Here is a 57,671-nt window from a genome sequence, read left to right as displayed (position 1 = left end):
AACGGATGACAAAGGTGTTCCCTTGCCTGTGGCTGGTGAATTTAAATTTCATACAAAAAGCCCTGCAAGCATTTGGAGTGTAAAGGTAACGCCTGACCAAGTTGAAAGTGGTGTTTATAAGCAACTAGAAAAGCTGCAATCAGACCCTAGTGGCTGGGGCTTAAAACCAGTCTTATTAAACCTTGAATACTACGAAGGCGCTAACGTAGCCCGCCAGATGGAATGGAAAGGCTTCCGACTTAATTCGATTGCTGATACAGAGCAACCAAAAGGCTGATTGTCATGGAAATTAGCCCTGAGCAATTTAACGAGTTAATACTGAATATGCGTCTTATCTATGACGCGATCTTTTGCGCAACCTTGGCTATTTGTTTTGGCCTAGGCGCAATTAAAGGGGGTCAAAGGTGATTACTTTGTCTTCTTATTTTATCGGTGCTTTTGCCCTAGGTTGGGTATTTGGCGCTTTACCTAAGTACTTTGAAAGGATGATTGAGGTTTCTACATCATGAAAAAACATATTTTAAAAAACAAGCTTGTCAAAGCTGGGATTGTAAGTTCATTACTGGTATCAAGTTCAGCTTTTGCTGAATCAGCGTTACCACCCGGTATTACTACAGCATTCACTAATTTTTTAACTCAAATCAATGAGCTTGAAACATTAGCATGGACTGTAGTTCCAGTGATTGTTGGTGGTTTCATTTTAATTAAATTATTTAAACGCTTTTCTAATCACGCTACTTAATTCTAATTATTACATCAACTATAAGACCAGCAAACTGTTGGTCTTATTTTTTCTAAAAAGGAATTATCATGGATCCTATCGAATCATTTTTTATATTCATCTTATATGCGATTTACTTCTGTCTTGCAATTTCCTGCAGTGCCTATCTCTTTTTAATTCAACAGTTAACTTACCCAAATATCCACTTGGACCTTTCATTGTTCATTTTATCACATTTTGTCCCCATGCTTTTTGTTTCTCTGTTTTTGAAAATGCACAAAATTACACTTGGTTATTAAATTGAAAAAAATAGTAATTAAAATAACTTTGTTTATCAGCCTAACATTAACTTTATTCGCTTCTTCAAATGAACAATGCCCTGCAACTGCCGAGCCTGTAGATAACCCACAAATAACACTTCCCGATTTTGATTTTTTTTATCAAGCATATTCAGCTGATAGTATTGTTATCTTTAAGCCTACAAACGACTATTCTGCTCGCTTTCAAGTGGTAGAAGCCTATTGGAGCCTTTTAGAGTCTTGTCCTAGCAGTTTTGGGGATTTTAGAATATGGACATATGAGCGTTTACCTGCAAATGGTGATACACAACAACGAGCTTGTGGTTATAAATATAGTAGAAACAAAAACTGCCCCACTAATTACTCGTTTAACCTATCAACTGAGTTATGCGAGGTTATAGACCCAACACTTTGCGGGACTGCTCCCGTTGAAAACTGCCCTGATGGATTCCCACCTGATTTATTGGGCTACCCAAATTGTGATAGACCTGATTTACAACAATGCTCCGATGGCTCCTATAAGCTTGCTACAGAAATTTGTTCAACTGAGCCTGTTGAGCCCGACCCAATAGAACCGGACCCAGTTGACCCCGACCCTGTTACTCCGCCCGATTCTGGTTATGATGATTCGCAATTAATTCAAGTTATAAGGGATTTTAAAGATCAAGAAAAAGCATCTTCTGAACGCTTAAGCGGTGCTATAGGTGATATTAAAACTCAAGTACAAGATTCATCTGAAAGCTTAAAATCAGCAATAATTGATAATATTGAAAATCAAACTTCTAGTATTAACCTTTCAATAGACCAGCTCAAACAAACTAATGACTCAAATGCTGCTTTAAATAGAGATGCTATTTTTACGGTTTCCCGAGATATACAAAACTTACAGGCAAGTACACAAAGCCAATCTGACAACATAGTTAATGCCATTGCAAATCAGACCACAGCCCTCAATTTCAACGTGGATGATACTAACTCTAAGCTTGACCAAACTAATGCGATACTTGCAAGAATAGAAGAAAATACCCAAAAGTGTATCCCCTCTGAAACCAACTCATGCCCTGCTGAGTGTGAACCTACACCTGAAAATAACCATTGTGAGACACCGCACGGTTTAACGTCCGAGCAAATAGAGAATACATTAAATGAAGTGGATGGATTCTTCGATGGTTTAATGTCTGAGTACACTAATTATTTTGAAACTCAAATTAACGAAATTAAAGATGGTTCACCTTTAGGCGCTGAAATGAATGAGTCTGCATTATCTGAATTTATGAACTATTTCACTTCATTCTTACCCTCTGCAAGTACCTGCATACCTTTACTTTTATATGAACGTGATGGCAAACAATACTTTATTACGTGTGAGTTCTCAGACAAATTCAAATCACTTTTTGGATGGCTGCTTGGTCTATATACGATTTTAAAATTAGTAACTATTTTGATGTCGGGTATCACTCCTCGTAGTGTACAAACACAAACAAGTTTCTTTTAATTAGGAGATAAAATGCCAGTATTTTTACTACCAATAATCGCGGGTGCAGCAAACCTTATGCGCCTTCCTGCACTAGTCGCATTTCTGGCTGGTATATTTGGTCAATTAGTTGCATTTTTCGCAAAGTGGATGACAACCAAATTAGCAATGCAGTTGACTATCATTACCGCTCTTGTCGCATTAACAGTAGCAGCTTTTGCAGCCATAAAATCATTAATGCTCGGTATCTCATTAGTAGCCCCTGATTACCTTGTACATGCTGCATCTTTAGTAATACCTGATAATGCAGCCTTATGTGTTGCAGCTTTAATCAGCGCACATGCAATTCGCTATGTTTGGGTTTGGAAAGTGTACTTCATCGAATCATTTGGAAGAGGTAAATAATTATGCCCGTACACTTTATTACAGGTAAGTTAGGCGCTGGAAAATCACTAAACTCAGTAAATAGAATCAAAGAAAGACTTGAAAAAGGTCTTCCAGTTGCTACGAATCTAAATATAAACCTTGTGAACATGATAGGTCGCGATAAAAAAAACACGCGTCTTTATAGGCTACCAGATAAGCCTGAATTATTTGATTTTGAAACGATCGGAATTGGCAACCGCTCATACGATGAATCAAAAAATGGCCTTATCGTTCTTGATGAATGCGGTACTTGGTTTAACTCTCGCACATGGAACGATAAATCACGACAGGATATTATTAACTGGTTTTTACATGCTCGTAAAAAAGGTTGGGATATTGATTTTCTAATACAAAATATAAGCCTTGTAGATAAGCAAGCAAGAGAAGCGCTAGGTGAGTTGGTTGTTCATTGCAGGCGGACAGACAAGCTAAATATTCCCTTTATAGGCGGCTTATTTAAAGTTTTGACAGGCTCAAAGTTACCCCTACCAAAAATCCATTTCGGAATAGTTAAATACGGTACTTTGCCAACTTCTTTAACTGTTGATAAGTGGGTTACAGTCGGTATAAGGCTTTATAGTTGCTATGACACTAAGCAAATTTTTACACCTGACTACGAACATGGAACATATTCAGTTTTACCAAGCTATTACACACATGGACGCTATCAACTACCTATGACAGCAAGGAATATTATGCGCCTTACAAAAGTTTATTTAAAAAAGCACTCTAAAACCAAATTATTATTCTTAGGCGCACTTTTACCGATGCTCTACATTTATTTTTCACAACCTGAAACAGTAATGCCAGATATCTCCAAACCATCAATTATTGATACAAAAATTAATTTTAAAGATTATAAAATCACATCTTTTAGTGAATTACCTAATGCTACTAATTTTATAATTCAAACTTCCAGTGGCAATGCCATAACCTCAGAGTTTTTAGTCGCTAAAGGTTATAAAATCAATGTAGTTACTCCTTGTAATATTCAATTAAACAAAGGAGATTCTAATGAAAATATTTTTTGTTAGCCTACTATTTATATCCTTTTCAAGCTTCTCTGAAACTGCTTTTCAATTAAAGAATGCACCGATAACAGATCTAACATCTTGGGTATCAGATGCTACTGGAAAGTCTATTATTGTTTCTCAATCAGCAAGTCAAACATTGGTAACTGCACATATACCTAAATTAAGTAATATGGACGTTATTTTATTACTAGAGCAAATTTGTAAATCGAATAACTTAATCGTTTTAAATTACGGCGATTATATCCGTGTTGAAAGCGATGAAAGTCAAATCATAACTGTTGGCGCTCTTCAGTCTAGAGTGTATAGCTTTACTCATATACAAAACGACAAGCTGCTTCCTTTATTTAAACAAGCAATTGAAACACCTGAATCAGACAAGAAGTTTATGGAAAAAGTTGATGATGTAAAATTTCAAATACCAAGCGTAACCCCTCTTCCAAATTCAAATTCATTACTTGTAATTACGACTCCTGAGGCTCATGAAAATCTAGCAAACCTAAGAAGCGCCCTAGACAAAAATATCAGACAGGTTTTAATAGAAGCCGTTATTATGGAAACTGATGCAGGGGATGGTTCATCTATTGGTATAGACTTATCAACAGCACTAAAAAATACAGGCTTCACCTTAACATCAAACCTTCTAGGCGCTTTAACGTCCACCCAACCTTTAACTGGAGGCTCTGCGGTCTATTCATCAGGTGGTGATTTACGCGCTGTAATTAGTGCTATATCAACCGAAAAACACACTAAAATTTTATCTACACCTACACTCCTTGTTATGGATAGAGAGCGTGGTGCTATATCTGTTGGACAAAACGTACCTTTTTTAATTGCTCAAGACACGACCGATGGCGGTAGAGTTTCAACAAGAATTGAACGTCAAAACGTAGGTGTCTCACTGAGCGTTATCCCTCATGTACTCGAAAATGGCAGCGTAATATTAAAAATCAACCAAGAGTCATCAAGCGTTACAGACTCAACTTTTGCAAGTGATATAATTACAAACCAACGTTCAATACAAACAACTGTTTCTGTATTTAATGGCCAAACTATCGTTTTAGGTGGGCTAGTAAGCGAAGAAAGTAGAAAAAGCCAAAAAGGAGTACCAGTTTTAAAAGATGTGCCATTTATAGGTAGCCTTTTTAAAACTGAAACCATTAATAAAGTTCAAAGAGAGCTAACTGTTATGATTAAAGTGCAACTTTTTTGATTGCAAAAACACAGCCAGGATTGCAACCGGCAAAGCAAAAATGATTGCAAAACCTACTTATTATCCTGGCCTAAAACCATAGTTTAGATTGCACCTTATGCGTTTACGCATGTAGGCCACACATAAATATTAAATTTATATTCAATCTAAAATGGCCGCAGCCGCGAAGCGCCCAATACTTTACCTAGGCACATACGCCGAGCGCAGCGCGCTCCCCTTTGATAAACCGTTCTCTTATATACCTTTTTTATGCTCTAGCGCCGCTTGCGGTGCTGGGGCATAAAAGAGGTATATAATTTGGTTTAGAAATTTAATCGACGCTAAACTCAAAACTAGAGATATTTTCTAATTTCATGACTTTAACTGAGTTAGTTTCTTTGTTCCAAAGAAATAAATACTTATCCGTGACATCAATGTAGGTGTATTTTGATATTTCACCATCTATTTTAAGCTGCTGGTTTTTATTTTTCCTTATCTCCGCAACATTATTTCCCATCGGAAAGGAATTAAAAACTAGAACTAAGCTTATAGAAATTATACAAAATCGATAAAGTGCATATGGGAAGTTTTTCTTGAACAAAGGTAAATTCATGAGAATCAGAGTTACCCCAAACGGTAACAACATAGTTATTGTCATAAATTTTATGCAGCCATTAATAAATAAAGCAACAAGTATAACGAAGAACACCAAAAGCAACCCTGACCAAACTCTAATTTTTCTGTAGTCAATCTCAGGAGAATTTTCATCCTCTTTATGAGGAAATGCTCCCTCAATAATAACTAATGGTACATAAATTAAGAGAACAAGCACAACAAACGTAGAAATTGGGTAAAGTCCATACTTCAATACATCAGCTAAGGTAATATAATTCAGTATATTTATATTAAATGCCTGCCAGAAACCAAATAAGTATAGAAGTGACAATACCATCCCAATTACTGTGGAAATTAATATGAATTTTTGGATCTTTTCCATAAGTTCCTTCCTTAAGCAAAGTCGATGTGGGCACTAAGTGGACAAGTTCAATAGAAATAAAAAAGCCAGTTAAAGCATAATGCTCTAACTGGCTGTTTTGTATCACTTTAAAGTGGTGGAGCTGGGGGGATTTGAACCCCCGTCCGAAAAGCCTCGACCGTCGGTACTACATGTTTAGTATTGTCATTTAATTAACCTTTAAGTCCCGGACAAACACGGTAAGTAAAGGCGAGGCCGCTTAGTTTTAGCGCTTCAACCCCGGCCAGGGTTTCCGTCGCGATCAGGTGTTAGGGTGACACTCCAAAATCCAGTCCACAAGAATACATGGAAGGAGCGCTAGCTAGCCTAAGCTGCTAGAGAGTAGTTATCGTCGTTTGCGATTACTTTAAGTTGCGGCTTTTTAACGAGGCAAACCGCACCTCGACATGCACCTTGGGCTTCTTGAATTCCGTCGAATCCTAATCAGCCCCTGAATTAGTAAACTCATTCAGAGCGTGCAGCCAGTATAACCGAGTAACGCGCTGATACTCAAGGCCCTTTTATGCTTTATTTTATATTGCTATGTAGTTGCGGATTAAACACGCAACAAAATGTTACTATTCTCTCCTAGAACAAGCAAAGCAGTAACATTTACTTAACAATATTTGAAAGTTATGTTCAAATGGTCTGCTACTTTGAAAATGCCTGACTATGGGTTTTAGCCGAGCGGCATATAAATAAAAAACATCTACATCCAAAATAATAAAAACAGGCATATTACATAGGAAATTAATAAATGTCGTTGTTTATACATAACCCTGTAACGGGTTTTGTGTCACTGCTTGAGCACCCTAAAAATAGCGGTTTCCCAGTGACAAGTTCGCAACTTATTGAGTTAATCGAACAGTCTCCGTTTGCTGATTTTGCTATAGTCAGTGCAAATATTGGTAAGTTATTCTCACCGAGCAAAAACTATCAGGATGATTCTTTAATTGTTGCTCGTGCACTCGATGCGTCGATATTCATTCAAGTTGATGAAAAAAATATGGTCGCTGAAGCCACATTAACCACGGCTAAAGGTGGGGCCTTAATGTCGATTGACAAGGCTCGCGAAGCACTCGTTAATGCTGGCGTATTACATGGCATTAGCACTCGTGCACTGGACAATTTTTTAGGTCAGCAATTTGACAAGCCTGCGGGTGTTTCCTATAGAGCGATTGTTGCTCATGGTCGTAGACCAAAAGAAGGCAGCGACGCTAAATTTGTACGTTTGTACGTTTGTGCGCTACAGCACAAGATCGTGTATTGAGTCCACAAGCAAAAGAAGGTGGTAAGGTCGATATGCGCAATTTAGGCGCGATCATCACTGTAAAACCGGGCACTCCTCTAATGCAGCGTGTTGCTGCAACTCCTGGGGAAGATGGTTATACGGTATTTGGTGATGTGCTGCCCGCCATACCAGGTAAAGATCTACCATTGCAACCATTTGAAGGCACTAAACTCGATCCAACTAATCCCAATGTACTGATTGCAGATTGTAAAGGTGTGCCTGTCGCCCTCCCTCGTGGTATGCGCGTTGATGACGTGTTGTGTTTTGATAATGTTGATATTGGCACCGGTCATGTTGATTTTGACGGCAGCGTAATTATCAGTGGCGATATAAAAGATGGTATGCACGTGCGTGCCAGTGGTGATATCACGGTATTGGGATTTGTTGAATCAGGCCAGATCGAAAGTGCCAGTGCGGTCACAATTATGCTTGGTGCAATTGGTCGTAAGCGTGAAAATGACGAAGCGTTTACTTGCAAAATTAAAGCCGCTCGGACTATTTCAATTGGCTATGCCCAGTATTGCCATATTCATAGCGAACACGATCTCTTTATTGAACGACAAGCATTACATTGTGACTTGAGTGCTCGGCGGTTGATCCGCGTTGGTAAAGCAAATAATCCGCGCGGTAAAATTATTGGCGGCAATATTTTAGATGCCATGCGAATTGAAACCGGAGAGCTAGGTGCCCCATCGGGCACAAAAACGCGAGTTTTCATCGCGCAGTATTGGCATGACTTGAGACAAAAACAATTGCAAATTGCCGATTTTGAAAAACTGTTAGCCACTAAATCCGCAGCATTAAAGCAAGCACGTAAAAAAGCAGTTAAAATTCCAGCACCAGCAAAACGACAATTATTTTTAGAAAAAATTAGTGCCAGCGAGCAACAAATTAATATTCGTATTGCCAACACCAAACGTAAAAAACATTTAGTAAAACAAAAAATAGCTCAGCTTTTAGCTACTAGCCGTTTAAAAATTAATGAGTTAATGCATCCCGGTGTGGAGCTAAAAATCGCAAAAGATTCAAAACAATTTTCGCGTATTTATCCGCCCCACTTAGTTAAAATGAGCGAAGGTAAAATTACTCAGTCGTTTTAACGGCTGAGTCTTCGTTATGACCAGCTTGCTCTGCATCTTCTGGCACTTCTTCAGCTAAAGGCCAGCCACCCAGCTGTTGCCAACGATTAACTATCAAACAATATAGCTCTGCCGTACGTTCGGTGTCATATAATGCTGAATGAGCCTGTTTGTTGTCAAATTCAATGCCAGCTGCACGACATGCTTTAGCAAGTACCGTTTGACCAAGTGCCAAACCCGCTAATGAGGTTGTGTCAAAACTAACAAACGGATGAAATGGCGTACGCTTAATATTATTACGTTCTATTGCTGCATTTAAAAAACCATGGTCGAACGCCGCATTATGAGCAACAACCACAGAACGCTGACACCCCGCTGCTTTTTGAGCTTTACGTACCACTTTACAAATTTCTTTGATCGCTTCCTCTTCAGATACTGCGCCACGTAATGGCGAGAAAGGATCAATACCATTAAAATCAATAGCGGCTTGTTCAATGTTTGCGCCTTCAAATGGCTCAACATGAAAATGCACAGTATGATCAATACTGAGTAGGCCTTCATCATCCATTTTTAATACTGACACCGCAATTTCTAACAGTGCATCGGTTACTTTATTAAAGCCTGCAGTTTCAACATCAATAACCACCGGGAAAAAGCCACGAAAGCGTTTTGCGAAAAGAGTTTGTTCAGTATTTGCCATAGTATTCTTGGTTTGCCAGAGTAAGCTGGCTATTATGTCAAAAATCATAGTGGCTAGGCTAGCGCTTTACAGATTAAATTAACACTTACATTTAGGCATATAACTTGCTTTACTTAACTAGAACTAGAGCTAGCTAACGACACTTTGATGACTGTTAGCCTCTGTAAATGCAGCTTTTGCCAAGATATTGGCGTAATAAATTGTTGGAGATCCCGTAATGAAGCTTTCAATGCTGTTTATCAGTCTAAGCATTGCAACTGCATGCCTTTCAGATACGGCCAGCGCTGCAATGCGCCAGTACACAGCCACGGCAGATAACTCACAATGGGAAGTTGTAAAAACAACTCGCTTACAATGCCAATTAAATCATGAAGTTCCATATTATGGCGAAGCTATTTTCAGCGCTACCGCGAGCAAAAATAAAGACCTGCTATTTAACTTGGATATGGTTGTCCGTCCTGACAATTACAGTATTGCTGGTTTAAAAGCAGTCCCGCCAATCTGGCGAGCAGGTTTACCAGCACGTGATATTGCTGACATGAAATTACTACGAAAATTTGACGGCGAACTGGGTAACAAAACGGCATGGGAAATGTTGACCGAGCTTGAAAAAGGCTACCAACCTACTTTTTATTACCAAGACTGGCAAAATAGTGCCGATAAAATTGCCGTTGGCTTATCGAACATTAATTTTAAACAAGCCTATTGGGCATTTTTACAATGCCGCGATGAATTACTGCCATACAGCTTTGAAGATATTTCCTTCACGATTATGAATTATCAACCAAATACCAGTAAACTTACTAAATCATCAAAACAACGTTTAGATAAAATTGCTGAGTATTTAAAGTACGATACGACGATTGCGGCTATTTCGATTGACTCATACACAGATAGCTACGGTGGTCGTTGGAACAACTTAGAGCTGTCTAAAAAACGAGCTCAAGCGATCAAAGAATATATGGTGAGCCTAGGAATTGATGAAACTAAAGTTGAAACGCAAGGCTTTGGTGAAAAACGTCACGTAGCGACTAACGATAATATTTTGGGCCGCGATAAAAACCGCCGCTTAGTGATACAAATTGAGAAAATGTAGCTAAAAGAAGTAATGCCTTTTAGCTACATGACGACTGTTGTTAAGGGTTAAGCTTTTTAAACGTGGCTCTTTTTTTCAACCAACCATCACCAAACTGAAACACCGCTAAGCTCAGTAATATGATGGCAGCGCCAATAAGTAATTGTTGATCAATTGCTTCATTATTTAACCAGCCCCCTAAGCCAATCGCAAAGCTTGGTGTGATCAAGGTGGTTAGCGCCACGGTACTAGCTGGTAATTTTTGTAACACATGAAAATAAGCAAGCGAACCAACCAATGAGCCAAACACGCCCAAATACACAATTGACCACAGTGATTTTACTGTCCACGTACTCGTATTGAGCTCACCATCGAACAACCACCAAGTAATAAAAAATAAGGGCGTAACAAATACTAATGCACCAAATGTGGTCGCCATTGGATGAATAGCAATTTTTATTCGCTTGATCATCACCCCACTTAAACTAAAAAAGCACACAGCCATAAATACGTAAGCTAAACCCTGCATTTGCATCAATGAGCCTTGCATGTGTTTTTCACTTACCAAAAATAACCCCAATAGCGCAAATGCTAACGCAATTAGTTTAACAACGCTGAATTTTGGCTCGTTGAGTAATCGCTGTGCTAATAAACCAGATAAAATTGGTGCCAGACCAAACATTAATGATATCAGCCCTGATGGAACTGTTTTAGCTGCCATATAACTCAACAGCATGCCACCATATATGCCGATACTCGAATAACCATACAAAAAACACGCACGACGGTGCCAAGGGACACGAATATTAGCAATCGCCACAACTAATGCAGCCAGCACTAATCCTATCGACATCCGTAACAATACCGCGAGCGTTGGTGTAACAGACTCACTGCTCCAAACAATTCCCAAAGGCGTTGTTGACCAAATTAAGACCATTAAAAAATATGATGCTTTAACGCTCACAAGCGGATCCTTTTAGCAAAGTGGCGATAACAAAGAGGAAGGAGATACAGCACTAACCGCTTTGAAATCGCGGTTAGTAAAAAACAACTTAACCGCAGCGCAGCAATGGGCGCACAACTGATAGATTCAGCCATGGGCGCATGGTTAGGGCTCGGTTAACTTGTTGCATGTAAATAGTATTCTTAATAATAAATTGAATTTATAGAAATAGCAGAACTGGTTAATAAGTCAACTGCTAGAGTGGTTTTTATACCAAAAACTGACTTCACAATGATGGCTTGTAAATCATAAGTTACATTTAATTTCTTTGATTTGTAACAAAACTATTTAAGTTTGTGCCAACTAGTTATATCTTGCCTGCCTCTCACGATGTTTTAGGGGCAAAAAGTGCTTAAAAATAAAACAATAGGCAGCATGTTAATTGTTGCAGGTACCACTATCGGCGCAGGGATGTTGGCGCTACCAATCGCTTCTGCGGGACTTGGCTTTACAACCGCATTAGCATTAATTATTTCAATATGGGCGTTAATGACTTATACCGCATTATTAATGCTCGAATTACATCAACATGCTGATCGCGATGCCACGCTAAATACGTTAGCAAAATCATGGTTAGGTAAACGCGGCCAATATCTGGCTAATTTTTCGGTGATGTTTTTATTCTATGCGCTTTGCTCAGCTTACATTGCAGGTGGTGGTGCGCAACTACAAGAAAAAATAAATAACGGCTTTAGCCTCGATATTGCTCCGCAAGTAGGTTCAATCATTCTAGCGATTGTAATAGGCACAGTTGTTACCTTAGGCACCAGTAAGGTCGATAAGCTAAACCGAGTGTTATTTAGCATCAAAATTGTGGTACTGGCGAGCTTATTTTATATGTTAACCCCGTATGTTCATGGCCAACATTTACTCGAAATGCCCATTGAACAAGGCCTTATTTTATCAGCTATTCCTGTGGTATTTACCTCTTTTGGTTTTCATGGTTCGATCCCATCGATCGTTAAATATGTTGGTTTAGATATTAAAACCTTACGCCGTGTCATGATTGCCGGAGCAGCTTTACCGCTGGTTATTTACATTTTTTGGCAGTTGATCAGCCAAGGTATGATGAGTCAAGCTGAATTACTAAAAAGCTCTGGCTTACCAGGCTTTGTGGCAAGTATTGCCAGTATCGCTAATAACGCAGCTGTTGCCACTGCAGTTAACCTATTTGCAGACTTAGCACTGGCAACCTCATTTTTAGGGGTGAGCCTAGGATTATTTGATTTCTTTGCTGATGCCTTTAAAAAAGGAGATGGTAATAAAGATCGGATAAAAACAGCCCTCATTACTTTTATCCCGCCATTAGGATTTGCATTGTTTTACCCACAAGGTTTTATTATGGCGCTTGGCTATGCAGCTATCGCTTTAGTCGTACTAGCAGTGTTTTTACCCGTAGCAATGGTTTATAAGCAGCGTAGCAGCGATAAAGGCGGCTATACAGTGCGTGGTGGTAATTTTGGTCTGGCAGTAGCGGCGCTTTGCGGCGTGCTTATTATCAGCGCCCAAGGGCTGCAGATGGCAGGTTTAATCCCCGCGATAGGTTAATGCAAAAAGGCACCTAAATGGTGCCTTTTGGTATTTTAACTAACTTGAGTTAGATTAAACATGTGTTTAACTCAATCATCAAGCTTTGCAAATAGCTTTGGCAAATCTTGCTCTGCTATAGGCGGGCTATAATAATAGCCTTGCACTATAAAGCAGTTATTGTTTTGTAAAAACTCCACTTGTTCTATGGTCTCAACGCCTTCGGCTACCACATTCAATTTTAACTTTTGTGCCATCGCTATAATTGCCGCAGTGATCTCCATGTCATTTGGATCATCCGGTATATCTTTAACAAACGAGCGGTCAACTTTTAAAATATCAACTGGGAAACGTTTTAAGTAGCTCAATGACGAATAACCCGTGCCAAAGTCGTCTATCGATATTGACACGCCAAGCGCTTTTAGCTGATGTAATTGCGTAATTGCCGCTTCCACATTACCCATTAGCATACTTTCGGTTAATTCCAGATGTAACCGCTTAGCCGACACCTTGGTTTTCTTAATAATCGATGCCAATAATGGCACTAACTTAGCATCTTTAAACTGACGAGCAGAGAGATTAATCGAAATATTATTTTCTCGCCCTTGCGCTGCTAATCTTGCTGCAAACTCACACGCTTCTTGTAGCACCCAAGCACCTAACTCAACTATTAAACCTGTTGCTTCAGCTATTGGGATAAACTTGGTAGGTGGGATCATCCCTTCAGTTGGGTGGAACCAGCGGATCAAGGCTTCATAACCGACCACATGCTGAGTGCGACTATCAACTTGTGGTTGATAGAAAATCACAAATTGCCGTGCTTTGATTGCTAAACGCAGTTCGTTTTCAATAAACAGTCGCTCATTTGCTGCAGCATCTAATTCTTGGCTATAAAAGTGATAAGTATTACGCCCTTTTGCTTTAGCCTCATACATAGCTAAATCAGCGTGTTTTAATAACTGGTCTTCTTCTTTGCTATCATATGGTGCCATAGTAATGCCAATACTAGCACTAATAATGACCTCGTTATTGCCAAGCATTATTGGCACATTCAATGTTTTTTGAATCGTGTTAGCAACATCCATTGCATGCTCTTGACGCTCAATTCCACTGAGTAAAACTGCAAACTCATCGCCACCTAAACGGGCAATTGTATCTTCCGCTCGCAGTCGTTTTTTCAAACGGTTAGCAACCTCAACGAGTAGCTGATCGCCTGCATCATGACCAAGTGTATCGTTAATACGCTTAAACTCATCTAAATCAAAATAGAATAAAGCAAACGCATAATGGCCACGCTCTGCAAGCGCCATTGACTTACGTAATTGCATTCTAAAGAAGGTACGGTTAGCCAGCCCTGTTAAGGTGTCGAAATAAGCCAATTGCTCCATTTTCCGCTGGCTTTCTTTAACAAACGAAATATCCTGTGCTGAGGCAACATAACTGGTGATGCTGCCACCGTCTTCGCGAATTGGTGAGATACTGAGCGACACCCAGATTGGCTTTTTATCTAGACCTTGGATCAAAGTATCGCCACGCCAATAATTTCGGCTGCGTAAATCAATATCAATGTCATCAACCAAAATAGCCATTTCTTTGGCGATAATACTTAATAGCGGTGACTGCATAAAGTGATTTTCTTCAAATCCGGTCATTTCTAACATTTTTGGATTGACGTATTCAATCACGAAGTTTTGATCGGTGATGACCACTGCAGTGCCAGAAAAAGCAACCGCTTTAGATAATCGATTTGCGGCTTTTTCGGCAATCTCTTTTTCTGTAATACGCTGATTCAGACCATCAATAAGCTTACGAATTTCAATAGCCATATCGCGAAAAGAGCCATTTAAAGTACCAATTTCGTCTTTATTTTCTTTTGGAAATTCAATTTGTAAGTGCCCTTTGCCAAAGCTGGTTACCGCATGTACTAATGAATGAATACGACGTAACACCAGTTGGTAAAGTGCTTGATGTAATAACAGTGCGACTAAAATGGCATATAAAATAAACAACCCAAAAAACTTCACTTTTAGCTCTTCAAGTGCTGAAAGTGCTGATGAACGTTTTTTGTAAATTCCTATATACCAGTCTAAATTATCAACTTTACGAATATTAATGATGTGCGTTTCACCATCTTGTACAAAAGAGTCTGCGTATTCTGGTAAATGCATTTTGATAGTTTGATTGATCAGCTCTTGTAGATCGCCATTAACAAAATCATGAGTGCGTAGTGGTTTGCCTGCTTTACCGTAGGTTTCGTAAAGATTTTTATTCAGATCAGGATGAGCAAGTAATTGCCCTTGGCTATCAAAAACAAATAAGTGCTGCTCCTTGTCACCGATCGGTAATTGCGAAATAAGCGTATCGAGTGCTAAATCGCTGCCAGTAACACCTAAAAATTCATTTTCAAGATAAACTGGCACCAGTAAACTCACCACCCATTTATGCCAAATTTTATCGTAGTAAACTTTAGACCACACAGCCGAGCGGGTTGGGTTAAGCGCTTCTTTTGCGTAATTAAAACTTTGATTATCAATAAACTGATGAGAGCCTGCAACATTCAGAGCCCAATTAGGTGGCGCAATACGGATAAAATTATCTTTGGTGATTAAATAAAAGTTAAAGAAATCTTGGATCAAGGTAGGCGCTACAATTTTCCATAGCGATTCAGAATCATTAATGAGTTTTTTATAAAAAGGTGAGTACTTATCTTGTGGCATAAAAGCCGCAGATAAACCATCATCAGAGGCACTGCGAATACTGCCATCGGGGTCAAAGCTGAGCTGCGCACTTTGGCTACTGAGCAATTGCGAGGAATTATAAAATAATTGGCTAGAGACGACATTATTCGCTTGCTCCGCAATATTAATTTTGGTTTTCACCAGAGTATTAAACTGACGGATCAGACGTTCGCTGGAATGCTTGAGAACTTCATGTTCTTCAAATACCAATTGTTTTTCTTCTGATTTTAGCATTAACACCGCTGCACAGATCCCAGCAATTAAACAAATTGCCGAAATTAACAGCGAAAGCTTCATACTCAACGAATTTACACCAAAGCGTGATGGTGGGCGTCTATACACCACAGGACAACCTTATTTTTAATAATTATTTTTATTTAAATTCACCTAAATAAATATACCAGATCCCTATTTAGATTTATAAATTTTTCGTTGAAATTACTGAAAAAATCCCATATCAAAAATAAACTATCCTTTGGCGGCGATAAAACCCGCTAGAGTGTTGACTTTATAGCCCACTCTCCATACATTAAGAGTATGAATATAATATTTTCGCAATTACATTTTTCGTTTTTTAGCTTCTTTAGATAGAAGAGGCTTACCTGTTTGCGAGATTAAATCAACCGAATAGCAAAGCCTCCCAATTGGGAGGCTTTTTTGTTTTTATTACCCAAAAGGTAATTTTTTGGAATGAGGAACCCAAAAATGACTAATGATGTACTTAATTCACTTAGACACGATATCAATGAAATTGATTCTGACCTATTAGTGCTATTAGCAAAACGTCGCCGTATTAGCCACGGCGTTGTAGAATATAAGATTGCTAATAATAAACCGATACGTGATGAGGCCCGAGAACTTGCCTTGTTAGAAAAACTCATCGGTTATGGTAAGTCTCTTGGTTTGGACGCTTATTATGTGAATAACGTTTTCCAAACAATTTTAGAAGATTCAGTACTTAATCAACAAGCCATGTTACAGAAGAACTTAAACCCAGATGCTATGAGTGAAACACACCGTGTTGCTTATTTAGGTGGTCAAGGTTCTTACAGCCAACTTGCTTGTCATAAATATTTTAGCCGTCGCCCAGGTAAACTTGTTGAAATGGGCTGCTCTAGCTTTGAACAGATCACTGGTAAAGTTGAAAATGGTCAAGCAGATTTTGGCTTATTACCCATTGAAAACACCAGCTCTGGCAGTATTAACGAAGTGTTTGATTTACTGCAACACGCACAAGTCTCCATCGTTGGTGAAGTAACCCACAGTGTTGAACATTGTTTATTGGTCACACCGGGTACTGAGCTTAGTCAGATCAGTAAGATTTTTGCTCACCCGCAACCATTCGCTCAATGTAGTCGCTTTTTACAAGGCTTAGGAGATATTCAACATGAAACATGCGATTCAACCTCAAGCGCTCTACAATTAGCATTAGATACCCCTAATAGCGCAGCAATTGGTTCAGCTCAAGCGGGTAAGAATGTGGGTTTAGAAGTGATTAAATCAGGCCTTGCGAATCAACGTGAAAATCATAGCCGTTTTATTGTAGTTGCCCGTAAGCCTCTTTATGTATCAAAACAGATCCCGACTAAAACCAGTTTAATTATGGCAACTAAACAACAAGCAGGTTCTTTGGCTGATGCGTTGATGATTTTCAAAGAACATAATATCAACTTAGTAAAACTAGAATCACGCCCTGTGCCGGGTAACCCATGGGAAGAAGTATTCTATGTGGATTTAGAAGCAAACCTGGTTGATAACCATGTTAAGCAAGCACTTGAAGAACTTAAAGAACACACCCAATATGTACGCGTACTGGGCTGTTACCAAAGTGAATCGCTGCAAGCTGTTAGTATAGAAAGTTAAGCGCTAAGTAAAATATAAAAAAGGGCTAAAATTAGCCCTTTTTTATTATCTGTTTTTCACACAGCGGTTATCAATCAAGTACTTTCGCATCATTAGCTTTGTTTAACAGGCTGCGACTTTGCGTTAAAAAATGCGCAGTAGCATCTGAAAAATACGCTTTAGCATCCGCAAATGAATCAATTAAAGCGGCCTTATCACCGGCTTTTAATTTTGCCAAGGTACTTGCAAACGTATCTTGATATTGTGCAAGTAAAGGCTCTACGTTATCAAATTGCGCTAGCATAATGTCTGAATAAAGCTCTGGTGATTGTGCGAATAAGCGCCCTACCATCATCAACTCTAATTGGTAAATCGGTGACGAACAACTGCGGAGCTCCTCGAGAGTATGACCTTGTTTTGCTAGAAACTGACCGTATACAAAAGTGGTTAAATGGCGCATAACCTGAATAATTTGCATGGCTTCATCGTGCTTTTGCGCATCGAGTTCAACAAGTTGACAGCCCCACACTTGCAGTTGCGATAATAAACCTTGGGCAATCTCATGGTTACGGCCTTCGCAAACCACCACTGTTTGCTTTACCCAATGAGAAATATCAGGACCAAACATTGGATGTAAACCTACTACAGGACCGCTATGCACTGCTTTTAATACTTTTAACGGTGCTTGCTTAACTGAAGTAATATCAACTAATAAACAATCATCATCGAGCTTAGGTAAGGCAGTAACCACTGTTTCTAAGGCATTAATTGGCACACTGATCATCACCAGTTTTGCACCCGCTAATGTTTCTTGCGCGTTACTTTGCTGTTCTTTGTCGAGTATTCTAACTTCATACCCTGAGCGGATAAATTGCTGAGCAAACAATTGCCCCATAGCGCCTTGACCACCAACAATCACAATAGGTGATAACTGTGGCGCGCTACATGCTAATTTAGCCTGTTGATTTTGGTAAGCTTCGCGCATCATACGGCGTAGGATATCTTCCACCAATTCAGGATTAACACCTTGGTTAATCGCTTCTTGGCGACGAGCAGCTAATAAAGTAGCTTCACGATCAGGCGCATGCAGTGGCGCACCCGTTTGTTGTTTGATTGCGCCGATCTGCTCGGTAATACTATTACGTCTAGCCAGCAGTGCAACCAACTGGGCATCACATTCATCGATCCCCTCTCTTAACTTATCTAACTCTTTTATATCCGCCACGCGACTACCACCTTAGAAACTGCAATTTCGTACATTTAAATTTACATAAAAGTAAACTAATCAATACGATAAATACTAACAGGATCGCTTAGTTGTTAAAAGGCTAAATAAGCAAAAGAATGAGGGTTTAAGCGTTAAGCCATAAGTTATAAGTTGGCCGAGTTGTATTTGATTTATGAGTAATTCTTGGATGGGTATTTTTTTGCTGAACTTCTCTGCGCTCTAATCAAGTTATGGTGATCACTTTAACGTTGAGCGATCTTAATCTTTTAACTTTACCCTCACTAGCCTTCTAATTCGATAACTTTACCCTAACTAACTTACTATCTCTAAAAACCAAAACGGGTTGCAGCCCGAAGGTTGCAACCCGTTTTTTTGCGTTGATAAACAGCGCGTATTAGTTAAGTTTTTCTCTAATACGTGCAGATTTACCAGAACGCTCACGTAGATAGTAAAGTTTCGCACGGCGAACTGCACCGCGACGCTTAACTGCTACGCTATCGATAAGAGGGCTGTGCGTTTGGAATACACGCTCAACACCTTCACCGTTCGAAATTTTACGAACTGTGAATGCTGAGTGAAGACCACGGTTACGCTTAGCGATTACAACACCTTCAAAGGCCTGTAGACGCTCTTTAGCACCTTCTTTTACTTTTACCTGTACAACCACTGTATCACCAGGGCCAAATGCAGGTACGTCTGTTTTAAGCTGCTCATCTTCAAGCGCTTTAATAATATTTTGGTTTACTTTTGCCATTATGTTTCTCACTTTCCTAGGTGTAACTGTCTTCTAGCCACAAGCTTTTTGGTACTCTTGCTGAAATTTCGCGAGTAATACCGCTTGCTCCTCAGTCAGAGCTAGGTTATGCAACAAGTCAGGACGGCGTAACCAAGTTCTGCCTAATGACTGCATCAGCCGCCATTTTGCTATCTCTTGGTGGTTTCCGCTGAGTAATACAGCAGGCACCTGTTTGTCGTCCAATGTTTCTGGCCGTGTATAGTGAGGACAATCCAGCAAGCCATCCGAAAATGAGTCTTGCTCTGCTGACTGGTTGTGTCCTAATACGCCCGGCACTAATCGCGCTACTGCGTCAATTAATGTCATGGCTGGTAGTTCACCACCACTCAAAATAAAATCACCAATTGACCATTCTTCGTCAACGTATGATTCTATTATTCTCTCGTCTATACCTTCATAGCGACCGGCAATTAAAATCAGTTTTTTAGAGCTTGCGAGTTCGCTTGCCCCTTGCTGATCTAATTTGCGCCCTTGCGGGGACATATAAATTACTTTTGCACCATCTCCTGCCGCCTGTTTGGCGTCAAGAATGGCTTGCTTTAGTGGTTCAACCATCATTAACATACCTGGACCGCCCCCGTAAGGACGATCATCCACGGTCCTATGCTTATCAATAGCATAATCTCGTGGGTTCCAGCAGTTAAAGTCGATCAGACCATTTTTTACTGCTCGACCAGTTACACCTTGCGTTGTAATGGCATCAAACATGTCCGGGAAAAGGCTGATAACCCCTACCCACAACGAACTCGTTTGACTCATTAAAAGCCAGGATCCCAGTCTACTGTAATTTCTTTTACATCGTGCTTAATCTCTTTGATAACTGAATCAGTTAAAAACGGAATTAAACGCTCTGCTTGGCCAAATGCATCTTTATTGTTTGCTTTCACAACCAATACGTCATTTGAGCCTGTCTCCATCAGGTCATCAACTATGCCTAAGTCATAACCTTTATCGGTTACAACAGACATGCCAATGAGATCTCGCCAATAGAACTCACCTTGCGGGAGTTCTGGTAATTGCGCTGCATCCATTGAGATTTCTGCATGGGTATAAGCCATTGCTTCGTCTCGATCGTTTACTTGCGCAAATTTAGCGATAAAGCCTTTGTTGTGGCGACGCCAGTCGACCACTTCTAAGGTCTGCCATTTACCTTGCTGCCCTATCAACCACGGGCTGAAATCGAAGATCCCTATGGGATCATCAGTAAATGAATGTACCTTAAGCCAGCCCTTTATACCATATGGGGCACCGAGCTTTCCTACGACAATTATTGATGAGGTGTTCTCTTGACTCATGGTTACACTTACGCCTATTAAGCCGCTTTACGAGCGTCTTTAACTAACTTATTTACGCGATCTGAAAGAGATGCGCCCTGACCTACCCAGTGTTCTACACGAGATAAATCTAAACGTACTTTTTCTTCTTGACCACTAGCAATTGGGTTAAAAAAGCCTACTTTCTCGATGAAGCGACCGTCACGCGAGAAACGGCTATCCGCAACCACAATTTGATAGAAAGGGCGTTTTTTAGCGCCACCACGTTGCAAACGAATAGTTACCATACCGTCCTCTAAATAGATTGACTGTTTTCATTAATAAGATTTACTCCCCAGTATGGGGAGCTGGGGAATTGTACGAGTTTTTAGCAACAATGCAAGTAAGAAGTGACTCGAAATGACTGTTAAGTTGATTAAACTATGATCTACGCGTTAAATCAGGCTATATAGAACTTTCAACGCATAATTTATCTACAAAAAAAGAGGCTATTTGCCTCTCTTTTTAGTTAACTGATTAGCTACATCTGCATGGCGTCAGTTAAAACATTAAAATTTAGGGCCACCGCCACCCATCATTCCTGGTGGTAACATGCCTTTCATGCCGCGCATCATTTTCATCATGCCGCCTTTACCTTTCATTTTTTTCATCATTTTTTGCATCTGCGTAAACTGTTTTAACAGCTTATTGATCTCTTGTACTTGCGTACCAGAGCCCGCTGCAATACGCTTTTTACGAGAGCCTTTAATGATCTCTGGACGTGCACGCTCTTTTTTCGTCATTGAGCTGATGATCGCTTCCATCTGAATAAAGGTTTTATCACCCATCTGACCTTTCACTGCATCAGGCAGGTTTTGCATACCAGGTAATTTATCAAGCATTGACATCATGCCGCCCATGCTTTTCATTTGCTTTAATTGATCAGCAAAATCATCAAGAGTAAAGCCATCACCTTTAAAAACTTTTTCAGCAACTTTTGCAGCTTGCTCTTTATCGACTTTCATTTCGACTTCTTCGATCAATGAAAGTACATCCCCCATACCAAGTATACGCGATGCGATACGATCTGGATGGAAAGGCTCAAGCGCATCAGTGCGCTCACCAACACCCATAAACTTAATAGGCTTGCCGGTAATATGGCGGATTGATAGTGCAGCACCACCGCGCGCATCACCATCGGTCTTGGTTAGTATCACACCGGTCAGAGGTAATGCTTCATCAAACGCTTTGGCAGTATTGGCAGCATCTTGACCCGTCATGGCATCAACCACAAACAAGGTTTCGATTGGGTTAATAGCATGATGAAGATTTTTAATCTCGTCCATCATGTCATTATCAACATGCAAACGACCTGCGGTATCAACTAATACAACATCGATAAATTTCTTTTTCGCATGAGAAATAGCTGCCTTCGCAATATCAACCGGCTGTTGTGAAATGTCACTTGGGAAAAACTCAACACCTACTTCATCGGCCAGTGTTTCCAACTGTTTAATAGCCGCAGGACGATAAACGTCGGCACTGACTACTAATACTGATTTCTTTTTACGTTCTTTTAAGAATTTGGCAAGCTTAGCAACACTGGTCGTTTTACCCGCACCTTGCAGACCCGCCATCATTACAACGGCTGGCGGTTGTGCGTTTAGGCTCAACTCTTCGTTTGCTTCACCCATGGCTTTTTCAAGCTCTTCGCGAACGATTTTAATGAACACTTGCCCAGGACTTAGGCTCTTAGTTACTTCAATACCTACCGCGCGCTCTTTAACTTGTTTAACAAACTCACGAACAACGGGTAAAGCGACGTCGGCTTCTAAAAAAGCCATACGCACTTCGCGTAGTGTATCTTTTATATTGTCTTCAGTAAGGCGTCCACGGCCGCTGATATTCTTTAAGGTTTTACCTAATCGTTCTTGGAGGTTCTCAAACATGTAAAGGTTCCGATCAAACGTGATATACCAATTTCCCAACCAACGTTATTGCCGCAAGTTTAGCACTTACTATTAATAGCGCTGATTTCATATAATCAGTATTATTAAAATTTTAATTAAAAACAGTATACCGTAAATGGTGGCGCACAATACAGTGTTCAAGTGAGCTGTTTGAGTTTCTTTTTACAAACTCTATGCATTTGCCTCACTATAAAATACAATGCCATTACTCTAACAAGGAATATTTGACTCAAATTGAGTGGCCCAAGCACTATGCTGATTATTAGTTTAACTATTATTGCCAGTTTATTTTATATCTTCGCGACGTCTCACGTGCTGTCTCGGTTATTTCACCAACAAGGTCCGAGCCAAAAGCTGACGGTTATCCTCAGCACGGTGGCAATTTTAGCGCACATGTTATTACTGGTGAATTCAGTGTTTCGCGCCGATGGCCAAGATTTAAGTATTGTTAATGTATCACTATTAACCTGCTGGGTGATTGTGGTCTCTGTCACTACAGTGTCATTAAAATTCCCTGCCACATTATTACTGCCTGTTGTCTATGGCTTTGCTGCTTTGCTAACAATTGCCAGCTTATTTATCCCGCATCATATTTTATTGCAAAGTATTGATGTTGAAATAGGTTTAGTCACTCATATTTCGCTTTCCCTGCTTGCATACTGTGTGTTAATTATTGCCACTTTATATGGCGTACAGTTTTACTTTATTGATAAACGTTTAAAACGAAAAGACTTAGCGATTGTGCATAGCCATTTACCGCCATTAATGGTGGTTGAACGCCAACTCTATCACTTATTAACGCTAGGCACGGTTTTGTTAACCTTAGCGTTATTATCTGGTTTTATTTTTCTTGATGGCATGTTTGCTAGTGAATTTATTCATAAAACTGTTTTATCATTAATTGCTTGGGCTATGTTTGCAACGGTGACAATTGGTCACTTAAAGCAAGGCTGGCGTGGGAAACCGGTCGTACTAGCTATCATGGCTGCTGCTTTTGTTTTAACGCTGGCATATTTTGGCAGTCGTTTTGTGCAAGAGGTGATCCTGAATAAGTTTTAACTTGACTCAGGCAGCTCACTCCCGCTTAATACGCATTGGTTAAATAAAAAAGGATCCTTCTTTGGACGACATCTCTACAAGTGTTTTGTTTATAATACTTGGAATACTCATACTTTGTTCTGCATATTTTTCTGGTTCTGAAACGGGCATTATGTCAATTAACAGAATCCGCTTACGCCACCTTGCTAAAGAAAATCACCGCGCAGCAAAGCGTGTCAACAAACTTTTGAGCCGTCCTGATAGACTTATTGGCCTTATCCTCATCGGTAATAACTTGGTGAATATTGCTGCCGCGCAGGTTGCAACCATTATCGGTATTCGTTTATATGGTGATTTAGGTATCGCTATTGCCACTGGCGCACTAACTTTAGTAGTGCTTATATTTGCAGAAGTTACGCCTAAAACGCTAGCTGCGCTTTACCCTGAAAAAGTTGCCTTTCCTAGTTCGGTGATACTCAAAGGGTTACTAAAAATTCTCTTTCCATTTGTCGTCGTCGTTAACTGGATGACCAATGGCATATTACGCCTATTTGGTATTAGTGCTGCACAAATAGATGAGCACAGCATGAGTAAAGAAGAATTAAAAACGGTGCTGAATGAATCGGGTGCGCTGATCCCCGCGCGTCACCAAAGTATGTTGACCTCCATTTTAGATTTAGAGCAAGTCACTGTCGAAGATATTATGATCCCGCGCAACGAAATTGTTGCCATTGATATCAATGATGACTGGAAACTAATTAGTAAACAGCTTACCCATGCACAACACACGCGAGTACTTTTATATCGCGACCAAATTGATGATGCGGTAGGCTTTATTCACTCACGGGATGCACTGCGGTTATTAACAAAAGAGCAATTTGATAAACCATCATTGCTTCGCGCAGTTCGTGAGATTTATTTTATTCCTGAAGGTACGTCGCTCAATACTCAGCTATTTAAATTTCAGCAATCAAAAGAGCGTATCGGTTTAGTAGTTGATGAATATGGTGATATTCAAGGATTAGTTACCCTCGAAGATATTCTTGAAGAAGTGGTCGGTGACTTTACCACTACGCAAACACGTACTCCAAGTGAAGAAGTTGTGTCACAAGATGATGGCTCATTTTTAGTTGATGGCGGTGCTAACGTACGCGATCTAAACAAAGAAATGGATTGGGAGTTCCCTCTTGATGGCCCGAAAACATTAAGTGGCTTAATTGTCGAATACTTAGAAGACATTCCTGATGCCAACTTGAGTTTGCGTATTGCAGGCTATCCGATTGAAGTTGTTGAAGTAAAAGAGAACATGATCAAACTGGTGCGCATTCAAGCGAACAAGCGCAAAATATAAGCAATATCTGTAGAGTAACCTATGGTTACTCTACTCCCTCTGCTCATCCCCGCAACAAATTTTTTGTTCATTATTCTCTATAAAGTGTTAATTATTAGGCTATTATATTTGTAACTTTATAGATGTGGAAAATGCAATGGAAGATATCTCTATCGAGACCCTGTACACCAAAGCGATTGAAATGCTAATGACCTATGGCCCTCGATTTTTATTGGCAATCTTTGTTTTAATTGTTGGTTGGTGGTTTGTTGGCCGTATTGCCAGTATGGCTGAAAAATCAATGGCAAAGGTAAAATTTGAAGCCGGATTAAGTCATTTTTTGGTCTCCTTCTTATCGGTTATTTTAAAGTTACTATTACTGATCTCAGTCGCATCAATGATTGGTATAGAAACAACCTCGTTCATCGCTATGCTCGGTGCTGCAGGTTTAGCGGTCGGTATGGCATTACAAGGCAGCCTAGCGAATTTCGCTGGTGGTGTGCTGATCTTATTTTTTAAACCATTTAAAATTGGTGATGTCATTGAAGCCCAAGGCTATATGGGCAAAGTGGTTGAAATTCAAATATTTGTTACCGTACTACTCACTTATGATAATGAAAAAATTATCATCCCAAATGGTGCACTTTCTAATGGCTGTGTAAAAAACAAGTTTGCAGAACCAACTCGCCGCGTCGATATTGAGTTTGGTATTAGCTACAGTGATGATGTGCTTAAAGCGCGAGAAGTACTAATGGGCGTGTTAAATAGCTACGAGTTAGTACTCAAAGATGAGGCAAAACAACCGGTTGTGCATGTAAGTCAGCATGGCGATAGCCATATCGGCATGTTGGTCTGGGCATGGGTTGATTCTGAAAATTACTGGCCAGTGTATTTTGGTTTATACGAACGCGTTAAAATTGCCTTCGATAAAGAAAATATTACCATTCCATTCCCACAGCGCGATGTACATATTCATCAATTCCCAGGGAAATAAACTAATATTAAAAAGCCCGCACAGCGGGCTTTTTAAAATCTTGAATCTTGTCAGATCAGCTAAATAATCTTTCTAACCACCCTTTATCTAAATCGTCTTCACAACGTTTAAGCTGAGCCGCATAGCGACTTGCACGATTTTTTACTTTATTAGCCACTGCCATTAACCACTTTTTATTTTTATAGGTGCCGCGTTTATAACCGCCCCAGCCTTCGTGGTAATTTAGGTATTGCGCGTAGGCATCCCATTTCGAGATGCCATTAACTTTATGAGTCTTATAAACAAACCAGCCCATAAAGTCGATAGCGTCATCAAAATCATCGCGATCTGCGCCGCTATTACCCGTTTCACGAATATAATCAGACCAGGTGGGAGTTTTTGCTTGTGAGTAGCCGTAAGCTGAACTTGCTCGCCCTGTGGGAATAACCCACAAAAAGTATTCCATTGGCGGTGCAGCATCGTGTTTAAAGGAGCTTTCTTGATACATCATGCTCATTAGTACATGTTTAGGTGAGCCCCATTTTTCTTGGGCATCTTTTGCGTCATAGTACCAATCGCTTTTTTCTTCAAAAATTTTACATATATCATTAGGTTGCTTTGGAGGGGCTGTTGCGCAACCAGTTAACAGAGCCCCCAGCGATAAAATAATTAAACTATTTTTCATTTTTTTTGTTGCTCGCTGAACTTTTTATAAAAGTATAAGTCTTATTTTATGAATGCGCAGTTTAGCATTGTTTATCCCTGAAGAATCTTTACGCAGCCAACTTGGGCTGCGTTTTTTTGCCTGCTTATTTAGCTACAAACTTACTTAGTGGCAAAATAATCATCTAAAAATGCATTAAATGTTTGATTATCAGCGGCTTTCAACTCGCGTTCAGCAATAACTGACTGTTCTGCTTGTTGTTTTAAATAGCTGTCTGAATACACTTTATATGGCGTATCTTGATGTTGTTGCTGGTAACTTTTTGCCAACGATAAGGCAAAATAACCATTATCAATACCAGACCCTTTCAGTTGACTAACGTAGCGCCCTGAGTATGTTAATTCAGGATCTGCTATCCATTGGCTTAATCGAGTAATCGTTTCGCTGTAATAGCTAACGCCGTAAGCATTATCCATATAGGCTGCAACTTGTTGTAACTGTACGAAGATCTCTGCTCCCCACGTTGCTAGACTGCATAAACTACCAGAGCGATTTAGCATCACTTCTAAAGCGCGACCTTGGCTTACAACCGTATCTAAATTTTCGGTGCTACGCTGTTGCGAATCCCAATCCATTGTTGGAGAATCTTTCAATAAGCAATAAGTTAGAAAAACATCTAGGAAATGAATTTGCTCAATATCAATTCCCGTTGCTGCAAATGGATTTACATCTAGAGCCCTGATTTCAATATACTCAATACCGCCACGTAACAGTGCGTCAGTCGGTGTTTCACCACTTTTAGCATTGCGCTTAGGACGAATTGGCGAATAAAATTCGTTTTCAATCTGCAATACATTTTTATTCAATTGTTTAGGCTGGGCATCTTTATAATCAGCAAGCTGACCATAAATATCTGACGGTGAATGAATCGCACTTTTTAATCCTGCTACATATTCATCTAGTGAGTTATACAGTACTTTTAGTGATGACTGAGCACTGTTGGTATAACCCAAATTACCTAAGCGCAAAGCTGTACCCACTTCAAGATAAAGCGTACCTTTACCTAGCTTTTTAAAAGGAAGATCCGTACTACGCCCTTGTAAAAATGAATTACACAGCGCTGGCGATGCACCAAATAAATAACTGATCAACCATAGTTCTCGTTTGAAGTTACGGATCAGTCCTAAATAACCAGCCGAAATAAACTCTTGTAATGAGCCAGTATCGCCTTTAATCGTTTTTAAACTCTGCCAAAATGACTCTGGAAACGATATATTAAAGTGCACACCGGCAATCGCTTGCATCATGCTGCCATAACGATTTTTAAGACCTTCGCGGTACAAGGTTTTCATGCGTCCAATATTAGAATCACCAAATTGAGCTAATACAATGTCATCTTGATGTTCTATAAAACACGGCATACTGATAGGCCATAATAATTCATCGCCCATCTGTGATAGGGTAAACTTTTGTAAGTCTTGCAGCTGATTTAACGTTTCTTCAGCAGATTCACTAACGGGTGTTATAAACTCTAGTAAAGACTCAGAAAAATCAGTTGTGATATGCCCGTTAGTTAACGCACAACCAACCCCTTTTGGATGACCTTGCTGTGAAATTACACCGTTTGGCTTGATCCGCAACGCTTCTCTTTCAATACCGCGTTGAATGCCTTTAATTGCGTATTTATGCTGTTCTGGGGCTAGCGCTGCTAACGCTTTAGTTAAATCATGTGTAGTCAAAAATGCTTCCTCGAGCCACGTGGCCTAATCATAAGTCAATGGGGGCAAATTGATAATACTCAAGGTTTAATAGTGGCATAACTCTAATTTCCACTATTTTCCAAGAAGGTCACCGTATGTTTGTAAAGCAAACTTGCTGCGGGCAGCCAAGCTATAATAGCCAAATATTTACTAATCTTGCCATTGTAAGAGCTAATATACAATTGCTTTAATGACACCACAGTAATGCAAGATACTGACTAATTAAATGTTTGCTTATTATGTGCAACTCATTGCTGACATTTACTCATTGCTCGTACTAGAGCAATGATATCTATTTATATATTAAGCTATTACCCGCGCACTTTTTGCAAGTTTCTTTGTTTTAGATCATTAAAAAGCTATTTAATAGCTATTTTACTCCTGTGATCACTGAACCTGCTATCATTACATTTGTATGAACTTTATAATCATCACTAATAATAAAGCATGTTTAAGGACTACCTATGCGTCGGGGTCAGCAGTTAATAAACGAAGAAGTCACCTTTTCAGATCACCAGGAGCTCGTCTCCACTACAGATATACGTGGAGTGATAACCTATGCAAATAAAGAATTTTGCAACATTGCCGGCTTCACCCTTGAAGAACTGATTGGCAAAAATCATAATATTGTTCGCCACCCAGATATGCCTAAAGCAGCATTTAAAGAAATGTGGGGAAAACTCAAACAAGGTCATTCATGGCGCGGCATGGTAAAGAATCGCTGCAAGGATGGCCGCTATTATTGGGTTGATGCATTTGTTACTCCTATTTTTGAACATGGTCAACTCGTTGGCTATCAATCAGTACGAACAAAACCGAGCGAACAACTAAAACGACGCGCACAAAGCCTATACACTAAAATAAATGCCGGTAAATCGTTGTCCTCTTGGCGTGAATGGGTAGGTGTTCGCCAAAGTGCAGCCCTACTGATTGGCTTACTTGGTTTAGTACTATTAGCAGCTTTTGTATCTATTGCTGTTGCATTGATAACCGCGTTATTTAGTTTACTAATTATGCTATTAAATTATGATGAATTAGTTTTCACACCAACAGCACTGAAACAGCTAAAGGCAGTAAATGATTCTGTATCCCGCTATGTCTATGTCGGCCATCATCCATTTAGTATTAGTGAATATAACCAGCAAATGCTTAATGCTAAATTACGTACCGTATTAGGACGAGTAAAAGATACGACTGTCACGTTTACCGGTATTGCGGCTAATCTAGACCAACAATCAGCATTAACTGAAAAAGGCATTGCCGCACAAGGACAACGCCTTGGCCAAATGGCCACCGCAATGTCACAAATGAGCGCAACCATAGGTGAAATATCGGGCAACACTCATCATACCGCTGAAAAAGTAAATATTACTTACCAAAGCTGCACTGATATAAAACTGCACATTGCAGACAATAGTGCCATGGTGTCTGACCTTGCTTTACAAGTTGAACAAGCGGCAAGTACTGCTAATTCCCTTGCAACCGAGGCGGATAAAATAGGTCAAGTAATGACTGAAATCGAAGGCATTGCAGAGCAAACCAATTTACTGGCATTAAATGCTGCAATTGAAGCCGCGCGTGCTGGTGAACATGGCCGAGGCTTTGCAGTAGTTGCCGATGAAGTGCGTGCATTATCTTCTCGTACTCAACGTGCTACTGCACAAATTCATAGCTCTATTAAAGAAATTCAAGATACCCTGTTTAGCTGGTCTACGGTCATGAAAAACACCAAGGCGCAAGCCGATGAATGTGTAAATACCACCGGACATACTCAAGTTGAACTAGATAGCATTTTCGCGCAAATAAGTGAAATATCACAACTAGCGACACAAATATCTGCTGCCGCCGAGCAACAACAAACTGTCAGCCTCGATATTAGCGACAACATTACACAAATAAAAGGTTACAGTGACGAGAACTTAACGTTGAGCTTTAATGTCGCTAAAGGTGCTGCACAGCTTGTCGAAGGCTCACGTAAAGTTAACGATATTTTACTGACTTTTAAGGTTTAATTAAGCGCGGCTAAATGATAGGGGTTTATCTTTAATATTTACTTTATAACTTTTTATTCGCAGCGAGTTTAAGGCCAGCATATTCACTGGCCTTAAAACTCAGTTAATCAGTTAGCGTGATGAGAACACTAAACCATTTTCGTCAGCATCAATTACTATCATGTCACCACTTTGATATTCACCTGCGAGTAACTTCTGCGATAATGGGTTTTCAATGGTATGTTGAATAGCCCGTTTGAGTGGTCGTGCACCATAAACCGGATCAAAACCACTGGCTGCAATTCGATCAAGAGCTGCATCACTTATTTGTAACAAGTAACCCATTCCTGTTAGGCGCTCACGTAACTTGCTTAACTGAATATCTGCAATCTCTTTGATATGTTCATTAGCAAGTGGGTGGAATACTACGGTTTCATCAATACGATTAATAAATTCAGGTCTAAACTCATTAACCAAAACCCCCATCACTTTTTCTTTTAACGCTGCATAATCGTTGTTACCGGTTTGCTCTTGAATAATATCTGAGCCTAAATTTGAGGTCATGATGATCACTGTATTTTTAAAATCAACAGTACGACCTTGGCCATCCGTTAAACGACCATCATCTAACACTTGCAGCAGAATATTAAATACATCAGGATGTGCCTTTTCGATTTCATCAAGCAAAATTACAGAATATGGACGACGACGAACAGCTTCTGTTAAGTAGCCACCTTCTTCATAACCAACATAGCCCGGAGGCGCGCCAACTAAGCGAGCAACTGAGTGCTTTTCCATAAACTCAGACATATCAATTCGCACCATCGCGCTTTCAGTATCAAACATATATCCAGCTAACGCTTTAGTCAGCTCAGTTTTACCGACCCCGGTTGGGCCTAAAAATAAAAACGAACCGATTGGCCTATTTGGATCTGCAAGCCCTGCCCGTGAACGACGAATCGCATTCGCCACTGCGACTACGGCTTCGTCTTGACCGATCACTTTATGGTGTAAATGTTCTTCCATTTGCAGCAGTTTTTCACGCTCACCTTGAAGCATGCGCGATACAGGAATGCCAGTCCAACGTGAAAGTATCTCAGCAATTTCATCTTCACCCACTTGGTTTTTAAGTAAGCTCATTTCTTGCATTTCAGCTTGTGAAGCTAAGTCGAGTTTACGTTCCAACTCTGGAATGCGGCCGTATTGCAACTCTGACATACGTTGTAGATCAGTGGCACGACGAGCAACATCTAAGTCTAATCGCGCTTGCTCAAGTTCAGCCTTAATTACTTGAGTACCTTGCAAAGAGGCTTTCTCAGCTGTCCATACTTCATCAAGTTCACGGTACTGGGCTTCAAGATCGGTGATCAGCTCCTGCATCTCAGAACGACGCTTTTGACTGGCGTCATCTTTCTCTTTAGCAAGTGCATTATCTTCGAGTTTTAGCTGGATGATACGGCGCTCTAATTTATCTAATGATTCTGGTTTTGAATCGATTTGTAGGCGAATAGACGAACCCGCTTCATCAATTAAATCAATGGCTTTATCCGGTAGCTGGCGATCGCTAATGTAGCGGTGCGATAAATGCGCTGCGGCAACAATGGCTGGATCGGTAATTTCAACACAGTGATGTAACTCGTAACGCTCTTTCAAGCCTCGAAGAATCGCTATGGTATCTTCTACTGATGGTTCTTCAACAAGCACCTTTTGAAAACGACGTTCTAAAGCGGCATCTTTTTCAATATATTTACGATACTCATCAAGGGTTGTAGCACCGACACAATGCAGTTCACCTCGAGCCAATGCAGGTTTGAGCATATTACCCGCATCCATTGCACCATCAGATTTACCGGCGCCCACCATAGTATGAATTTCGTCAATAAACAGAATCACTTGGCCTTCTTCTTTAGCCAATTCATTAAGCACTGACTTTAAACGTTCTTCAAACTCACCACGGTATTTTGCACCGGCCACCAAGGCTCCTAAATCAAGCGATAACACACGTTTGTTTTTCAAGCCTTCAGGCACTTCGCCATTTATAATACGCTGCGCGAGCCCTTCAGCTATAGCGGTTTTACCGACACCGGGTTCGCCAATCAACACGGGGTTATTTTTAGTACGCCGTTGTAATACTTGAATGGTGCGGCGAATTTCATCATCGCGGCCAATAACAGGATCAAGTTTACCTTGCTCTGCACGCTCAGTTAAATCGATAGTAAACTTTTTCAGCGCTTGACGGGTATCTTCAGCATTCGGATCATCAACTTTTTGACCACCGCGAATAGCTTGTATTGCTGCTTCTATTTTAGTGCTGGTCATATTTAAAGCGCGGAAGATATCACCCAATGGCCCTTTATCATCACACGCTGCTAATACAAATAACTCACTGGAGATGTATTTATCTTTACGCTTTTGCGCGTACTTATCGCATAAGTTGATCAGTGAAACCATGTTATTTGACAACTGCACGTCGCCGCCAACACCTTCCACTTTAAATAGCTTTTCTATCTCTTGTGATAACTTGGTATTAAGTTCATCGGCACTCACACTGGCTTGGGCTAATAACGCACGCACACTTGAGCCACTTTGCTGCAAGAGTGAATACATTAAATGTACTGGTTCAATAAATTGATGATCACGACCAAGCGCTAATGACTGAGCGTCAGAGAGCGCAGATTGAAATTTACTGGTAAATCGATCTAAACGCATAAGGGGTTACCTATTAAAAAAACTAATTACTTAATTAATGGGTATGCTCGGCACTTTGATCAAGGCTTAGGAGAAAATATACTCACTGAATAGACTATTACTTGCGCCAGATCAAAGAAGCCATACGGCCTGTTTGACCATCTCGACGGTATGAGAAGAATTGTTCGCTATTGCTAACTGTACAGTACTCACCACCACTAATATTTCTTATGCCTAGATTAATAAGCTGTGTGGTTGCGAGCAGATAAATATCCGCTAAATATTTACCATCCGCCTGCGCCACAAATGCAGTGTGATGAGATGCTGATTGTTCACAGAAAAGCGCTTTTACTTCACTGCCAACCTCAAACTTTGCAGCACCTATGGCAGGACCTAACCACGCTATAATTTGTTCTGCAGGGCTGCTAAAGTGACGCAAAGTATTAGCGATAATACCCGCATGCAAACCGCGCCAGCCACCATGAATAGCAGCCACCTCATCACCACTTTCACTGGTAAGTAAAACCGGCAAGCAATCTGCTGTCATAATTGCCAGTGGTTGATTTTTTAATCGGGTATACAGCGCATCCGCATCATAATTAGCCTGTGGGTCAAAATACTCATCCACAACAACGACTTCACTGCTATGGATCTGATTAAGCCACACCGGTGCTTTAGGAAGCTGAGCAGCTAAAAGTGCGCGATTCGTTAATACCGCTTGCTGATCATCGCCCACATGTAGGCCTAAGTTTAAACTCATAAAAGGCGCATGCGATACACCGCCCTGACGAGTTGTACTGAGAGCACCTACATTGGTTGGCGCTGTCCAATTAGGATAAAGCATTAAAGCAGCTTAAAAATCGATATTTGGATTAGCTTTGGTGTCTTCACGAAGTACGTGCGTCATGGCAACCATGTCATCAGGAATTGGCGCCTGCCAAGTCATCATTTCACCCGTAATTGGGTGTGCGATACTTAGCTTTACCGCGTGCAATGCTTGACGATTAAATTCACGTAACATTTGGAACAATTCAGGTGTTGCGCCTTTTGGTGGACGTGGACGACCGCCATAGGCTTTATCACCAATCAATGGATGATTAATAAATGCCATATGCACACGAATTTGGTGAGTTCGGCCAGTTTCTAAACGAAGACGTAATCGCGTATGCGCACGGAATTTTTCAGCAACTCGAAAATGCGTAATTGCTGGTTTGCCCTGCTCATGCACAGCCATGTGTGTACGCTGCGTAGGATGGCGGCCAATTGGTTTTTCAACCATGCCACCCGCTGTCATTGTGCCATTACAAATTGCTTCATATTCACGCGTGAAATTTTCACGCTTTTGTAATGCTTTAACTAAATGTGTTTGCGCCTGAATTGTTTTAGCTACCACCATCAAACCGGTAGTATCTTTATCTAGACGATGCACAATACCTGCGCGCGGAACATTAATGATATCTGGATAATGATGCAACAATGCATTGAGCACTGTGCCATCAGGATTACCGGCACCAGGGTGCACAACTAAACCCATAGGTTTGTTGATAACCAAAATATCATCATCTTCATAAACGATGTTTAATTTGATATCTTGCGCTAGATATTCACGTGGGGCTTCAATGCTAGTTTCAACATTGACCGTTTCACCACCAAAGAGTTTTTCTCTCGGGGTGTTTAAAATTTCACCATCCACGGTGATTTTATCATCCAAAATCCACGTTTTTATACGTGAACGTGAATAATCAGGGAACAATTGCGCCAATACTTGGTCTAGACGTTTACCGCCTAACTCAGTTGGCACCTCGGCTTGAAGAGAAATTTGCTCTGACATTAGTAACTTTACCCAATTTACCAGTGCAAGCTGTGCTCGACTGGGTTAGAATCGCTTTTAATAAAAGCATTATATAATAAGCATAGTTTACTCGGTTTTACCCACTTGGCCTAGCCGAAGACATCGAAGGTAACAAATAAAATGATAAATAGAATAGGGAAACGTGCATTCGCCATTGTTTTTACAGTTTCATTACTTGGTTTAGGTGCCTGTTCGTCAGCACCTGATGCAGAAGATATCCAACGCGTTCCTAATAAATCAGCGCAAGCGTTGTATGATGATGCCAAACAAACACTTGATTCAGGCTTGTACGCGCGTGCAATTGAGCTTTTGAGTGCGATTGATTCACGCTATCCGTTTGGGCCTATGTCAAAACAAGTACAAATGGATTTAGTCTACGCCCATTACCAAGCGGGTAATACTGAACAAGCGCTTGCAACAATTGACCGTTTTATTCGCCTAAATCCAAACCACAAAGATTTAGACTATATGTACTACATGCGTGGTTTAGTAAATATTAAAGCCGATAAAAACGCATTCCAAGAGTATTTTGGTGTTGATAGAGCCGACCGTGATGCTAATCGTACCCGTGTTGCTTTTACTGATTTATCAACTTTAGTTAACCGCTTTCCTGACAGTGGCTATGCCCCTGAAGCAAAAAGACGTTTAGTTTGGTTACTCAACAAAATGGCACGTTACGAGTTGAAAGTTGCTGATTACTACTATGAACGTGAAGCTTACTTAGCAGCAGCAAATCGCGGTAAATATGTCGTAGAGCATTATTCTCAAAGTAGTTACTTAGATAATGCACTGGAAATGATGGAAAAAAGCTACAACAAGCTTGGTTTACCAGAATTAAGTAAACACGCTAAAATGACCCGTGAGTTAAATAAAAAGAAATAAATTAACATATACAAAAAAGGCGCTACTGATTGTTTATAAGTAGCGCCTTTTTTATGTCTGACTTTTAATCTCAGATAATAAATTAAATCGCGTCTTCATCTTCTTCAGCAGTACGAATACGTACCACACGCTCAACGTCAGTGACGAAAATCTTACCATCGCCAATTTTACCTGTTTGTGCTGTTTTAACGATCACTTCAATAGCACGGTCAACATCGTCATCACCAAGGACAATATCAAGTTTTACTTTTGGTAAAAAATCAACCATGTATTCAGCTCCACGATATAACTCAGTATGCCCTTTTTGACGGCCAAAACCTTTCACTTCACTGACGGTCATGCCAGTAATACCGACATCAGACAACGCTTCACGAACATCATCAAGTTTAAATGGTTTAATTATTGCTTCTATTTTTTTCATTAATTGTTGCTACTTTTAAATTCTGTTTGAGTCGATTTTAGACAATCCTGCAGTTCATAGCAAACAAAGCAATTGAATTACGGTGATTTAATCAACAACAATGGTATGATTATTAAAAACCTAGCAACTATACTTAAAATATAAGTCGTTAGCATCACGTTTGAGTGAGTCCCTGAGTATTTAGAGGTAGATATGAAAAAAATACAACGTGGTTTTACGCTATTAGAGCTAATGGTCACCATTGCAATAGTCGGTATTGTGGCTACGATAGCTTTATGGGATAGCAGTGATATGCTAGAGAATAACCGCGCTGAAAACTATTTACTTGAGTTAAAGCGAAACATCAACTTTGCCCGTGCAAAAGCAACCAGCACAGATTCACTCATCGTGGTATGTAGTGGCGAAACTTCTAGAATTGAAAATGACCAAAGAGTGACATGTTTAAATGATTGGAGTGAAGGCTCGATCATCGTCTTTTATGATAATAATGGTAATGGCATTCATAACCCGCGTATAGGGGACAAAATACTCAGGGTGATGTCTGAAATACCCGATAATAGTCAATTTACGTTTACCGGTGATAATTCATTAATATTTGATGCCAGCGGCCGTGTCACCACAAACCCCGGCATTTTTACCTACTGCCCTAATAAAGACAATAAAAACAATAAAGCAATGGAAGTAAGTGTCTCTGGCACAGCTTTATACTATGGAGATACTAAAAACACTTGCGATTAAATGCCAATCAACCTTGCATCTAATTTAGGGTCAACTAATCTTAAGTAATTAGCTATTACTGAGTGCTTCATGGATGAACAGCATACAAAGCGCAGTTATCTTAAAGGGAACAACGTTAGTTGAAACTATGGTGGCATTGAGCATTATGTCTGTGATGTGTCATTTTATTTTATTTAATTATCAGCCTTTACTAATAAACAACCGCTTAGATAATCACATCGCTAAAGTAAACCGAGCTATTAACTTGTCCCGTTTAAATGCAATATCTTATAGTGCCAATGTGACGCTTTGTGCGCTGAAAAACAATCAATGTTATAACGATAATTGGCACAAGCAACTAACCGTATTTACTGATACAAATGAGTTAGGTGTATTTGATGGTAACGATCAAACTTTATTTTATATCGAGCCTACGCACCCACAAGACATGTTGACCTACCCACGACCTTTTATCACTTTTCGTTATGATGGTACCCCAATGGGGCTTCATAACGGTACCTTTACTTACTGCCCTGCCTATAAAGAAGCAAGCTTTGCAGGGCTGGCAATATCAATTAGTTACACCGGAAGAACAAAAGTTAAAAGTACTTCTAAGTGCCAGGAGTAGCTATTTTATATTTAACTTAGGATTATTTCCCCCAGCACATTGCAGAATTCGCTTTCGGCGTTGCAGTTTTTAACCCTGCATCATCGATTGTAAACGTCTTACAATCTTCATCCTGCAGTGGCGGCCCCGCAACTGGTGTTGCAGTGAAACTAAACGTTCCTGCATCATTATCAACGTCAGCCTTAATTGTGTAAAAACCGTGCTCTGTTGGTGTTACAACGCCGATGTTATCTAAATTAGTCGTGTATTGACGATTATCTACAAAAAACTGTTCTTGTCTATTCGCGGCATCAAGAAGCGATGTTATCGCTTCTGTACGCGCAGTACGTTTAACATGCTCAAAGTAGCTTGGTAACGCAATTGACGCAATAATTCCTAATATTGCGACGGTGATCATCAGCTCAATTAACGTAAATCCTAGTTGTTTAATTGTTGTCATTTACTTCTCGCTTATAAATAAAGGTTTGTTGTGTTTTAAAACCAAAACCAATTGGCACAGCATCATTAACTAACTTGATATTGCCATCTTTATCAAATGAAATACCAGGCCCAAGAATCTCTTTTGGGATGAATGGGTTCTGTGCACTAAGATCATTACTATCTGTGGCTTTTATCCCTGGCCCTATCATTAAGAACTGACTGATATTTTGTTTCCTCGTCTCTGTCGGATGATCTGGGTTGTTTGGGATGTCTGGGATGTTTGGGTTGTTTGGGTTGTCTGGGTTGTCTGCGTTGTCATCGTCATCACAAGTACTTGCATCGACTCAAACTACTAGACTACCGAAATAAAGTTGCGTCGTATCTGGGACATCATTGCTGGTTACACAACTTAGTTGATCATATACTTTGGTACCATAGTGTAAATGAAACGCATATAAAGAACCTGACCCACCGGTTAGTGAACACTGATTTACAGTTTCAGTAGCTGATGCTGGTGTATAGCTTGTGAAATAAGCGACGCCTCCAACAACAGTGGCCGCTGCAAGCGATTTTTCACCATTTGCTGGTAAGTCGTAATACCAACCACTCTCACGGCTTAATTCAATTTCTTTTTTAGTAAACTCATCAATATCATCCAGCGTATTACCAAAAGGATCCTCATTTACATTCATTAAATCATCCACTGTAATAGTTGCAGGTATATCAGTGCCTTTAAATGACTTAGTTAAGGTATTTGTATCTCGCACCATATACAGTTGATCAAGTGTTGTTGTGCCTACTGGGTTTGAACGGTTTCCGCTACCAAGTAACACTGCATCAAAAGGGGTATCTTTTCGTGTAACAATATTTGTCCCATTAACCCGTGTATTCGTCACTTTACTATACATAGTACGAGCAACCATTGGTTTATAGAAGAAGCGTCTATCTAACGCGTTAGTTAAACCACTTAACTTAGCCAATTCAAAATGAGTCCAATCACTTTTTGTATCGCTTGGCATATCGACACGCCAAACACTGCCACCTGTATCTGCCGCATAAATACGATCAACATAGCCATCATAATCAGAATCAAGGGTAGTGACAGTTGCTGCAATACTATTTTTACCTTTAAAACCTTTTGTTGGCGTTAATTCCCACAATAAATTACCATTCGATGCGTTAACGATATAAATACCACGACCCTTGCTATCTTCACCAAGTATGACTGTATCTTTATTAGTGTCATAGCCTGCACCAAATATAAGCACAGGATCATTACCAAAAGCTTTCACAAAAGAGACTGTTGGTGCCGACCATGTTTGCGCTAATTCCTTAAAATCACCACTTCCACCTTGAATTATCCACTTTAAGCTCGGTGCATTAGGGTTAGTAATGTCTAAGCCATAATAGTTATTACCACCTCGACGCATCCCAAAGAATGCCCATACGCGATCACTGCCATTGACAACACCATCACGATTCGCGTCATCAAAATAAATTGTGATTGGACCATCAATACCATACTTTTTAGTATCGGCTTGATTTTTACGAATTGGATCAATAATTTTATAAACACTACTAGGTATAAATGCCCAACTTTCACTTACGGTACTGCCAGCATCTTTAAACATGTGTAAGAAGCCAGCATTTGTACCTATTAAAATACGCACATCATCGTTACCGTAATCGATTGTGACAGGCTTTGAGTGCAATGGATCACCAAAAATATCTACCCGCTGATCACTTGATGAAGAGTCATTGTCTTCATTATCAACATCAATACCACGAGCCCAATCAATGGTGCTTTGAAGCTCATTTTGACTCACCCCAAATGCACTTGCCGCATTGGCATCACTGCCGTAAGCTGCTGACACCTTTGCCTTAGTGAATTCAACAAGACCACCGGTTCCTGCATCAGTAAGTAGCTTTCGACCACTGTTTGCAGTGGTTGAGAGCATTAAATTTACGCCGCCATTTTCTACCGAGTTACCATCTGGGCTAGCCGTTGTTGGTAACCAAAATGTGCGAGCATCTTTATCTATTAGACCATCTGAATTCAACGCTTGCTTATCTGCTGAATCCACAATTTGTGTGCCAGAAACTTTAAGCTTTTTTAGATTTCCGCGCCAACGCGCTCCACCATCCGGGTAAAACATCGCGTAATATATAGAGTCGCGACTTCGAGTTTGATCAACGTTATTACTGGCAACTGATGGAGAAGTAAACGTATCGTTCACTTCCCTAATACGTGTGATGGTATTTTTTAGTGCTTCCGAGAGTTGCTCAGCAGTATCAGCATGCAGATATTGCCCACCACCATATGTCGCTGCTTGAGCCAATAGATTCTTTCCTGAATCACTCATTCCTGTACCAAAGCCAATTGGGAAGATCCGACCAAACTCACGAATTTCGGTCGTTTTAGTGTATAAGTCAACTTCAATATCTTTTGTACCGCTAATCACTTTTGCAAGTACAGTTAAGTAACTGTTGCTGACCACTGGGGGATCGTCTTTAAAGTAATCATTATGCAAATTTTTAATACTATTATTGCGGTTTGTGTCATTACTTGGATCACCATCAGTCATCAAAATAATATTGACACTGTTATCACAACGTAATGGCTCTCCGCTTATAGGTGCAAAAAGTGATTTATACACTCCATTACTATCAGCGGTTTTATCACGGCTGTTAATATTTTTAGCGTAATCAACATTCTTTCCTGAAATATATAAATACGCTTCCCACAGCGTTTCAGTTAGAGGCGTTGCACCACTGGCGGGTAGTGCCGCTATTTCATCAAGCAGAGTTTTTTTGGTTGAGCCAACCTTGGCTAAAATATACCCACCATCACTGCCATTAAAACGCATTAAACCAAATTCAATATCATCATTGTCGCTAACTAATTGAGTAATCGCATTTCTAGCAACATTTAAACGGCTATCTTGGCAATTAGCAACATATCCAACACCTGGTCTCCAACGGTAGCATTGTTTAGTTAAACTATAATTAGGTTTACTTTCAAAACAGTCAGCTTCGTAAGCGTAGCCTCTGTTATCAGCCTGGTAACACTGCCCACCATCGGTCACATCCCACGCCATGCTTCCAGAGGTATCAAAAACGAATAAAACGCGAGGTTTTTCTTCAATTTCAACATTATGGTTTACATATAACTCGATATCTTCAGCATGACTAAAGTTGCTCGTGCATGCCAAAATGGCAAATAACGATTTTATAACTAGGTATTTAACTTTCATAATTCATCTCGCTTAGCCGCCAGTGTTAAGGCTTGCCATTTGCTGAGCAATCCCAGTGGTAACTGTTAATGTATGCTTACTTTTAGAGCCATAGGTAATCGTTGAATTGATTTGCACCATATTGCAAGAAACGCCTGCGGTATACTTGTAGTCTCGTGGGCAGGGCAAATCGAGCGCGCCATCATTAAGATTACTTAATTCACTTTCTGTATCACCTATCGTGGTCAAGGCAATTGTTCCGTCAGGTAACTGAGCTTGGGTGTAAAGTAATTTACTTGCTCCATCTGCTGCAGCCTCTGTCGCAATTACCTTTTGTACATTGCCCATCAAGATATTTTCGGCTTCTTCACGTTCAAACGCTGCATTGGTAATTTTAATATCCACACTTGCACTGCTCATTAACGTTACTGCTATTCCTGTAACTGCCACCACCATAATTAATGCAACAATTAAGACTACGCCTTGTTGCTTTGAGGCTAATTTTAAATACGCCATTGACTAGCCCCTATGTTATTTAAGCGGATCGTGGTGGTAAATAATGCGCGACGAAATTGATCATTAAACTCTAAAACACGTTGGTTGGCATCTTCACCTAATGTATATGTTTGATTCAGTTGATTTAAACTCGCATCAGGCTGCAGTGCCCGCACTAAAATAAACACTTGTACGGTTAAGATACCACGGCGATCTTCCCAATTAGCCGCGGTCATACTATTTACATCTCTATATGTATCCACTCGAGCGTCGGCATTAGTATCTAAACCGAATAAAAAGCGCATATTCTCGACTCCTTCCATTATAGTCTCTGTGACCATTCCTCCATTTGGGGTCAGTCGTTTGCGTCTCAAAACGGGAATTGTTAAATCTCTGCCGTTTAACTGGTAAGTTTGTTCGTCGATGTAATAGGCATGGTGACGATATCTCCAAACAGTCGCATTTGGATTATCTGGATTTGCAGGGCCTCGTGTAAATTCTCCCCACTCTTGCTCTGCAATAAAATAATAATTATCATTATTATTGTTATTACCTGCTGGGTCTATTTCCAACCCTTCTAAAAATTTAATCTGTAGAATATCTGAATTTTCGTTTGAATTAGGGATGCAGTTTAATTGCGATCCCCCCGTTGATTCGATTGCATACACTAAACGGAAGTTACTGTTTACTGTATTATCTGGGAAGCTATTATTATTAAGCCCTTGTGTACAATCTCCGGCTGGATTACCCGCACTTTTAGCAATCACAGTATTATCAACTGAAAATGAATCTTCGTAAAACGTACCCCAAAAACCTATTTGTTCTATATCACGCTGCATAATACTCAAAGCTAAGCGGCCAGTTTCTTGTAGCTCACCAATCGTCATAGTGTCACGTGTTGTTACTTTCATACTAATGTAAGTGAACATCACCCCACCTAGCACAAGTCCACCGATAAACAATGCCACCATCATCTCAACTAAAGTAAAGCCTTGCTGTTTCATTTCACGAGGTCCTTAGATACAAAAAGCTATTTAATACGACTACCCTGCGCTTATTATTTGCCGCACCGCACTTTATAGCTGCTGTATCGCCAATAGCGGTAAACTCTTGACGTCCTTCCCAGCTGATCACCACTTGGAGGGTGTATGCGTTACTACCACTTGCGGCATCGCGTTGATTATTGATACACACAGTTGCATCATCCAAAGCTCCCGTATTTTCACGTGCCTGAATTGCACGGATCCATTGCTGGCGATCGAGTGCAGCAATTTGCCCTGAGTTACAAGTGTTGGTATAGCAAGTTCGAGACTGTTGCAGCGGCGTATCACTGTTAAATGTGCCATTGTATTGAGTGATCACCCCTACTCTGTCATTGGCACGCATTCGCTGGATCATATCATTACCTAGGGCCACAGCAGCAGCGCGCTGCATAGAATCAAAGCTGGCCTGTTTTGCTTTTGCTTGTAATGCTACTGCACCGAGTAAGCCAAAGCTTAGGATCACAAACGCGATTAATACCTCAACTAAGGTAAAGCCTCGTTGTGATGACGAATTGGTGACTCTCATAACACACCTAATATAAAACAATCTGACTATAAGCATATGCGAACACTGTGTATATACAACAATGCTAAGGATGAACGGTTATATTTGTTGATGAATGGTTAACTAGCTTTAGAGATGATCTTTAACGGTTTTATAAGCTCGTCGGCTTACCGGTAATAAGCAGCTACAGTCGCTTAGTGCAACCACATGGCTGCCATCACCCGCTTTTTTTAACGCAACTAAGCGCGATTTATTAATTAATATTTTACGATGGATGCGTAATAACTGGGTGGGATATTCTTGCTCAAGTTGCTTTAAGCTTTGATCAAGCAGTGCTTCGCCGTGAGTGAATATCAAACGCGTGTATTTATCTTCCGCTATCACATAACATACCTCTGCTAACGCCACACTTCTGGTCACGCCTGCAAGTTGATAACTGATTGCCGCTGGACGTTGCTTTTGTAGATGGGCGCGCGTTAAACGGCCTAGTTGATCTATTGCTTTTGCTAAATTTTGCTCCGTCACAGGTTTTACTAAATAACCCGCAGCACTGAGTTGCAATGCTTCTAAGGCATGCTCAGGATGAGCGGTGACGAAAATAATAGCTGGAGGGACAGACAACTTATTCAATTGTGTTGCAACTTCTAAACCGCTCATAGCAGGCATATCAACATCCAGAAATACAATATCAGGAGCCTGCAGCTTCACTTGTTGCAAAGCCTCGTTGCCATTACTTGCTTGTGCTGCATGGTTATAGTCTGGGTAATGAGCAAGTAATCGCTGTAAGCGAGCACGTGCTAATGGCTCATCATCAACTATGAGTACCTTCATGCTTGCTCCTTGGCATTATTAATAGCCAGGGGCAGCACTAACTTGACCCGAAAAATATCACCTCGTGTTGTCATTGTCAGCTTTGCATGACCTTGATAATAAAGATCTAACCGCTGGCGAATATTATTCAGTGCCATACCATTTCCTGAGCGTTTTTGCTGCTGCGACGAGATTGGGTTTTCAACTAAAATGACTAACGAGCGTTTACTAATATGTAACTCGACATAAATTATAGCGCCAGTCAATGAAGGCTCAACACCGTGACAAACAGCATTCTCTAGCAGTGGTTGTAATGTTAAGCACGGAATAGTTATCTCTGGCAATTGCTCCGGTAATTGCCAGTTGACTTGTAAACGATCAGCAAACCGCCAACTTTCAAGCGCAATATATTGCTGAGTCAGTGCTATTTCATCACTTAGTGCAGTCTCTTTCCCCACTCGCATTGCCGCTTGAGATAATGCCGCGAGCGCTAAAATCGCTTGCTCTGCAGCTTGAGGATCATAATGTGTAAGCTCCGCTGCGGTATTGAGGCTGTTGTATAAAAAATGCGGACGAATACGTGCCTGTAAGGCATCTAGCTCTGCGCGAGCCAACGCATTAGTTTGCTGGTCTTTTTCAAAATGAATAGTTAAAAATTGAATAAATAATGCGGTGACTAAAAAAGCGACTAATAAGTTTCTTAAAATAAACTGATAAGTATGTTGTTGTGCAATAAAGTCGCCTCCATAGGCCACTAACAATCCGCTGAAAACCGCCGTTGTAAGTAGTAATGAAGCCATTAAAGCACTTAATTGCCAAGGCTGACTCAAGTATGCAAGTGGTTTACGTAGTAAGTAAAGCCAAGTTAGACTAGACAAAAATGTGAGATGTAAAAACAGGCTGATCCCGCCGAGGCGGATCCAAATATCATCCGCAGTTGCAGGAGCGAAAGCTAGTATAGTGGCGATAACTTGCGCAACGACTAAAGTAGCAAGTACGCCGCGTTCTTTAAACAGCGCCGCAAAAAGCAAAGTATTGGTTTGCACCGACTTGCTCATTGCGCGCTCCTTAAAAATGTCCTGTCAGTACGCTAAGGTTAGCGTAGCTCAACGGGTACAGCAAATACGATATTTTCTACTTCGCCTGGGTTTTCAATAACCTGTTTACCGCCTAATTCTTTAAGGCGGTTAATCACTTGTTGTACAAGCACTTCAGGGGCTGATGCACCCGCGGTAACACCAACCGCATTGACATTAGTAAACCATTGATCTTCAACATTACTGGCGTCATCAATTAAGTAAGCAACAGTACCCATTTTATCAGCAAGTTCACGTAACCGATTTGAATTTGAGCTATTTTTAGCACCAACAACTAATAACACATCTACTTTATCAGCTAAGTCACGTACCGCATCTTGGCGATTTTGTGTGGCGTAACAAATATCGTCTTTACGTGGGCCATCAATCGCTGGAAACTTACTTCTTAAGCCATCTATAACATCTGCGGTATCATCTACCGATAATGTAGTTTGGCTACAATAAAATAAGTTATTTGGATTTTTCACGTTTAGTTTGGCAACATCTTCAGGCGTTTCAACTAAATAAATACCACCTTTAGCGTTATCGTATTGCCCCATGGTGCCTTCAACTTCAGGGTGACCATGATGACCAATTAAAATACACTCGATACCTTTACGACTAGCGCGGGTCACTTCCATATGCACTTTAGTGACCAATGGACATGTTGCATCAAATACTTTTAAATCTCGACGCTTAGCTTCACTGCGTACAGCTTGTGACACGCCATGGGCACTAAAAATAACAATGCTGTCGTCTGGCACTTGATCCAATTCTTCAACAAACACCGCACCACGTCTTTTCAAACCATCTACCACGTAGCGGTTATGGACAACTTCATGGCGCACATAGATCGGTTTTTCAAAGATATCTAACGCACGTTCAACGATACTAATCGCGCGGTCGACTCCCGCACAAAAACCGCGCGGATTTGCCAATAAAATTTCCATTAGTTACTTACCTTAGCAATATCGGTAACCTCTAAAATATCAACTTCAAAAGTTAAACGTTGACCTGCAAGCGGATGATTAAAATCGATGGTCACAGACTCCCCCTGCACTTCACGAACAACTCCTGGTAATTCGGTACCATCAGGTTGAGTAAACGCAATAATAGAGCCAATTTTTGCCGGCGTTTCTGGGCCAAACTTACTACGGTCTACATAGTAAATATTATCTGGGTTTGGTTGACCAAAAGCATCTTCAGGCTCAAGTTCAAATGACTTGCTGTCTCCAGACGCTAAACCAAATAAGCATTTTTCAAAGTTAGCCGTTAGACTACCATCACCCATAGTTAATTTTGCAGGCTTATTATGCACTTTGGTTGAATCTGCCGCAGAGCCATCCGATAGCTTAATTGAGAAATGAAAAATAACCTCTGATTTTTCACCTATAACTGCTTGGCTCATGCTTTTTGCTCCTTAGGACTTTCGCCAGTAAAGGCATCAAATAATAATAATGCGGCACCAATACAAATCGCACTGTCGGCAATATTGAACGCAGGAAAATTCCAGCTTTCATAATAAAAGTGTAAAAAGTCAATCACATAACCATGGCTGATACGGTCATATAAATTGCCAATTGCGCCCGCTAATACTAACGAATAAGCACTGCATAAAATTTTATTAGTGGCGGGTAAACGTTTTAGCCACCAGATCAATAATACGCTGATTGAAATAGCAATAACGCTTAAAAACCAACGTTGCCAACCACCCGCTTCACTTAAAAAACTAAAAGCTGCGCCATAGTTATGCACATAGGTTAGATTGAAAAATGGCAATATATCAATTGATTCGCGTAAATTCATGGTTTTAACAACCAGTGTTTTACTGGCAAAGTCTGCTACTAAAAGTAGCAAACTTAACCAAAGCCACACTAAACCACTTTTTTGGGCTAGTTTGCTCACTTCCTACTCCTATGCGAATTGGCGTGTTTCGCCTTCGCCATCTACGTTGCTAACACAACGACCACAAATTTCTGGATGCGCAGGATTTGCACCTACATCATCACAGTAATGCCAACAACGTTCGCACTTTTGTGCATCGGTAGCTGATACGCTGATGTATAAGCCTTCAATTTCAGTTGTTTGAGTTGCATCTGGTTGTGCATCAACAGCTGTAACAGTAACGTTAGATGTTAAGAATACAAAGCGAAGCTCATCACCCAAAGCTGCTAATTTAGCTGCAAGCTCTGCATTGGCAAAAATATTCACATTAGCTTGTAGTGTCGCACCGATCACGTCTTCTTTACGTGCACCTTCTAACACACGGTTTACTTCATCACGCACGTTTAGAATCGTTAACCAATCGTCATTACTAAACTGGCCTTCGCCAACCGCTTTTAAGCCATCATACCAAACTGAAGTAAACACATATTGGTCACGTTCACCTGGCAGTGCTTGCCAAATCTCTTGTGCGGTAAAGCTCATGATTGGCGCCATCCAGCGAGTCATAGCTTCGGCAATATGATATAGAGCTGTTTGACATGAACGACGGGCATGACTATCACTTTTCGCTGTGTATTGACGGTCTTTGATCACATCTAAATAGAATGAACCAAGCTCACCAGTACAGAAATTCATTAGCTTTTGCGTTACTTGGAGCATTTGGTAACTTTCGTAAGCCGCCAAAATTTCATCTTGTAATTGCGCCGCACGGCCAACAATCCAACGATCAAGTTCAACCATGTCATCAATAGCTACTTGGTCAGTTTTAGGATCAAAACCACTTAAGTTAGCGAGTAAGTAACGGCTAGTGTTACGAATACGACGGTAGCGATCCGCAGAACGGTTGAAGATTTCATCTGATACGGTCATTTCTGCAGTGTAATCAGTTGAAGCAACCCACAAGCGTAAAATATCTGCACCGAGTTTATTCATCACATTCTGTGGTGAAATAACGTTACCTAGCGATTTTGACATCTTACGGCCGTTTTCATCAACAGTGAAACCGTGAGTTAGCACTTGACGATATGGTGCATGACCATTAATTGCCACTGACGTCATCATTGATGACATAAACCAACCGCGGTGTTGATCTGAGCCTTCTAAGTATAAATCAGCTGGACCAACTAAATCTTCGCGAGCATCAACCACACAGGCGTGCGTTACACCAGAATCAAACCATACATCTAATGTATCTTGCACTTTCATGTATTGCTGAGCATCAGCTTCACCAAGTAAAGTTGCAGGCTCTAAGTCATACCATGCTTGAATACCGGATTTTTCAACCAGCAGGGCTGCTTTTTCAATCAAAGCTTGAGCATCAGGATGAAGAGCACCGGTGTCTTTATCAACAAACAGTGCAATTGGAACACCCCAAGTACGTTGACGCGAAATACACCAATCTGGGCGACCTTCAACCATGTTTGCTATGCGGCTTTCGCCCCATTCTGGCAACCACTGAGTGTTTTTAATCTCTTTTAATGAATCTTGGCGCAAATTAGCTTGATCCATACTAATGAACCACTGCGGCGTTGCACGGAAAATAATTGGCGTTTTATGACGCCAGCAATGCGGGTAACTGTGCGTTAAGGCATGGTGATGCATAAGCGCATTACGCTCAGTCAGCACATCAACTACACTCGCATTGGCTTTGAATACATGTTGACCTGCAAAAAGCTCAGTGTCAGGTAAATAAACACCATTTGCACCAACCGGGTTAGCCACTTCTAAGCCGTATTGTAGACCTGCCACGAAATCTTCTTGACCGTGGCCAGGTGCTGTATGCACGATACCCGTACCAGAGTCAGTAGTAACATGATCGGCCACAATCACTGGTACATTAAAATCGTAAAATGGATGTGCCACTTGTAAATTTTCAAGTGCTGAACCCGTTACATAACCTAATACGTGAAAGTGCTTAAAGCCGTAGCGATCCATTGCATCTTTAACTAGCTCTGACCCTATAATCAAACGCTGCTGCGCGCCGTCATCATCAACTTGCACTAAGGCATATTCTAGTTCAGCATGCACGGCAACCGCACGGTTAGCTGGCAGTGTCCATGGTGTAGTTGTCCAGATCACTGTACTGACAGTACCTTTACCTTCATGATCGGCTTTTAAATCAAAGGCACTAACAACGGCTGCTTGATCAACAAACTCAAAACGCACATCAATCGCTGGTGATTGCTTATCTTGATATTCAACCTCAGCCTCGGCCAAAGCAGAACCACAATCAGTACACCAATGCACAGGCTTAGCGCCTTTGTGTAAATGGCCTTTTTCGATGATACGTCCAAGCACACGAATTGCGTTTGCTTCGAAGTCAAAATTCATGGTTAAGTAAGGCTTATCCCAATCAGCAAATACGCCTAAACGTTTAAAATCAACTTTTTGGCCTTCAACTTGTTTTTTCGCGTATTCACGACATTTCTCACGGAATTCTGCAGCCGTGACTTTCACGCCAGGCTTACCCACTTTTTTCTCTACCATTAATTCAATCGGTAGACCATGGCAATCCCAACCAGGTACGTAAGGCGCATCAAAATCAGATAAGGTTTTTGATTTAACAATAATATCTTTTAGAATTTTATTTACTGAATGACCTAAATGGATATCGCCGTTCGCATACGGAGGGCCGTCATGCAAAATAAAGGTTTTTTTACCTTTCTTAGCGTTGCGAATTTGACCGTACAGGTCGTCTTCATACCATGTCTTAAGCATTTTTGGCTCACGTTGTGCCAAATTGCCGCGCATTGGAAACGTCGTTTCCGGTAAATTCAAAGTATGCTTGTAGTCGCTCATTAATCCTAGTTTCCGTATCGGCTACCTAATTTAAACCAAAACACTGTTTAGCGGCAGCAACATCAGTTGCTATTTGTGCCGTCAATTGTGTTAATGTCTCGAATTTTTTCTCATCGCGAAGCTTTTTAATTAACTCCACGTGCATAAACTGTCCATAAATATCTTGCGCAAAGTCGAACAGATGAACTTCTAATAATGCGCGTGTTCCATTAAATGTGGGTTTGTTGCCAATATTTGCAACCCCATACACTGTTTTATCGTTTAACGTTACTTGTACCGCAAACACCCCATTTACAGGGCATACTTGCCGCTTTAACGCAATATTTGCAGTCCTAAACCCTAATTCACGACCGCGTTTCCAGCCATGAATCACTCGCCCTGATATTGCGTAATCATGACCTAGCATCGCTTTGGCTTGCGCTAACTGACCTTCAGCTAATGCTTGGCGGATCAAGGTGCTGCTTACTCTAGCATTTAATTGCCGAAAACTCGCGGTGCTTTTTACATCCATATGAGCCGCGAGGCCCATTTTTTTTAGTAAATTAAAGTCACCTTGACGTCTTTTACCAAAGCGAAAATCATCACCTACGGTTAGCGCTTTGACACCCAACTTGTTGATCAGTATCTCTGTTACAAATTGCTCTGCTTCCATATTGGCAAATTGCTGATTAAAACTAATACAAATTACCCGTTCAACGCCTAACTTTGCTAACAGACCTAGCTTATCGCGTAACCGCGTTAATCGAGCTGGCGCATTATCTTTGGCAAAAAACTCTTGTGGCTGAGGCTCAAATAACATTACCGTACTCGGTAAGTTATATTTTTTAGCGTCATTGAGTAATCCATTGAGTACTTCACCATGACCTAAGTGCACACCATCAAAATTACCAATGGTCAACACACAACCATAATGCTGTGTGCGAATATTGTGGATACCTCTAATTAACTCCATGCCACCTAATGCCTTTGTAAGCGTTATGTACCGAGTAAAATTTCACTTGGGTTACAGAATCACCGATTATACCCAAACCACCTCAAGATGCGAGTTTCAGTTGATTTTTTTAGTCTGATTGAGCACTAACAACGTTTTTTATGGTATTTAGTCTTACCCCGAGTAAAAACAACACTAAAAAGTACACCCCCCCTGCCAGAGCGAGTAAACCTATCAATAAAACAACTTGCTCACTAAAATGCCACTGACGCCATAAAAACTGTGTCGCAGCGTACCAAACTACAACCCCCATCAATAAAGCGGCGAGCAAACATTTGCAGGTAAACAATAAACTAAAACGCGAAAACTGATAAACCTGCTCTTTGCTTAATTGACGATAAAGCAGATACGCATTACAACTGGCCGACATTGAAGTCGCAAGCGCCAATCCTAAGTAACCTATAAACGGTGCTAACATAATATTAAAAACCATGTTCAACACCAGCGTAATAATGCCAATACGCACCGGAGTTTTAGTGTCTTGACGTGCATAAAATCCCGGCGCTAAAACTTTGATCAACATAAAACTGACAAGCCCAACAGAGTAAGCCATCACCCCTAAACTCACGGCCTGAACATGATCGACATCACCTTGACTAAACGCGCCATGATCAAATAGCACAGAGATGATTAACGGGCTAATGATCATCAAACCAATCATCGCAGGTAAGCCTAAAAAGATCACAAACCGCACTCCCCAGTCTAAGGTGTGCTGAAAATCGCTGCTTTTTTCGCTGCTATGTAATTTAGATAGCGCAGGTAAAATAACCGTCGCGATACCAATGCCAAATAACCCCAGTGGAAATTCGATTAGCCGGTCAGAATAATATAACCAAGCAATTGACCCTGTCATTAACAATGACGCTATCATGGTATCAAGCAGTAGATTAATTTGACTAATAGATACCCCAAACAACGCCGGTAACATTAACTTACGGACTTTTTTTACATTTTCGTCCTGCCAGGCCCAACGTGGTTTACTGAGCATTTTCGCTCGGTACAGAAACGGCAATTGAAACAATAACTGCACCACTCCACCGACAAACACACCAATGGCTAGCGAATAAGCACCAACCGAGAATTTATCGTGTAATAAGATTGCACAGGCAATAATCGAAATATTCAACAGCACTGGCGTAAAGGCCGCAACAGCAAAACGATTATAAACATTCATCACCGCGCCACTGAGTGCAACAAGACTTACAAAAAATAAATAAGGGAACGTTAGCTTAAGTAAACTACTGGCTAATACAAATTTTTCACCGTCTGGGCCACCTTGCCACCACTCAATAAACCACCCAGTACCAAATAGTGCTGCAATAATTGGCGATGCAATTACACCGATTATAGTTACAACCAATAAAATAGTACCAAGTGTGCCAGCGGCTTGAGCAACAAACAGCCTGACTTTGTCGTCTCCTTGTTGCTGTTTAATTTCCGACAAAACGGGCACAAATGCTTGCGCAAATGCCCCTTCAGCAAATAAGCGGCGTAAAAAGTTGGGAATGCGATTAGCAAATAAAAAAACGTCGGCGGCAGCACCTGCGCCAAGTAAATTTGCGACAACAGCATCTCGCACTAATCCTAAAACACGCGATATCATTGTCATTGCACTTACAATCATACCGGAACGAAATAATCCTTTTGCCACACTAAACCTGCTTTAAAACCAACGATAAAACCAATTATGCCACAGTCTTTTTTATAAATCGCTCTAAAGCACTAGGCTGAACTCACCGCCTTTGTTACAATAGCGGTATTAACTGTGCTAGAGCGGCAAATTGATGTTCGTTATATAGGAGCAGTTTTTCTTGGTATGTCAAATTTTTATTGACATTCCCGATTAAAAAAGGCATATTCCACGGCCTTTAAATTAAGCTTATTTTAAGATTGTTAGGAGCAAACCTTGGCTAACATCAAGTCTGCAAAAAAACGCGCTATCACTAGCGAAAAAAACCGTCAGCATAACGCAAGCCGTCGTTCAATGATGCGTACATACTTCAAAAAAGTAGTTGTTGCTATTGAAGCGGGCGACAAGGAAGCTGCACAGCAAGCTTTCGCAGTTGCTACACCTATTTTAGACCGTTATGCAACTAAAGGTCTAATTCACAAAAACAAAGCAGCTCGTCATAAGAGCCGCATAGCAGCTAAGATCAAAGCGCTATAATTTGTTTTTGCTAGAATATAAAAAACCGGTCTTGACCGGTTTTTTTATATCTATCATTTAACGCTTAAATTATTTAAACACTGTTGTTGCGTTAAACAACGTCTAATTCTGGATAAAACTTTTTCAACATTGCCGCTATTTTCTTCGGTGTAAATGGTTTTACCACAAATCCTTTAGCCCCTTTATCGATTGCATCTTTAACATTCTCAACCGTTGAGTGAGCCGATACCATAACGACATTAGTTTGTGGGTTTATTTCATTGATCTGCGCGATAATCTCTTTACCATCACCGTCTGGCAACTCAATATCTAAAAAAATAATATTATAATCGGCCGCTTGGCAAGCACTTATACATTGCGCAGCTGTCGACGCTTCTCTAACATTTTCAATACCTAAGTGCATTAATGTTTGATGGAGAAAGCTGCGCACTGTTCCCACATCATCCACTATTAAAATTGAAAGCTGCGTATTCATTGTTGATCCCCGTAGGTTATGAACTAGGTTTAAGTTATTATGCTTAATAACTTTTTCTAATTTAATAATCTCATTATAGAGAGCTCTGCTTAAAAGGCCAGATTTGCTTTATGTCAAATAATATAAAAAAACAATCCTTGCTAGGAAAAACGCCTCAACGAAAAAAACCAACGGCACCAACTAACAAGCGAAAAGCGCCTGCTCAGGCAAACGTCACGCAAGCACAAACACAAACTGCTAGTAGTGAATTAGCTGAAACAAAAAAAAGCCGCACAGGCATTATTGTAGCGGGTGTTATTGTGTTTGCTATTTTAGTTATCCCCAAACCACAGTTATTAACCTATGAAAAATTAGGATTAGTAACGCAAAGTGTATATTGGCCGGGACTGTTTGGTTATGGCGCCATGTTATTTGACTCAAATTTGCAGCCAAATGCCGATTTAGCGCGTAATAGCCTTTATTTATGTCAAAACAATAAGCAACCAGATACTTGTCAAAAATATCGAGTAACCGAACAAGCCGGCTTTTTTTCTGCATTACAAAAATTAATTTTGGATTAAAAAAACTAATCTGAAAATATAAAATTACTTGGTTGAAAGGTGCGCAAAATATCAACATAATGGCGCTCCTTTTTTCAACACTTGAACAACGATACAACCATGCTAAACGAGCTAGATTGGCTTTTAAATATTATCCTGTTAGCCCTAGGATTAGGGGCGTTTTTTATCAATCAATTAACAATACTGCGTGTAGCGGCGATCAGCGCCTGTGCTTTACTGTTTTTGTCATTTAGCTTGGATTTAATGTCGTCGAGTGTTATTTCAAACATGAGTTTAGTGTTGATAAACACGTTTTACTTGTTCAAGGTTTATACCTTTGGGCAATTAAATGTGCCGCAAAATTAATATCTCTCCCTAGATAATTTTATGTACCCTACCGGGCTTTGCTCGGTAGGGTATTTTTTTGCGCGAATAGAACTTGGGCAGCAAAATGAACTAAGTTAAAATCATCGGCGTATTATGCTACTTTGGGTATCACTATGCCTTTAACTGACTCTGATTTATTTTTAACGTCTATGGAAGACGTTGCTCGCCTAGATCACGATACGATCGAACCATCACAACACTTAACTGGCCCCTCTTTAGCCCAGCAACAAAAACGCAAAGCCGCAGAATTAAATTTAAACATCGATGAAAATTATCTACGTAGTGAATTAGTCGAGCTATTAGAGCCTAATGCACTATTGAGTTATAAAAATGCGGGAGTGCAAGATGCTGTATTTAAAAATCTTCGATTAGCTAAGTATCAGCTTGATGCGACACTTGACTTACATGGCCAAACACTAAAAAACGCACGCCAAGCCTTATTTGAATTTATAACTGATTGCCAAAAAAGTAATATTCGTGTGGTAGTGATCCGCCACGGCACTGGTATCAAAAATAAAAAGATCCCTGGGGTGTTAAAAAGTTATACCAATAAATGGCTACAAGAAATTGACTGCGTATTAGCCTTTCATAGTGCGCTTAGGCATCATGGTGGCAGTGGTGCAAGCTATGTGTTAATTAAAAAAAGTGATGAGAAGAAGAGTGAGAACCGGGAGCGTCATAGTAAACGCTAACCCGGCTTCGATATCAATTGTTGGTTCTATTTATTCTGTTTGGCTTTGTAAAACGGGGGCTTGTTCACTTGCATTAGCTTGATTAAACCATGCAGACACACCCATTAAGACCACTGAAATAACGATAATGCTAAATTTAACGCCTGTTTGATGCTGTTTCATTGTACACCTTATTATTATTGTTAGTGTTTTTTGAATTACCTAGACTAACTAAAATTACAGATGTTAACAAGATGTACTACGCTATTGTCGCTGAACTTTTAATAACCTTTTGTTCTATCAACCTGATTATTTAATTTAAGGCCTGTTTTCATACGTTGTACATTATTAGCAATCTGCTGCGTTACAGTTTCCAGATCAGACAATGCCGCGCAATGGGGAGTCATTGTAACCGCTGAATGATGCCAAAAAGGATGCTCTGCAGCTAATGGCTCTTGTGCAAAAACATCCAATGTTGCTCCTCTTATAATTTGATTATCTAATGCCCAAAGTAAATCGTCTGCAACGACGTGCTGGCCTCGCGCTACATTGATGAGCACGGCATGACTTGGTAGCTGCATTAATAAGTTGCGATTAATAAAGCCCTTCGTTTGCGTGGTTAGTGGAAATAAACACACGAGATAATCAGCTTGTGCTAACAAACTCGGTAACTCACTTGCTTGATGAATACAATTTACTTCGGGTATATTTTTAGGGTTTTGTGAAAATGCACTTACGGTAAAATTATTAGCCAGTAAACGTTTAGCGCAGCTTTGTCCTAACTCACCAAAACCTAAAATCACAACATGATTATGACTATAAGCGCGTTTTGGCAGCCATTGTCGTTGTTGTTGCTTAATCACATAGTCTTTAAGCCTTAACTTATGCGCTAAAATATGGGTAAGCACATACTCTGCCATATCATGAGCTAAATTTTCATCAACGATGCGTGTCACAACGACATTGTCAGGGAGTAAGTTTAAATCAATGCTATCGACCCCTGCGCCAAATGAAGAAACTACTTTTAAATTTGGTAGTTGTGCCCACATATCTGCAGGTGCCAGCCAAGCAAGCACAAATTCAACATCCTCTAAGTTATCACAATCTGGCCACTGTGAAATTTTTACATCGGGTAATTTAGTCGCTAACGCAGTAATAATTTTACTGCAATCACGTCCACTAATCGCAACGAGTACGTTCATGTTATGCCTATAGAGTTGTTGATTTGCAAAGAGTATAACCTTTGTTAAAACATATAATCTAATCGAATTACTGCTCGGCTCTTTAAAAAGTCACACAACTGCAACCTAATTGTCATGGCAAGCTTTTACTCTGGCGATATATTGATCACCATATGCAAACGAGGTAATTATGATCAGTGTTGATAAAGTAATCGCAGCAAATCTACCACAATTAGAAAACTCACCTAAAGTAAAAAGTTTAGTTAAAAAAGGGTTAGGTTATTTGCTTCACGAACAAGAATTTGTTGCATTTGGTGATGCCTACCCGCACTTACAAGGCATTGAGTTTGTTGAGCAAGTGTTGGATGAACTAGATTTTGATACTCGCTACAAGCCAAAGCAGATTGAGAATATTCCTAGCGAAGGTAAGTTAGTTATTGTTGCTAACCACCCTATTGGCTCTTTAGATGCACTGGCATTAATTAAAGTATTATCAAGTGTTCGTAAGGATTTAAAGGTCGTTGCCAATCGCATGTTAATGTCAGTTACGCCAATGCACTCATTATTACTGCCGGTCGATAATTTATCGGGTGACAGTAAAAAGCAAGAACTCAATAATATCCACCAGCACCTTAAAGAAGCTGGGGCCATTCTCATTTTCCCAGCAGGTGAAGTGTCGCGTTTAAGCCCTACCGGAATTAAAGATTGCAAGTGGAATAGTGGTTTTTTACGGATCGCAAAAAAAGCCAATGCGCCAATTTTACCGATTTTTATTAAAGCCAAAAATAGCCCACTTTTTTATGGCACATCGATGATTTACAAGCCTTTAGCGAGTTTATTACTGGTTAAAGAAATGTTTAAACAACGACAAAAATCATTAGAGTTTGAAATAGGCGCATCGATACCTCCAGAGTCTTATTTAATTGAAAACCTTAAAGACAAAGAAGTAGTCAATCTGATCCGTAAGCAGCTTTATGCACTTACCTCAAAGAAAACCTTACCGCTTAAAACACAAGCACCCATCGCTTCCTCAGAATGCCGCAAGGAACTAAAAAAAGCCATCGAACAATGTGAGCTATTAGGCACAACTCAAGACGGCATGCAGATATACCTTTATCAATATCAAGGCAGCTCAGCGATTTTCAGAGAGCTTGGCCGGTTACGAGAGATTTCGTTTCGCACTGTTGGTGAAGGCAGTGGTAAGCGTCGTGATATTGATAAGTACGATATGGATTATCAGCACTTGGTTTTATGGGACGGCTCACAACTTGAATTGGTTGGCGCATACCGACTTGCTTGTGCTCAAGCTATTATTGATAAACACGGCCGCA

At 40.3% G+C, this 57,671-nt stretch carries 53 protein-coding genes, 1 other RNA gene and 2 pseudogenes (2 of these 56 running past the window's edge); 23 read left to right on the top strand and 33 right to left on the bottom strand.

The features are described from left to right. The 7 genes from H5154_RS01015 to H5154_RS00990 all read left to right on the top strand — a co-directional run. On the top strand, nt 1-277 hold the 3' portion of the coding sequence (locus tag H5154_RS01015) for a hypothetical protein (RefSeq protein WP_138608243.1). It extends 47 nt beyond the left edge of the window; the window shows 277 of its 324 coding nt (coding positions 48-324); the start codon falls outside the window, past its left edge; it ends in the stop codon at nt 275-277. Nucleotides 278-282: 5 nt separating this feature from the next. After that, complete coding sequence (locus H5154_RS24150; protein ID WP_220493342.1) at nt 283-408, top strand: tail virion protein G7P-2; 126 nt, start codon at nt 283-285, stop codon at nt 406-408. A gap of 97 nt (nt 409-505) precedes the next feature. Then, nucleotides 506-742 (top strand): major coat protein, encoded by a 237-nt coding sequence (locus tag H5154_RS01010; RefSeq protein WP_182717100.1) that lies wholly within the window; start codon nt 506-508, stop codon nt 740-742. A 279-nt stretch (nt 743-1,021) separates the two neighbouring features. Then, nucleotides 1,022-2,515 (top strand): hypothetical protein, encoded by a 1,494-nt coding sequence (locus tag H5154_RS01005; protein WP_182717099.1) that lies wholly within the window; start codon nt 1,022-1,024, stop codon nt 2,513-2,515. Between the two features lie 12 nt (nt 2,516-2,527). Beyond that, nucleotides 2,528-2,899, top strand: coding sequence for a DUF5455 family protein (locus H5154_RS01000; protein WP_138608247.1), 372 nt, complete (start codon nt 2,528-2,530; stop codon nt 2,897-2,899). Between the two features lie 2 nt (nt 2,900-2,901). Beyond that, nucleotides 2,902-3,954: a zonular occludens toxin domain-containing protein gene (locus H5154_RS00995; protein ID WP_182717098.1), complete on the top strand. Its 1,053-nt coding sequence runs from the start codon at nt 2,902-2,904 to the stop codon at nt 3,952-3,954. Then, a complete protein-coding gene (locus H5154_RS00990) occupies nt 3,935-5,164 on the top strand; it encodes a hypothetical protein (RefSeq protein ID WP_182717097.1) in 1,230 nt (409 codons plus the stop codon). The genes H5154_RS00995 and H5154_RS00990 overlap by 20 nt, the downstream gene beginning before the upstream one ends. A gap of 310 nt (nt 5,165-5,474) precedes the next feature. Here the strand turns inward: H5154_RS00990 and H5154_RS00985 are convergent, their stop codons facing one another. Next, the gene (locus H5154_RS00985) at nt 5,475-6,140 is read right to left on the bottom strand and encodes a hypothetical protein (protein WP_182717096.1); all 666 of its coding nucleotides are present in this window, start codon (nt 6,138-6,140) and stop codon (nt 5,475-5,477) included. Nucleotides 6,141-6,253: 113 nt separating this feature from the next. Next, nucleotides 6,254-6,610, bottom strand: a transfer-messenger RNA (tmRNA) gene (gene ssrA / locus H5154_RS00980). 305 nt (nt 6,611-6,915) lie between these two features. Between ssrA and H5154_RS00975 the strand changes: the two are divergent. Further along, nucleotides 6,916-8,549 (top strand): annotated as a pseudogene (locus H5154_RS00975) (DUF342 domain-containing protein). Here H5154_RS00975 and rnt read toward each other — a convergent pair. Continuing rightward, a complete protein-coding gene (gene rnt / locus H5154_RS00970) occupies nt 8,533-9,228 on the bottom strand; it encodes a ribonuclease T (RefSeq protein WP_182717135.1) in 696 nt (231 codons plus the stop codon). The pseudogene H5154_RS00975 and the gene rnt sit on opposite strands and share 17 nt — an antisense overlap. A 217-nt stretch (nt 9,229-9,445) precedes the next feature. On the opposite strand from rnt, the gene H5154_RS00965 reads away from it, so the two are divergent. Further along, on the top strand, nt 9,446-10,324 hold the full coding sequence (locus tag H5154_RS00965; RefSeq protein ID WP_145237165.1) for an OmpA family protein: 879 nt from the start codon (nt 9,446-9,448) through the stop codon (nt 10,322-10,324). Between the two features lie 40 nt (nt 10,325-10,364). On the opposite strand, the gene H5154_RS00960 is transcribed toward H5154_RS00965, so the two are convergent. Next, nucleotides 10,365-11,267, bottom strand: a complete 903-nt coding sequence (locus tag H5154_RS00960; RefSeq protein ID WP_145237168.1) for a DMT family transporter — start codon at nt 11,265-11,267, stop codon at nt 10,365-10,367. Nucleotides 11,268-11,654: 387 nt separating this feature from the next. Between H5154_RS00960 and H5154_RS00955 the strand changes: the two genes are divergently transcribed. After that, nucleotides 11,655-12,854, top strand: coding sequence for an aromatic amino acid transport family protein (locus H5154_RS00955; protein WP_145237171.1), 1,200 nt, complete (start codon nt 11,655-11,657; stop codon nt 12,852-12,854). Nucleotides 12,855-12,925: 71 nt separating this feature from the next. Here the strand turns inward: H5154_RS00955 and H5154_RS00950 are convergent, their stop codons facing one another. Then, the gene (locus H5154_RS00950; RefSeq protein WP_182717095.1) at nt 12,926-15,916 is read right to left on the bottom strand and encodes an EAL domain-containing protein; all 2,991 of its coding nucleotides are present in this window, start codon (nt 15,914-15,916) and stop codon (nt 12,926-12,928) included. A gap of 360 nt (nt 15,917-16,276) precedes the next feature. On the opposite strand from H5154_RS00950, the gene H5154_RS00945 reads away from it, so the two are divergent. Further along, on the top strand, nt 16,277-17,434 hold the full coding sequence (locus H5154_RS00945; protein ID WP_149980790.1) for a chorismate mutase: 1,158 nt from the start codon (nt 16,277-16,279) through the stop codon (nt 17,432-17,434). A 70-nt stretch (nt 17,435-17,504) separates the two neighbouring features. On the opposite strand, the gene tyrA is transcribed toward H5154_RS00945, so the two are convergent. The 6 genes from tyrA to ffh form a co-directional block, all read right to left on the bottom strand. Continuing rightward, on the bottom strand, nt 17,505-18,638 hold the full coding sequence (gene tyrA, locus H5154_RS00940) for a bifunctional chorismate mutase/prephenate dehydrogenase (protein WP_182717094.1): 1,134 nt from the start codon (nt 18,636-18,638) through the stop codon (nt 17,505-17,507). 397 nt (nt 18,639-19,035) lie between these two features. Next, nucleotides 19,036-19,395 (bottom strand): 50S ribosomal protein L19, encoded by a 360-nt coding sequence (gene rplS / locus H5154_RS00935; protein ID WP_002962189.1) that lies wholly within the window; start codon nt 19,393-19,395, stop codon nt 19,036-19,038. 33 nt (nt 19,396-19,428) lie between these two features. Then, nucleotides 19,429-20,196, bottom strand: a complete 768-nt coding sequence (trmD, locus tag H5154_RS00930) for a tRNA (guanosine(37)-N1)-methyltransferase TrmD (RefSeq protein WP_145237185.1) — start codon at nt 20,194-20,196, stop codon at nt 19,429-19,431. Continuing rightward, nucleotides 20,196-20,732, bottom strand: coding sequence for a ribosome maturation factor RimM (gene rimM, locus H5154_RS00925; RefSeq protein WP_145237188.1), 537 nt, complete (start codon nt 20,730-20,732; stop codon nt 20,196-20,198). Before rimM ends, trmD begins: the two co-directional genes overlap by 1 nt. Before the next feature lie 17 nt (nt 20,733-20,749). After that, nucleotides 20,750-20,998 carry a 30S ribosomal protein S16 gene (gene rpsP / locus H5154_RS00920; protein WP_145237191.1) on the bottom strand — a complete coding sequence of 83 codons (249 nt, stop codon included), beginning with the start codon at nt 20,996-20,998 and terminating at the stop codon, nt 20,750-20,752. A 261-nt stretch (nt 20,999-21,259) separates the two neighbouring features. Then, nucleotides 21,260-22,639, bottom strand: coding sequence for a signal recognition particle protein (gene ffh, locus H5154_RS00915; protein WP_145237194.1), 1,380 nt, complete (start codon nt 22,637-22,639; stop codon nt 21,260-21,262). 273 nt (nt 22,640-22,912) lie between these two features. On the opposite strand from ffh, the gene H5154_RS00910 reads away from it, so the two are divergent. The 3 genes from H5154_RS00910 (at nt 22,913) to H5154_RS00900 (ending at nt 26,022) form a co-directional block, all read left to right on the top strand. After that, a complete protein-coding gene (locus H5154_RS00910; protein ID WP_145237197.1) occupies nt 22,913-23,719 on the top strand; it encodes an inner membrane protein YpjD in 807 nt (268 codons plus the stop codon). A 61-nt stretch (nt 23,720-23,780) separates the two neighbouring features. Continuing rightward, nucleotides 23,781-25,049 carry an HlyC/CorC family transporter gene (locus H5154_RS00905; protein ID WP_145237200.1) on the top strand — a complete coding sequence of 423 codons (1,269 nt, stop codon included), beginning with the start codon at nt 23,781-23,783 and terminating at the stop codon, nt 25,047-25,049. 136 nt (nt 25,050-25,185) lie between these two features. Beyond that, a complete protein-coding gene (locus tag H5154_RS00900; protein ID WP_145237203.1) occupies nt 25,186-26,022 on the top strand; it encodes a mechanosensitive ion channel family protein in 837 nt (278 codons plus the stop codon). A 55-nt stretch (nt 26,023-26,077) separates the two neighbouring features. Here H5154_RS00900 and H5154_RS00895 read toward each other — a convergent pair whose 3' ends face one another. Both H5154_RS00895 and gshA read right to left on the bottom strand, forming a co-directional pair. Next, nucleotides 26,078-26,686, bottom strand: coding sequence for a hypothetical protein (locus H5154_RS00895; protein WP_145237206.1), 609 nt, complete (start codon nt 26,684-26,686; stop codon nt 26,078-26,080). A gap of 140 nt (nt 26,687-26,826) precedes the next feature. Next, the gene (gene gshA, locus H5154_RS00890) at nt 26,827-28,404 is read right to left on the bottom strand and encodes a glutamate--cysteine ligase (protein ID WP_182717093.1); all 1,578 of its coding nucleotides are present in this window, start codon (nt 28,402-28,404) and stop codon (nt 26,827-26,829) included. Nucleotides 28,405-28,889: 485 nt separating this feature from the next. Here gshA and H5154_RS00885 point away from each other — a divergent pair, with 485 nt between their 5' ends. After that, nucleotides 28,890-30,437 (top strand): PAS domain-containing methyl-accepting chemotaxis protein, encoded by a 1,548-nt coding sequence (locus H5154_RS00885; RefSeq protein ID WP_182717092.1) that lies wholly within the window; start codon nt 28,890-28,892, stop codon nt 30,435-30,437. A gap of 111 nt (nt 30,438-30,548) precedes the next feature. On the opposite strand, the gene clpB is transcribed toward H5154_RS00885, so the two are convergent. From clpB to rluD, 3 genes are all read right to left on the bottom strand, one after another. Continuing rightward, on the bottom strand, nt 30,549-33,125 hold the full coding sequence (clpB, locus tag H5154_RS00880; protein ID WP_149980795.1) for an ATP-dependent chaperone ClpB: 2,577 nt from the start codon (nt 33,123-33,125) through the stop codon (nt 30,549-30,551). A gap of 97 nt (nt 33,126-33,222) precedes the next feature. Further along, nucleotides 33,223-33,948 carry a peptidoglycan editing factor PgeF gene (gene pgeF, locus H5154_RS00875; protein ID WP_145237218.1) on the bottom strand — a complete coding sequence of 242 codons (726 nt, stop codon included), beginning with the start codon at nt 33,946-33,948 and terminating at the stop codon, nt 33,223-33,225. A gap of 9 nt (nt 33,949-33,957) precedes the next feature. Further along, nucleotides 33,958-34,935, bottom strand: a complete 978-nt coding sequence (gene rluD / locus H5154_RS00870; RefSeq protein WP_145237221.1) for a 23S rRNA pseudouridine(1911/1915/1917) synthase RluD — start codon at nt 34,933-34,935, stop codon at nt 33,958-33,960. 141 nt (nt 34,936-35,076) lie between these two features. On the opposite strand from rluD, the gene H5154_RS00865 reads away from it, so the two are divergent. Continuing rightward, entirely contained in the window at nt 35,077-35,838 is a 762-nt protein-coding gene (locus tag H5154_RS00865; RefSeq protein WP_149980797.1) for an outer membrane protein assembly factor BamD, read from the top strand. 82 nt (nt 35,839-35,920) lie between these two features. Here H5154_RS00865 and glnB read toward each other — a convergent pair whose 3' ends face one another. Further along, nucleotides 35,921-36,259, bottom strand: a complete 339-nt coding sequence (gene glnB / locus H5154_RS00860; protein ID WP_145237227.1) for a nitrogen regulatory protein P-II — start codon at nt 36,257-36,259, stop codon at nt 35,921-35,923. 192 nt (nt 36,260-36,451) lie between these two features. Here glnB and H5154_RS00855 point away from each other — a divergent pair, with 192 nt between their 5' ends. Further along, nucleotides 36,452-36,997: a GspH/FimT family pseudopilin gene (locus H5154_RS00855; protein ID WP_182717091.1), complete on the top strand. Its 546-nt coding sequence runs from the start codon at nt 36,452-36,454 to the stop codon at nt 36,995-36,997. Nucleotides 36,998-37,070: 73 nt separating this feature from the next. Beyond that, nucleotides 37,071-37,604, top strand: a complete 534-nt coding sequence (locus H5154_RS00850) for a GspH/FimT family pseudopilin (protein ID WP_182717090.1) — start codon at nt 37,071-37,073, stop codon at nt 37,602-37,604. 22 nt (nt 37,605-37,626) lie between these two features. Here the strand turns inward: H5154_RS00850 and H5154_RS00845 are convergent, their stop codons facing one another. The 13 genes and pseudogenes from H5154_RS00845 to murJ all read right to left on the bottom strand — a co-directional run bounded on the left by H5154_RS00845 (nt 37,627) and on the right by murJ (nt 52,529). Next, nucleotides 37,627-38,043, bottom strand: coding sequence for a type IV pilin protein (locus H5154_RS00845; protein ID WP_182717089.1), 417 nt, complete (start codon nt 38,041-38,043; stop codon nt 37,627-37,629). Then, nucleotides 38,030-41,278: pseudogene (locus H5154_RS00840) on the bottom strand (pilus assembly protein). Before H5154_RS00840 ends, H5154_RS00845 begins: the two are co-directional and overlap by 14 nt. Before the next feature lie 12 nt (nt 41,279-41,290). Further along, the gene (locus H5154_RS00835; RefSeq protein WP_182717088.1) at nt 41,291-41,773 is read right to left on the bottom strand and encodes a pilus assembly protein PilX; all 483 of its coding nucleotides are present in this window, start codon (nt 41,771-41,773) and stop codon (nt 41,291-41,293) included. Next, nucleotides 41,761-42,756, bottom strand: a complete 996-nt coding sequence (locus H5154_RS00830; protein ID WP_182717087.1) for a PilW family protein — start codon at nt 42,754-42,756, stop codon at nt 41,761-41,763. The genes H5154_RS00835 and H5154_RS00830 overlap by 13 nt, the downstream gene beginning before the upstream one ends. A gap of 1 nt (nt 42,757) precedes the next feature. Further along, the gene (pilV, locus tag H5154_RS00825) at nt 42,758-43,321 is read right to left on the bottom strand and encodes a type IV pilus modification protein PilV (protein ID WP_182717086.1); all 564 of its coding nucleotides are present in this window, start codon (nt 43,319-43,321) and stop codon (nt 42,758-42,760) included. Nucleotides 43,322-43,429: 108 nt separating this feature from the next. Further along, nucleotides 43,430-44,131, bottom strand: coding sequence for a LytTR family DNA-binding domain-containing protein (locus H5154_RS00820; RefSeq protein ID WP_182717085.1), 702 nt, complete (start codon nt 44,129-44,131; stop codon nt 43,430-43,432). After that, nucleotides 44,128-45,168 (bottom strand): sensor histidine kinase, encoded by a 1,041-nt coding sequence (locus H5154_RS00815; protein WP_182717084.1) that lies wholly within the window; start codon nt 45,166-45,168, stop codon nt 44,128-44,130. The genes H5154_RS00820 and H5154_RS00815 overlap by 4 nt, the downstream gene beginning before the upstream one ends. A 38-nt stretch (nt 45,169-45,206) precedes the next feature. After that, nucleotides 45,207-46,136 (bottom strand): 4-hydroxy-3-methylbut-2-enyl diphosphate reductase, encoded by a 930-nt coding sequence (gene ispH, locus H5154_RS00810; RefSeq protein ID WP_182717083.1) that lies wholly within the window; start codon nt 46,134-46,136, stop codon nt 45,207-45,209. Then, on the bottom strand, nt 46,136-46,594 hold the full coding sequence (gene fkpB, locus H5154_RS00805; RefSeq protein ID WP_182717082.1) for an FKBP-type peptidyl-prolyl cis-trans isomerase: 459 nt from the start codon (nt 46,592-46,594) through the stop codon (nt 46,136-46,138). The genes ispH and fkpB overlap by 1 nt, the downstream gene beginning before the upstream one ends. After that, nucleotides 46,591-47,091 (bottom strand): signal peptidase II, encoded by a 501-nt coding sequence (lspA, locus tag H5154_RS00800; RefSeq protein WP_145237265.1) that lies wholly within the window; start codon nt 47,089-47,091, stop codon nt 46,591-46,593. Before lspA ends, fkpB begins: the two co-directional genes overlap by 4 nt. A gap of 9 nt (nt 47,092-47,100) precedes the next feature. Beyond that, nucleotides 47,101-49,929, bottom strand: coding sequence for an isoleucine--tRNA ligase (gene ileS, locus H5154_RS00795; protein ID WP_182717081.1), 2,829 nt, complete (start codon nt 49,927-49,929; stop codon nt 47,101-47,103). 25 nt (nt 49,930-49,954) lie between these two features. After that, nucleotides 49,955-50,881, bottom strand: coding sequence for a bifunctional riboflavin kinase/FAD synthetase (gene ribF, locus H5154_RS00790; RefSeq protein WP_182717080.1), 927 nt, complete (start codon nt 50,879-50,881; stop codon nt 49,955-49,957). 109 nt (nt 50,882-50,990) lie between these two features. Further along, entirely contained in the window at nt 50,991-52,529 is a 1,539-nt protein-coding gene (murJ, locus tag H5154_RS00785) for a murein biosynthesis integral membrane protein MurJ (protein WP_404699110.1), read from the bottom strand. 297 nt (nt 52,530-52,826) lie between these two features. Between murJ and rpsT the strand changes: the two genes are divergently transcribed. Further along, entirely contained in the window at nt 52,827-53,087 is a 261-nt protein-coding gene (gene rpsT, locus H5154_RS00780; RefSeq protein ID WP_145237275.1) for a 30S ribosomal protein S20, read from the top strand. Nucleotides 53,088-53,178: 91 nt separating this feature from the next. Here the strand turns inward: rpsT and H5154_RS00775 are convergent, their stop codons facing one another. After that, on the bottom strand, nt 53,179-53,562 hold the full coding sequence (locus H5154_RS00775; protein ID WP_145237278.1) for a response regulator: 384 nt from the start codon (nt 53,560-53,562) through the stop codon (nt 53,179-53,181). 110 nt (nt 53,563-53,672) lie between these two features. On the opposite strand from H5154_RS00775, the gene H5154_RS00770 reads away from it, so the two are divergent. The 3 genes from H5154_RS00770 to smrA all read left to right on the top strand — a co-directional run bounded on the left by H5154_RS00770 (nt 53,673) and on the right by smrA (nt 55,180). Then, nucleotides 53,673-54,122, top strand: coding sequence for a hypothetical protein (locus tag H5154_RS00770; RefSeq protein WP_182717079.1), 450 nt, complete (start codon nt 53,673-53,675; stop codon nt 54,120-54,122). A gap of 99 nt (nt 54,123-54,221) precedes the next feature. Then, nucleotides 54,222-54,467 carry a hypothetical protein gene (locus H5154_RS23520; protein ID WP_145237284.1) on the top strand — a complete coding sequence of 82 codons (246 nt, stop codon included), beginning with the start codon at nt 54,222-54,224 and terminating at the stop codon, nt 54,465-54,467. 134 nt (nt 54,468-54,601) lie between these two features. After that, nucleotides 54,602-55,180 (top strand): DNA endonuclease SmrA, encoded by a 579-nt coding sequence (gene smrA, locus H5154_RS00760; RefSeq protein WP_182717078.1) that lies wholly within the window; start codon nt 54,602-54,604, stop codon nt 55,178-55,180. Nucleotides 55,181-55,210: 30 nt separating this feature from the next. On the opposite strand, the gene H5154_RS23515 is transcribed toward smrA, so the two are convergent. Both H5154_RS23515 and H5154_RS00755 read right to left on the bottom strand, forming a co-directional pair. Next, the gene (locus tag H5154_RS23515) at nt 55,211-55,342 is read right to left on the bottom strand and encodes a hypothetical protein (RefSeq protein WP_257325490.1); all 132 of its coding nucleotides are present in this window, start codon (nt 55,340-55,342) and stop codon (nt 55,211-55,213) included. Between the two features lie 98 nt (nt 55,343-55,440). Beyond that, nucleotides 55,441-56,361, bottom strand: coding sequence for a glyoxylate/hydroxypyruvate reductase A (locus tag H5154_RS00755; protein ID WP_182717077.1), 921 nt, complete (start codon nt 56,359-56,361; stop codon nt 55,441-55,443). A 169-nt stretch (nt 56,362-56,530) separates the two neighbouring features. On the opposite strand from H5154_RS00755, the gene H5154_RS00750 reads away from it, so the two are divergent. Next, nucleotides 56,531-57,671 carry the 5' portion of a lysophospholipid acyltransferase family protein gene (locus H5154_RS00750; protein ID WP_182717076.1) on the top strand. 572 nt of this gene lie beyond the right edge of the window, so the window shows 1,141 of its 1,713 coding nt (coding positions 1-1,141); it begins with the start codon at nt 56,531-56,533; the stop codon falls past the right edge of the window.

The sequence above is a fragment of the Pseudoalteromonas sp. SR44-5 genome (assembly GCF_014163675.1).
Lineage (GTDB): Bacteria > Pseudomonadota > Gammaproteobacteria > Enterobacterales > Alteromonadaceae > Pseudoalteromonas > Pseudoalteromonas rhizosphaerae.
This window is presented reverse-complemented; position numbering and strand designations above follow the sequence as displayed.

Excerpts from the sequence above, each read along its gene's own strand:
- H5154_RS24150 (WP_220493342.1), top strand. The coding sequence starts at position 283 with ATGGAAATTAGCCCTGAGCAATTTAACGAGTTAATACTGAATATGCGT.
- H5154_RS01010 (WP_182717100.1), top strand. The coding sequence starts at position 506 with ATGAAAAAACATATTTTAAAAAACAAGCTTGTCAAAGCTGGGATTGTA.
- H5154_RS01000 (WP_138608247.1), top strand. The coding sequence starts at position 2,528 with ATGCCAGTATTTTTACTACCAATAATCGCGGGTGCAGCAAACCTTATG.
- H5154_RS00995 (WP_182717098.1), top strand. The coding sequence starts at position 2,902 with ATGCCCGTACACTTTATTACAGGTAAGTTAGGCGCTGGAAAATCACTA.
- H5154_RS00990 (WP_182717097.1), top strand. The coding sequence starts at position 3,935 with ATGAAAATATTTTTTGTTAGCCTACTATTTATATCCTTTTCAAGCTTC.
- H5154_RS00985 (WP_182717096.1), bottom strand. The coding sequence starts at position 6,140 with ATGGAAAAGATCCAAAAATTCATATTAATTTCCACAGTAATTGGGATG.
- rnt (WP_182717135.1), bottom strand. The coding sequence starts at position 9,228 with ATGGCAAATACTGAACAAACTCTTTTCGCAAAACGCTTTCGTGGCTTT.
- H5154_RS00965 (WP_145237165.1), top strand. The coding sequence starts at position 9,446 with ATGAAGCTTTCAATGCTGTTTATCAGTCTAAGCATTGCAACTGCATGC.
- H5154_RS00945 (WP_149980790.1), top strand. The coding sequence starts at position 16,277 with ATGACTAATGATGTACTTAATTCACTTAGACACGATATCAATGAAATT.
- rplS (WP_002962189.1), bottom strand. The coding sequence starts at position 19,395 with ATGGCAAAAGTAAACCAAAATATTATTAAAGCGCTTGAAGATGAGCAG.
- trmD (WP_145237185.1), bottom strand. The coding sequence starts at position 20,196 with ATGAGTCAAACGAGTTCGTTGTGGGTAGGGGTTATCAGCCTTTTCCCG.
- rimM (WP_145237188.1), bottom strand. The coding sequence starts at position 20,732 with ATGAGTCAAGAGAACACCTCATCAATAATTGTCGTAGGAAAGCTCGGT.
- rpsP (WP_145237191.1), bottom strand. The coding sequence starts at position 20,998 with ATGGTAACTATTCGTTTGCAACGTGGTGGCGCTAAAAAACGCCCTTTC.
- ffh (WP_145237194.1), bottom strand. The coding sequence starts at position 22,639 with ATGTTTGAGAACCTCCAAGAACGATTAGGTAAAACCTTAAAGAATATC.
- H5154_RS00910 (WP_145237197.1), top strand. The coding sequence starts at position 22,913 with ATGCTGATTATTAGTTTAACTATTATTGCCAGTTTATTTTATATCTTC.
- H5154_RS00900 (WP_145237203.1), top strand. The coding sequence starts at position 25,186 with ATGGAAGATATCTCTATCGAGACCCTGTACACCAAAGCGATTGAAATG.
- H5154_RS00895 (WP_145237206.1), bottom strand. The coding sequence starts at position 26,686 with ATGAAAAATAGTTTAATTATTTTATCGCTGGGGGCTCTGTTAACTGGT.
- H5154_RS00885 (WP_182717092.1), top strand. The coding sequence starts at position 28,890 with ATGCGTCGGGGTCAGCAGTTAATAAACGAAGAAGTCACCTTTTCAGAT.
- clpB (WP_149980795.1), bottom strand. The coding sequence starts at position 33,125 with ATGCGTTTAGATCGATTTACCAGTAAATTTCAATCTGCGCTCTCTGAC.
- pgeF (WP_145237218.1), bottom strand. The coding sequence starts at position 33,948 with ATGCTTTATCCTAATTGGACAGCGCCAACCAATGTAGGTGCTCTCAGT.
- rluD (WP_145237221.1), bottom strand. The coding sequence starts at position 34,935 with ATGTCAGAGCAAATTTCTCTTCAAGCCGAGGTGCCAACTGAGTTAGGC.
- H5154_RS00865 (WP_149980797.1), top strand. The coding sequence starts at position 35,077 with ATGATAAATAGAATAGGGAAACGTGCATTCGCCATTGTTTTTACAGTT.
- glnB (WP_145237227.1), bottom strand. The coding sequence starts at position 36,259 with ATGAAAAAAATAGAAGCAATAATTAAACCATTTAAACTTGATGATGTT.
- H5154_RS00855 (WP_182717091.1), top strand. The coding sequence starts at position 36,452 with ATGAAAAAAATACAACGTGGTTTTACGCTATTAGAGCTAATGGTCACC.
- H5154_RS00850 (WP_182717090.1), top strand. The coding sequence starts at position 37,071 with ATGAACAGCATACAAAGCGCAGTTATCTTAAAGGGAACAACGTTAGTT.
- H5154_RS00845 (WP_182717089.1), bottom strand. The coding sequence starts at position 38,043 with ATGACAACAATTAAACAACTAGGATTTACGTTAATTGAGCTGATGATC.
- H5154_RS00835 (WP_182717088.1), bottom strand. The coding sequence starts at position 41,773 with ATGGCGTATTTAAAATTAGCCTCAAAGCAACAAGGCGTAGTCTTAATT.
- H5154_RS00830 (WP_182717087.1), bottom strand. The coding sequence starts at position 42,756 with ATGAAACAGCAAGGCTTTACTTTAGTTGAGATGATGGTGGCATTGTTT.
- pilV (WP_182717086.1), bottom strand. The coding sequence starts at position 43,321 with ATGAGAGTCACCAATTCGTCATCACAACGAGGCTTTACCTTAGTTGAG.
- H5154_RS00820 (WP_182717085.1), bottom strand. The coding sequence starts at position 44,131 with ATGAAGGTACTCATAGTTGATGATGAGCCATTAGCACGTGCTCGCTTA.
- H5154_RS00815 (WP_182717084.1), bottom strand. The coding sequence starts at position 45,168 with ATGAGCAAGTCGGTGCAAACCAATACTTTGCTTTTTGCGGCGCTGTTT.
- ispH (WP_182717083.1), bottom strand. The coding sequence starts at position 46,136 with ATGGAAATTTTATTGGCAAATCCGCGCGGTTTTTGTGCGGGAGTCGAC.
- fkpB (WP_182717082.1), bottom strand. The coding sequence starts at position 46,594 with ATGAGCCAAGCAGTTATAGGTGAAAAATCAGAGGTTATTTTTCATTTC.
- ileS (WP_182717081.1), bottom strand. The coding sequence starts at position 49,929 with ATGAGCGACTACAAGCATACTTTGAATTTACCGGAAACGACGTTTCCA.
- ribF (WP_182717080.1), bottom strand. The coding sequence starts at position 50,881 with ATGGAGTTAATTAGAGGTATCCACAATATTCGCACACAGCATTATGGT.
- murJ (WP_404699110.1), bottom strand. The coding sequence starts at position 52,529 with ATGACAATGATATCGCGTGTTTTAGGATTAGTGCGAGATGCTGTTGTC.
- H5154_RS00775 (WP_145237278.1), bottom strand. The coding sequence starts at position 53,562 with ATGAATACGCAGCTTTCAATTTTAATAGTGGATGATGTGGGAACAGTG.
- H5154_RS00770 (WP_182717079.1), top strand. The coding sequence starts at position 53,673 with ATGTCAAATAATATAAAAAAACAATCCTTGCTAGGAAAAACGCCTCAA.
- H5154_RS23520 (WP_145237284.1), top strand. The coding sequence starts at position 54,222 with ATGCTAAACGAGCTAGATTGGCTTTTAAATATTATCCTGTTAGCCCTA.
- smrA (WP_182717078.1), top strand. The coding sequence starts at position 54,602 with ATGCCTTTAACTGACTCTGATTTATTTTTAACGTCTATGGAAGACGTT.
- H5154_RS23515 (WP_257325490.1), bottom strand. The coding sequence starts at position 55,342 with ATGAAACAGCATCAAACAGGCGTTAAATTTAGCATTATCGTTATTTCA.
- H5154_RS00755 (WP_182717077.1), bottom strand. The coding sequence starts at position 56,361 with ATGAACGTACTCGTTGCGATTAGTGGACGTGATTGCAGTAAAATTATT.